Raw genomic sequence first — 57,671 nt, 5'->3', positions numbered from 1 at the left:
TTCAGGAGTTGATCCGGCAACACTAAAAAAAATAGGGTGGTTTCTTCCGGCAAAAAGTATTTCTTATTCCAAAATATTGGATTCCCTTATGGTTGATCCCGACCGATTAAACAAAGATGAAAATCTTTTATTTGGACAATATTATAAGCTTAAAGCGGTATTGAAAAGATACAGAACGATCGAAAAAAATAATAAGTGGACAAAAATTGATATTGATAGTGTTAATTATAAAGACCTGAAACCTTTTGACAGCGGTATAACGGTCCAACAAATCAGACAGCGTTTGTTTGTGGTTGGTGATCTGGCACAGGACTCGAAAAGTCATTTATATGATGAGGAAATGATGGCTGGAGTTTTAAAGTATAAAAAGAGATATGGGCTTAAATTGAATTATGCGATAACCCGTGATCATATCAACCAAATGAACGAACCCATTGGGAATCGTATTAAAACGATCATGTTGAATATGGAACGCTGCAGATGGATACCAACAACATTGGCAAAGGCCAGTGAATATGTGATGGTTAATATTCCTTCTTTCAGGCTGATTTATGTGAAAAACGGTAAATACGAACTGGTCTCAGATGTTTTTGTAGGTACCCGAATGACGGAGACTGTAATTTTCAGTGGTAATATGGATCGAATTGTATTTAGTCCGTATTGGTACGTTCCACAGAGTATCATTAAAAATGAGCTGAAACTGAAAATGGCGGAAGATAAAAATTATCTGGCTGATCATAATATGGAGTGGAACGGAGGGAATGTTAGACAAAAACCAGGGCCTAAAAATTCTTTGGGATTAGTCAAATTTATGTTTCCAAATCCCAATGATATTTATTTGCATGATACTCCGGCCAAAAGTTTATTTGAGTTTGAAAAACGTATTTTCAGTCACGGCTGTATTAACGTAAAGGAGGCAAAAAGTTTAGCTCTTGCCATTTTAAAAGATAATCCGGACTGGCCTGTAGATAAAATTGATAAGGCAATGAGTGGAGAAAAAGAAACCACCTGCATGCTGAAAACCAAAATTCCAATTTACATAGGATATTTTACGGCCTGGGTAAACGATGATGGAGAAATTGGTTTTTACCCTGATGTTTACGACAGGGATAAACAACTGGATAAGTTATTGTATTCAGATTCTGTTGTTTCGAAATAGGAAAAAGAAACCCGCCACATCGTAATGATTTGGCGGGTTTCTTAAAAAAATGGTCTACAAGTTTATTCGTATTTTAAATATTTTAAGATATCGATCTTTGTTACCTGATAGGCTTTTGCTAAAACGATCATTAGCGTTAAAGCCAGCAGAGAGGCCAAAGCGATACTAAATGGAATTACCGAGACTCCAATTCGGAAGGCAAAGTTTTCCAGCCATTTTTGTAGCAAAATATATGCCGGAATGATGCCAATTACAAATCCCAGTAAACAAAAGCCAACATATTGCTTGGATAATTCTTTTAATAAAGCATCTGTTTCAGCGCCCAATGTTTTTCGAATGGCAATTTCTTTTAGTCTTCGTTCCATTGAAAAGGACGCCAAAGCAAACAATCCGAAAATGGCGATGATGATTACTACAAGATTTAAAATGAAAAACAGATTTTTCTGTTTTACCTGTTCCTGATAGGTTCTGGCAAAGCCTTTATTGACAAATTCGTATTCAAAAGGATAGTCTTGGTTGATGTTTTTCGCCCAGAATTTGTCTAATTTTGATAAGGTTTCGGTTAAGTTGTTCGGAGAAACTTTCACATAAATATTATCATAATTATTCCACTTTAAAGTTTTAAGATTGATAAAAACCATTGGTGGTACTTTGTCCTGTAATCCCGTGATGTGAAAATCCTTTACAACACCAACGATTTTAAATTTCATGTTTCCTTTTTCATTTCCCCAACCCGATGTTATAACCGTATTAATAGGGTTTTTAAGACCTAATGTTTTAACAAGAGTTTCGTTTACCAGCCAATTGTCAATGGTATCCGAAGCAAATTTTGGAGATAAATCGCGTCCCTGAACAATTTTTATTTTCATCATATCGAGAAAACCAAAATCCATTTCGACATTTCGGGATTGTACAAAAATACTATTGTGTGTAAATCCTGAACTGGAGTTGGTGCTATTTCCAAAAGAACCGGCAAAGGTGGATACATCTGTAACCCCTGGCATTTTTAAAAGTTCTTGTTTTGTGGTTTGATATTTAAGGAATTTCTTGTCGTATTCCTGATAATTAAAAGGAATTTTAATAACCTGATCTCCACTAAAACCAAGATCCTTATTCATCATATAACTTACCTGTGAATTCACGATTAAAGCACCAATGATAAAAAAAGTGGCAATACCAAACTGGAAAATAAGCATCGAATTTCGAATCCAGATACCGCTTTTACTTCTGGAGAAGTTTCCTTTTAAAACCTTAAGTGTTTCGAAATTTGAGATGTAAACGGCAGGAAAAACACCTGCAAGAACGATTACTAATCCAATTATAAAGAGGAGCTGCAGGTAAAATTCATTGCCATTCAGGGTCAGGGATTTTTTCAAAAAAGTATTGTAGTACGGAAGAGAAAGTTCTACAATTGCCAGAGCAAAAATAATGGCTAAAACTACTATTATCGCGGTTTCGAAAATAAACTGCAGAATGATCTGCTTTTTAGTGGCTCCCACAATTTTACGTACACCCACTTCTTTGGCACGTTTTATTGCTGAAGCTGTCGCTAAATTGATGTAATTGACCAAAGAAAGCGCCAGAATCAAAATAGAGAGACCGACCATAATGTAAAGCAATTGCAGATTTCCTTTTCCTTCCGGAAGATTTGCTCCCTGTGACGATTTTGTACCGTGCAAACGGGTATCGCTTAATTTATCTAATATTACAGTTGTCTGTCCATTTTCTTTTACATACTGTTCCGGAGTCTGTCCGTTGGCTTTTGCATCTTTTAAAGTTCGGTTAACGTAATCTACATTTTGTATTTTCTTTAAAACAGTTGCAATATCAGCTCCTTTTTTAACTTTAATCATTAAGCCATAATTAAAGTTGCCCCAACTTTGCTCGTCGCCATCACGGGTAACTCCGCTAAAAACGTAATTGGGTTCAAAAGCCGAGGGAGCTACAATTTTATAAACCGATTTTACCGTGTAATCTTTGTAATTATAGGTAATTGATTTTCCAATTGGGTCTTCGTTCTTAAAAAGTAATTTTGCTGTTTCTTCTGATAACGCCACACTGTTTTTCTCTTTCAGAATATTGGTTTTGGCTCCTTTTACGATAGGTAGCGGAAACATATCAAAAAAGCCATTGTCGGAAACAGCAATTTTTTTGTGAAAGAATTTTTGCCCCTGATATTTAATCATATCATTGCTATACCAGGAATTAAAAAAACAGATCGATTCTATTTCGGGAATTGTTGCTTTACAGGTTTTTCCGAAAGGAATACTGCTGGAGGCCCAGGTATCTCCTGTTGCTCCAATTTTATTCAAAACCTCATAGACGTTATCTTTTTCAGGATTCCATTGATCGTAGGCATTTTCGTTATTCCAGTATAAAATGGCGAAAATCACTCCGGCAATTCCAATGCTTAATCCAAGGATATTTAAAAACGAAAACAATTTGTTTTGCTTCAAATGATATATAAATATTTTAAACCAGTTAAAAATCATGTTATATTTTTTATAGTTGTTATAGTAGCTTTTAAAATAGTCTTACAGGTTTTGCTATTAGCCAGATTTTATAGGATTGATAGTATTTTGCAAACAAATCCCATCAGGATTATGACTGCGGTTACAATAAATTTGATCATTTTATTTTTATTTAGCGTCCATAAAAACATCAACATTACGCTGATTAAATTTTTCAGAGAATATCACACCATCTTTCATATGAATCGTTCTTTGCGAAAATGAAGCGTCATAATCAGAGTGGGTAACCATTAAAATGGTAGCTCCTTTAGCATGCAAATCGGTTAAAAGTTCCATTACCTCATTACCGTTTTTACTATCTAAGTTTCCGGTTGGCTCATCGGCCAGAATAATTTTAGGATCGTTTACAAGAGCTCTTGCAACGGCAACTCTTTGCTGTTGTCCTCCGGAAAGTTGTTGTGGGAAATGTTTAAGACGGTGTGAAATATTTAGTTTTTCGGCAATAGCCTCAATTTTTTGTTTTCTTTCAGAAACTTTTACATTGTTGTAAATCAAAGGCAATTCGATATTGTCATAAACCGAAAGTTCGTCGATCAGGTTGAAATTCTGGAAAATAAAACCAATGTTTTCTTTGCGGACATTTGCTCTTCCTTTCTCTTTTAAACCAATCATTTCCTGATCTAATAATTTGTAGCTCCCGCCCGATGCACTGTCCAAAAGCCCAATGATATTTAGTAAAGTCGATTTTCCACAACCAGAAGGCCCCATAATGGTTAAAAAATCTCCTTTTTTTATCTCTAAAGAAATGCCGCTTAAAGCTGCCGTTTCTACTTCTTCTGTTCTAAAAACTTTGGTTAGGTTTTGAATGGTTATCATAAGTTTTAAAAATTTAGTTGTTGTTAATTCTATTTTTTGATTGATGATTGATGATTGAAACTTTGTGTATTGTAAAATGTTAATTGTAAAATGTAAACTGTGAACTGTGAATTGTGAACTGTGAATTGTGAACTGTGAATTGTGAACTGAGACTGCGACTGAGACTGCGACTGCGACTGAGAACTGCGACTGAAAACCGCGACTGAAAACTAAAAACTCCTACTGAGCGCGATTAATCGATAACTCTTCAATGTCTTTATAATCGGTATAAGATGAAGTAATGACAGATTCTCCTTCTTTTAAACCTTCCAACACTTCGTAATACGATGGGTTTTCGCGGCCTAGTTTTATGTTTCTTCTTTCGGCTTTGTTTCCTTTTACTACAAAGATCCATTTTCCGGCTGTTTCCTGATTGAAACTTCCTTTTGAAACCACAAGTGTCTTGTTCTTTTCGGACAGAATCAGTTTTACCCCAAAACTAAGCCCGTCTTGTAAAGTGATATTTTCTTTGGAGATAAAAGCCAGCTCCACTCTAAAGTGGCCGCTTTTTACTTCCGGAACCACTTTTGTAACTAACACTTCCAGATTTTTCCCTTGAAACTCTACCTGGCCTTTTAAGCCTTCGCGTACTTTTTCGAGATAGAACTCATCTACATCAGCGGTTAACTTATACCCCTGTTTAGAATCGATTTTTCCGATACTTTCGCCTGCCTGAAAAGTTTTTCCCAAAACAGGTTGAAAAGAAGTCAGTCTGCCCGTTTCAGGTGCTGTGATTAAAAAGTTCTTTTTATTGTTTCTTAAAATATCCAGGCTTTTCTCCATAGTCTGAATAGAACGGTTGATTTGAGAAATTTGAACCTGATTGGTTTGTTTTTCTTTTTGAATACTTTGCTGGATCGTTCTTTTGCGCTCGTCCTGAAAACGCAGACTTTCTTTAAAATTATTCCAGTCATTTCTCGAAATCACATCTTTTTCAAACAATTTCGCGTTCATATCGTACAGCCTTTTGGCATCATTATAATCATGTTCGATTAAAACCAGGTCTTTGTTTAAGTTTAATTCCTGATTTCTAATGTTCAGTTTCCCTGTATTTAGATTGTTAATTTGCTCGATAATTGCTGTTTCCTGAGTCAGATAGTTTAGTTCTGTGTTTGGATTGAACAAGCGGGCTAAAGACTGACCTTTGGTTACCATTGCACCATTTTCAACAAAAATTTCTTTTACAGATCCGCCCTCGGTAACATTCACAAGCATTACATTAAGAGGTTCTACTTTGGCCTGAAAAACAACGAAATCTTCAAAGAAATCTTTTTCGACTTTCTGAATACTTAGTTCATCTGCTTTTACGTTTAGACTTCTTTTGGTATTAAACGAGAAAAATACGATTGTTGCCAAAACTAAAAAAACTCCAATTGCTATTGTGAGATATCTAAATTTTCTATTTTTACGAGGAATTAACTTGTCCATTTTTTTAAATAATTTACTGATTACCAATAGGTAAATACTGTGCCATAAAAATTATCATTTGTAAAGTGTTGATTTTAAAGAAGCTTTAAAAACCATCCAAAATAGAAGTGTTCGGAAATGAACAGTTGACCGTTCAGAATCGGACAAAAAAAGACAGCATGCGAAAAAAACAAGCCCAAATATTAATCGTTGACGATCAGGAAGAAATTCTTTTTTCGGCAAAAATGATCCTCAAAAAACATTTTGAAACCATTTTCACGACAAATAGTCCTAAAAAAATCATTTCAATTTTAAGTGAAAATGAAATAAATGTGGTTTTGTTAGACATGAATTACCGGATTGGTTTTGAAGACGGACGCGAAGGAATCCATTGGCTGAAGGAAATAAAAACGCTTTCGCCGCAAACGATTGTGATCTTAATGACTGCTTTTGGTAAAATTGATACCGCAGTTGAAGGAATCAAAATTGGTGCTTTCGATTATGTTTTGAAACCCTGGAACAACGAAAAATTACTGGAGATCATTGATAAAGCAGTAATTGAAAGTCGAAAAAACAGTAAAAAAGAAATAGTTGAAAAAACGACCAAAAGTTATTTTACAGGAACTTCTCTAAAGATCAAACAAGCCTATTCGATTGCCGAAAGAGTAGCTAAAACGGATGCTAACGTTTTGATACTTGGTGAAAACGGAACCGGAAAATATGTTTTTGCAGAGTACATTCATCTGAATTCAGAACGTAAAGAGCGCCCTTTTGTACATGTCGATCTGGGTTCGCTGAGTGATAATTTATTCGAGAGTGAACTTTTTGGTTATGCCAAAGGAGCTTTTACAGATGCTAAAACCGATACGGCCGGAAGATTTGAAACGGCTTCGGGAGGTACGATCTTTTTGGATGAAATAGGGAATATTCCGCTGCATCTGCAATCTAAGTTACTGCACGTTTTGCAAACTAAAACCGTAACCCGCTTGGGAGAGAGCAGAGCAAGGCCACTAAATGTAAGGATTATTGCTGCTACAAATGCCGACATAAAAGCGGAGGTGAAAAATAAAACATTTCGTGAAGATTTGCTGTACCGCATCAACACGATGGAGATTTATCTGCCTTCTTTACGCGAACGAAAAGACGATATCGTTCCGATGGCTAATTTTATTCTGGATAAGATTGCCGAAAAATACAATCAGGAAAATTGGCGTTTTGAGGATAACGTTGGTCCTTATTTGGAGAAATATCCCTGGAAAGGAAATATTCGGGAGTTGGAGAATAAAATTGAACGCGCTTTAATTTTAGCCGATAACCAGACTATTTCGGTGACCAATCTGGATATTTTGGATTTCGAAGAATTTCAGGAAAATGATGAAAATCCGTTGTCTGAAATGGAAAGAAGTGCGATCGAGAAAACATTGTTTAAAAACAATGGCAACATCAGTAAAACAGCCGAAGAACTTGGGTTGTCAAGAGCAGCTTTGTACCGAAGAATTGAGAAATACGACCTAAAAAACACCTAAACTCAAAAGCTTTTTGAGGCAGACTTTAAGGAATGTTTTTTAAGCTGCGGGACTAAAAAATAAAATAATGAAGAACTGGAAATTTTATAACGCTTTGTTTGCAAGGGTGCTGCTCGTCATGATCCCCTTTTTCTTTTGTGTCTTTCTCATTTACAAAACGTTTTATTACAATGCGCTTCTAGTTGGTTTTGTGGTTTTGCTATTATTGGCCGAAATGTACTTTTTTGTTAAAAATCAGTCTTTGTTTTACGATAAAATGCTTCTGTCGATCTTGCAGAATGACTTTTCAAGTAATTTTCCCGAAGAACACAAAACAGACAATTTCAGGAATTTGTTTTTGTTGTATGATAAGCTAAGGTTTCAGCGACAGGAACAGACTTCAAAAGAACGCATCTATCAGTCTATATTAAACAACATTGATACCGCTACTTTAATTCTCGAGAAAGAAGGGGAGGATTGGAATCTTTTTTTAATGAACGATTGCTTTTCCAACTTATTTAAGGTGCCAAAAGTAAGCCATTGGAAATACCTTAAAAATTACCTGCCATCTCTTTGTGAGGAAATTGAAAAAATGGGTTTTACCGAATTGAAATCGGCTATTTCTATCAAAATTGAAGAGCAGGATTTGCAGACTTTTATGCTGCAGACCTCGCATACAAAAACGTACGACAAAGAGTATTTTATTATTTTGCTGGACAGTATTCAACGGGTCATTGAGAAAAAGGAGAAAGAAGCCTGGATTAATCTGATGAAAATTATCTCACACGAGTTAATGAACTCCTTAACGCCAATTCGTGCGCTTTCGCAGAATTTACTCCAAATCGTAGATCAGGAAGCATTGGAAGAGGATGATTTTGAAGATATCAAAAGCAGTATTTCGACGATTATCAATCGAAGTGATCATTTGCAGGCTTTTGTAGAAAACTACCGAAAACTGGCGATGCTGCCGACTCCGACAAAAAAAATGACTTCTATAAATGTTCTTTTTGAAGACTGTCTTCGGGTGATGAGTCCGATTTTAAAAGCGGAAAATGTTGAATTGGTAAACGAAATCAATAGTTCGAGATCGATTTTAATTGATAAAAGTCAGATGGAACAGGTGATTATTAATTTAATCACAAATAGTATTTATGCACTGAAAGAAAAGAATGAAAAGAAGATGTTTTTATCGGCTTATACCGAAAACAATCGTTTTTTTATTACCATTTCGGATAACGGAAAAGGGATCGATACCGAGATCAGAGATAAAGTTTTTCTGCCTTTTTTTACTACGAGAAAAGATGGTGCCGGAATTGGACTGACGCTTTCTAAAAATATCATCGAAGCGCATGGAGGCTACTTGAGTTATCAAACCGATGAAGACAGAACCAGTTTTGTGATTTGTCTGATTTAGTCAAGATATCAAAGAGTAAATAGTACGAAATATACGGTTCGCACAATCAAATTATGATTGTCATCTTTGGACTTTAAGATGCAGAAGGAAGACGGGTGCAGAGCCGTTTGGAACTAAATCTTGCGTCCCTTGCGCTTTCATTGCGTTCATTGCGGTTAAAAAAATTAAAGTTCGATTTCCGGCTGCCAGAAGTGTTTTTCAAAATCTATAATCTGATTGTCTATAACTTCGATGCCTTCGTTTTCGAGTAGCTGCTGCATTAAATTGGTTCCGTCAAAATGATGTTTTCCAGTCAGCAGTCCTTTTCTGTTTACAACACGGTGTGCCGGAACATCATCCATATTGTGACAGGCGTTCATTGCCCAGCCTACCATTCGGGCAGAACGGGCAGTTCCTAAAGCTTTGGCTATTGCGCCATACGAAGTTACTTTTCCGTGCGGAATTTGTCTGGCAATCGCATAAACTCTTTCAAAAAAATTATCTTCAGCCATAATTTGTAACACAGGTTAAAGGGTGAGAAATGATTTTACTAACGAAATTTTCACGCAGATTTTATGCATTAAAAAGAAGCTAAAAAAGCTTTTAATTTATTAAAGAAAAAGGATTTGCTTAATCTGCAAAATCTGCGTGAAACTAAAATTTTACAAACAAAGAAAATTACCTCTCGTCCTATATAATTTGAACTTATATTTTATTAGCTGAAATAATAATTCAAAATATTAAAAAGCGTCAGAAGAGCAATTAATCCTGTGATACTTCCAATGATGGTATTCATGTTTCGCATCAGATAATCTGTTTTTTTTTCGATTCGCCCAAAGAAACCGATGTAGCTGTATAGTGCAGCAAATGAACCTAAAACAGATCCGAATACAAAGGTAAAAATGATGTTGTTTTCGAATACAAAAAGGTGATAAGAAGCCAAAGTAACACTTACAACCACATAATACGGAATCGGGAAAAAGTTCAGTCCGGAAAGCAGCATTCCTAAAAAGAAGCGGCTCTTTTTGCTGCTCTTTTTAATCTTCGATTTTTTGGCTTTGGGTTCTTTAGCGATAAACAAAAAGTAAATCGTTAAAACAGAGAAAATAGCAAATCCCACTTCACGTAACAAAGTCACCACATCCGGGCGATTGTCGATAACCTGCGCAAATAAAACGGCTAAAGAAACCTGAAAAAAGATAACCAATACAGCTCCGGCAACAAACCATAAGGCATTTTTTTTACCCTCTTTCAAATTTACTTTGGCGGCAGTCATGTTGATCAGACCTGGTGGAATAATCCCAATGAAAGCAGCAAGAAAACCTGAAAGTAATGGGGTAAGTAATGCCATTCAGTTGTTTAATGGGTTTGAAAAACGTTTTTAAAATTAAATTAGTCTTTAATTTTGAAACGAATATACGTAATTGCCTTGTTAATCTCTAAATATTGTTTCTCATAAAAAGTCTGGAATGCAGTAACTTCTTCCGGGCTTCCTTCGTTTTTATACACATTATGATTTGCGTATAAAACTTCGTGACCTTCACCGTGAAGTAACCCTAGTGTATAACCGTGCATAAATTCGCTGTCGGTTTTTAAGTTTACAACACCGTCTTTTTTAAGGATTTTTTTATACAGTTTTAAAAACTCCGAATTGGTCATACGGTGTTTTGTTCTTTTGTATTTGATTTGCGGATCCGGAAAAGTAATCCAGATTTCGTCTACCTCATGATCAGCAAAAATATGATTGATCAGTTCGATCTGAGTTCGAACAAATGCAACATTATGTAATCCGTTTTCTACAGCGGTTTTAGCACCTCTCCAGAAACGGGCTCCTTTAATATCAATTCCAATAAAATTTTTGTTTGGATATCTTTCTGCTAATCCAACAGAATATTCTCCTTTTCCACATCCTAATTCTAAAACTAATGGATTGTCATTTTTAAAGAAATCAGAATTCCATTTTCCTTTCAAAGGCATTAAATCACCTACAACTTCTTCTCTGGTTGGTTGAAAAACGTTTTGAAATGTTTCGTTTTCTCTGAATCTTTTTAGTTTATTTTTACTTCCCACTTTTACAAAAATTTTCAGCAAAATTAAGGAATATAAACGAATGAAAATAGCACAATTAGCTTTAAAAGTTTTCCTTCACGAATTTTCATCAAGGATATTTTTTTTCGCCACGAATTCACGAATTAATTTAAGCGGTTTGGTCGGAAAAAATTAGTGCAAATTAGTGGAATTCGTGGCAACCTTTTTTTAGCCGCAGATTAACACAGATAAAAAATCGGTTAAATTCTTTTAATTTGTGGTAAGAGAAATAGTAAGAATATAAACGAATGCAAATAGCGTAATTACGTTCTAAAAGTTTTTCGCCACGAATTCACGAATTAATTTAAGCGGTATGGGCGGAAAAAAATTAGTGTAGATTAGTGGAATTCGTGGCGGGAGAAAAGATTTTTTATCCGTAATGTGGTTCTGCAATAGGTTTTAATTTTGGATCAAGCGTCTCATCGTGTTGGGAGAGATCCAGTCCGATATGCTCGTTTTCTTCAGAAACACGTAACGGAATAATAAAATTGGTCACTTTGAATAGGAAATAGGCTCCGAAGAAAGTAAAGATTGAAACTAAAACCAATGCCATCATATGATGTGCAAATACATTCCATCCTCCGTGTAGTAAACTTGCGTCTTCGCCATGGGCAAAAACGGCGGTTAAAATCATTCCCATAATACCGCCAACACCGTGACAGGCAAAAACATCAAGTGTATCATCGAATTTTTTCGAGAAACGACAATTTACAACCGAATTAGAAACCAAAGCCGTTATAAATCCAAAAAACATACTTTCTGGAACCGATACAAATCCGGCAGCGGGTGTTATGGCCACCAGACCTACAACAGCTCCAATGCAGGCACCAAGAGCCGAGACTTTTCTGCCGTTCATTCGGTCAAAGAAAACCCAGGTTAACATGGCTGCGGCCGATGAGGTTGTAGTTGTAGCAAAAGCCATTGCGGCGGTTCCGTTGGCAGCAAGAGCTGAGCCAGCGTTGAATCCGAACCATCCAAACCATAACATTCCGGTTCCTAACAATACAAACGGAATGTTGGTTGGAATATGTAAACTGTTTTTTCTTTTTCCTAAAACCAGTACTCCTGCCAAAGCGGCAAAGCCGGAACTCATGTGTACGACTGTTCCTCCTGCAAAATCTTTGACACCAAAATAACTTCCTAAAATACCTGTTGGATACCAAACGGCATGGCATAAAGGAGCATAGATGAAAAGAGTAAACAGACTGATGAAAATTAAATACGATATAAAACGAACGCGCTCTGCAAAGGATCCGGTAATAATTGCAGGGGCGATAATTGCAAACTTCATTTGAAACAAAGCAAAAAGCATAAACGGAATCGTACTCGCCAATTGTTTATGAGGCAAAACCCCCACATAATCCATAAAAGCAAAAGTAGTTGGGTTTCCAAAGAAACTATAAAAATGGCCTCCCAAGTTAAGTCCTACAGGATCGCCAAAAGCCAGACTAAAGGCAACCACAACCCACAGAAGTGTTACAACTCCCAAACAGATAAAACTCTGTAACATGGTCGAAATCACATTCTTCTTACCGACCATTCCGCCGTAAAAAAACGATAATCCCGGGGTCATGATCAAAACCAGGCAGCAGGAGGTTAACATCCAGGCAACATCGGCAGGAACGATATGATCGGTTGTGCCAAATTCAGCTAATACATAACTATTTTCGGTTACAGTTGGCCAAAAGGCACCGGTAATGCATACAATACTTATAATAATAAAGGAAATGATCCAGCGTTTTTCTATTTTCATTTTTCAAATACTTTATTTAACCCTATTTTTTATAGGGTCAAAGTTATAAAAAAATGAATATTCTGTGTTACAGGGCTTTAAAAATAGAGGTGCGAGTTGTATTTTAATCAATTTTGCAAAATCCAATCCGTTTTTTTGAGAGTATCTTATTTTACACTTCCAAAAAATGGGCAAAATTGTTAATTGTATTATAATGAAATCGCCACTACATCCTCTAAAGCGCTAGAAAAGTTAGGATTATAAAAAGAAAGTTCGAAAATGTTTATTTTTTTTGAAGCTTTGCAATAAAAACGTCCTCAATTGGTGCTTTAATTTTGATCGCAGCATCCACTTCTTCATTAGGAACCGTCATCGATAAAACATAATGTTGTATTTTCCAGTCTTTCCCTACTTTAACCAAAACTCCTGATCCGCGGCAAATTTTCATCTGAGTGTTTAGCAATTCGTCAAACCAGGCAATTTTTCCGGTTTTGTCAAAAAAGATATGACGTTCTAATGCTTTAAAATTCCAGGCAGTTCCTTTGTCAAAATAAGGTTTCGCCCAAACTTTAAAATCTTTTTTGTTCCAGTTTTCTGTAGCATCTGTTCCAATGAAAATCGCATCATCGGCCATTAAATCAAAATAAGCATCAAATTTCACCTCACCGGCAGCTTTGTGCCAGGCATCGATAGTTTGGTTGACTTTGTCTTTTTCAGAAGTTTGCGCGTTTGCAAAAGCAGTAACAAATAATAAAAGTAAGATTGATTTTTTCATAAGAGGTTTGTTTTGGATTTAAAGTTAGCAAAAAATATAGTTTAATCTCGCAAAGACGCAGAGCCGCAAAGCTTTTATTTTAAAACCTGCACGAAACATTAACTTTGCGTCTTCGCGTCTTCGCGAGCCCAATTCACCGGGCAAAACTTAAATTATCTTACATCACTTATGTGTTATAATATGATTTAGTATATTTGATAGTTTTTAAATCGATACATCATGAATCCAAAAATACTTATCACCTCATTAGTGCTTACCTCAGTCTTTTTAACTTCTTGTAAAAAGGAATTAGAGCCTCAGGAAAACACACCAAATTCTGAATTGGTAAAACTGGGACTGGCAAAAGATACGGCAAAAGTAAATTCAGTTGTTCAGACTCAGGCTCAGGCTCCTGTAACCGCAAATCCAAATACAGTTTTGAGTGCCAATGGCGGAATGAATCCTGCACACGGGCAACCCGGACATCGCTGTGACATTGCGGTTGGCGCGCCATTAAATTCGGCTCCAACACAAGGGCAAACAGCAACTGTACAGCCTACGCAGACCGTTCAGGTAAAACCGGGACAACAAAATGTGGTGACTACGACAACTGTCGCACCGGCAAAAGTGGCTAAAGGAATGAATCCTGCTCACGGACAACCCGGACATCGCTGCGATATTCCGGTTGGAGCACCTTTAAATTCTCCTGTAGCGGCCAAACAGCCTGCCGCCGCCAATACAGCTCAAAGCGGATCTTCTTCACAAACCTTTACCGTGACACCACCTGCAACAGATAATGCTGTGCCAGCTTTGTTAAGTACAGAAACGGCAACTGTAGCTGACGGAAAGAATCCTGTACATGGAAAACCGGGGCATCGCTGCGATATTGCAGTTGGGGCGCCATTACCAAAATCATAAGGAAGCCAAGAATTGTGTAAATAATAATCTGGGCGTGCCACCAATATAAAAAGGGGCTGACTATTGCAATCGCTTAGTCGCCCCTTTTTATATTGCTGTCGGGCTTTCGCTGCTACTTCGGTAGCTTAGCTCTATCCCTCACGCGAAAAACTAGGTTGTATTATAAAATATAGGTAATCCCTATGAGCGATGTCATTAAGCTAAGCTTTTTTAAGCACAATCTCCTTGCGATTTCAAAGTAAAGCGTAATTCACGAAACTTTGTGGCCTTTGCGTAATTCTTTGCGAACTTTGCGGTAAAATTTTCCTTTATTCAATTTCAAAAATCGCCTGAATTTCAACAGCCGAATTAATCGGTAACGAAGCCGCACCAATGGTTGCTCTGGCGTGTTTTCCTTTTTCTCCAAAAACCAAAGCCGTCAGGTTTGAAGCCGAATTCATAAGGGCTGCATGTTGCGTATATTCCGGAGTGGTATTAAAATATCCTGTTAACTGTACACATTGTTTTACTTTGTTCAAATCGCCACCGCAAGCTTCTTTCAAAACGGCCATTACATTTAGCATTGTTTGGTAGGTAGCTTCTTTGGCCTGATCATCCGTAACCGTTGCGCCAACTTTACCTGGATTCAAAATCTTACCGTCTTTTAAAGCCACCTGATTAATGTATACTTTATGATTTGAAATCGTAAACGGAACATAGTTTCCAACTGGTTTAGGAGCTTCAGGAAGTACAATATTATTGTCTTTTAATGTTTTGTTGATATCGCTTTTAGCTTCAATGGCAGTTGTTTTGACTACTTTATTACTTTCTGTGTTTTTCAATCCCGAAGCCACTCTTGCTAGAGCTTTTCCTTGCTCTTTAGCAAAATTCAATTCGCTTTGTGACGGACGTGTTCCAACAGATCCTGCCAATGAAGTTGCTCCAAACGGAGTATTTCCTTGCGGAACTGTTTTGTCCAAAGTGGCTGTTCCCATGATTCCGGTAGGCACAATCACCATTCCGTGAGACGCAAGAATATTCCAGAACGATAAAATCGCAGCTTCTTTTCCTGCTCCCGATCCTGCCGACATAAATACAGTGGCTGGTTTTCCTTCTAAAGCTCTTGAAGTCCAAAGCGGAATACTCTGACCGAAGAAGTAATTCATATCGGCACTAATATTTGCAAAGTGAATAGGGCTTCCAAAAGCGATTCCGTCATAATTTGCAAGCTCTTCGATGGTTGCAATTGGTAATTTCTCTACATCAACATTCAATTTTTCTTTCGGATTGATCGAAGGAACACGTTTTAGAATTGCTTTTGCATTAGGATATTCCTGAATTCCTTCGGCAATAGATTTGGCCATTTTATAAGTTCCGCCATTTTGAGAATAAATCAAAACCAGCACATTTGTTTCAGATGATTTTACTTGCGCATTTACGTCAAAGCCTATAAATACTGCGATTAATAATACGAGTAGTTGCTTTTTCATGAGGGTAATTTTTAATAATTTGTAATGGATAATCTCAATTAAGAAGCTTGTTTTTATTTCAAAAACTAAGTTCCACTTTTGGGACTGCAAAATTACTTCTTACAATATCAAAAAGCGTTATTATTATGTTAATCGTGTTTTGCTTTGCGTTGTTTGTTGTCGATGTTTTAACAAATCGTGAGTGTGAAAAACTTTTAAAGTGGGCTGAAAGCCCTAAAAGCAATAGCGTAATGCAACGCACTGCGAATTAAATCAAGAGTTGAAATTGCCCTGAAAGGGCAACAGCAAATAGACAATAAAGATTAAGGAAAACCGCAGTTTCTCATAAAAAATAATTAAAAATAGAATAAATGTTCCCTTTGAAATTAGGCTTTCGCCCTTTCAGGGCTTAAAATAAAATTCATCTTCATTCATAGTGCTTCGCACCATGCTTTTGCTATAGCTCTTTCAGAGCAACATACTCTGAACGTTTATAGTCACAGATTAAATAGACTAGAAGAAATCTGCGTGAAAAATATTTAAACACATAGAAACATAGGATTTAAAAATGAATAAAAAAGACTTAAATACAAATCAAGATTTGGCACATAGCTATGTGTATTTAAACAAATGAAATGCCTTTTTTTAAGTTTGCAAAATCTATGTTTCTATGTGTTTAAAAACTCAGCCCAAAAAGTTTATGTATAAAGTAAGCCTATAAATTTCTAACTTCGAGGAAACAAATCGCCTTACTTATGAAAAAAGCAATTCTGTACGGAGCAAGCGGACTAGTAGGTTCCTATATTCTCGAAAATCTGTTGAACAACAATAACTATGAGCAAGTAATAATTGTAGTAAGGAAAGATTTAAACATCCAGCATCCAAAGCTAAAAGCGCTGATAGGTGATTTTAACTCCTTACCCAAAGTGGTGAAGGACATTCAGGCCGATGAAGTTTTTATCGCTCTTGGTACTACACAGAAGAAAACACCGGACAAAAAGTTATACTATCAAATAGATCATGATTACCCAATTTTGGCAGCAAAACTGGCAAAAGAAAACGGAGCAAAAGCGGTTTTTCTAGTTTCGGCACTTGGTGCAAATGCGAAATCGTCGATATTTTACACCAAATTAAAAGGAGAAACCGAACAAGGGATCATCACTTTGGATTTACAGCATACTTATATTTTTCGTCCTTCGATTATTTTAGGAGACCGAAAAGAGAGCCGACCAATGGAGAAAGTTTTCATTGGAATATTCAAATTGATCAACCCTTTGTTTGTGGGAAGCTTAAGTAAATACAAAGGAATAGAAGCCGAAGATATTGCCAAAGCAATGGTAAAAAGCGCAGATCAATTAGATCAGAAAGTAAAAATAGTACACTGGGAAGAAATGACGGCTTTGCTAAAATAGAAAATGGCCTTATCCGGATTAGAGATAAGGCCATTTTTATGGATGGTATATAAATTAATATGCTTTCATTTTTTCGAAAGTAGTAGTAAGAGATTTTTTTGCTTTCGCCAATGCACCGATAAAAGCTTTTTCGAGTGTATCGGCATGTTCTGTAACAGTTACTGGTTGTAATTTTGCAGTACGAACTTCAATCACACATTTTTTATCGTTTAAGCTAAATTTCTCTCCGTTTTCATCACCAAAATGTACTTCGATGCGGGTTATTTTTTCCTCAAAACGCGCTAAACCTTTTTCTAATTCGCCAGAGAAATAAGCTTCTAATCTTTCGTGTCCTTCGATGTTCTTGTCGGTATTGATCTGAATTTTCATATGGGTTTATATTTAATGATTGTTTCTCAAAGCTATCTTTTTTTAGACAAAAACACAAGTAGGTTAATAAAACATTAAGAAATTAATTTGGCTTTTTTTGTCATTTCGATCGAAGAGAGAAATCACACAAGTAACTCCGCAAGGTTTGATTTAGATCGTAGAGTTACTCACGAGGATTTCTCATTCTTCGAAATGACATACTTTATGGATATTTTGTGTTTTACGTGCTATTTGTCATTCCGAGGCAGGAGGAATCCTCACAAGTAACTCCGCAACAATAGACAAGTTAAAAACTAAGAAAATCCTCCATAACTTTTTTGGTTTTCATATCTTCGCAGTCCTAAACTTTCAGATTATGAACTTGACTAAACTTTTGCCCGTGTGGTACGCTGGCGGTATTGGAAACAACTGCAACGCTCTGAAAGGCGTAGGACAGCTAACCCATTCGGGTTTTATATCCCTTAAACTTTCAGATTATGAGTACAAACACCCTTTCCAAAGAAACCGAATTAAGGTTAACTGATTTTTTCAGTAATTCGATTGATCCCGAAACAATGGCAAAAACCATTCGTCAGGTAAACTATGCGCTTGCCTTAAGCGTAATGCAGGAACACGAATCCCTACAATCCGAGAAAGCAAACCTCCAAAATGGTTTTTACTGGCTGAATCAATTAGCCGAAATCTTAAATCCGTATCTGGATGTTGAATAAACTTGAAAAGCCACTGAGAAAGTGGCTTTTTTATTTTGGTTCCTTTTGTTCCGCTTAGTTTGTCATTTCGAAGAATGAGAAATCTTCGCAAGTAGCTCCGCAACAATTATCAAACTTGTCTTTCTACAATTGTGTTTTGAATTTCAAGAATACAGGAATCCAAATTCCTTTTGATATCATTACTCCAAAAACGCAAAACTTTCCAGTTTTGAACTTCTAAATAGGCATTGACTTCAATATCTCTCTGAATATTCCGTTCAATTTTTTTGATCCAGAATTCAGGATTAGTTTGTGGTTTTTTTCTCGTTTCCCAATCTTTCCCATGAAAGAACTCTGAATCTACGAAAATGGCAATTTTTAATTTTTTAAAAGTAAAGTCTGGTTTCCCGAAAACGGTTTTGTTGTTTTTTCGATATCTATAACCCAGATTCCATAGTGCTTTTGCCAAACGAACTTCTTCTTTGGTATTGGTGCTGCGAACAGCTTGCATGTTTTTGGAGCGTTGTTGTGGGGTTATACGGTCCATTGTGAAAATTTATTTCTAGCGCTTGTCGAAAAGATTTAATCGATTATTATTTGAATTATATTACTGATTAGAATCGCTAATTCTGCGAACTTTTTCAAAAGTTATTATTTGATTACTTTGAATTACCTTTACGGTTGGTGGTTCAGAAAATTGATAATTTTTTAATTCTAAAATTAATTCATCAAATTCTTTGCTAGTAGCAACTACTACATCATCAAGTCCAATAACATCACCACTTTTAATTTTTGCTTTTACACTTTTTGCTTCAGTGGGATCAAGTGTTACAAGGTAGCTTAATGCTTTTCTGTGAACATATTTTAAAGCGATTGCTTCTAAGTCAGCTTGTTTGTATCGTTCTCTTAAACTGGTTTTTGCGGAAATACAAATTGGTCCCCGTTCGCTAGTATATAACATTAAGTCATATATTACATTAGGTACAAATGCAACTTTTGCGCTCAAATATAATGGCAAAATTTCTTCACGAACAAATAAAGTTGCAAGAATATATTCGAAGATCTTACCATTAAGATTGTTGTTGCCTTCTTCGTGTTTTTTATAAGCATCCCAATAAATCGAAACATATTCTGATGGTTTGCTATATTTTATATGTAAAAAATTTTCAAATAGGCTATCAAATATAATGTTAGCTTTTTTGTCTTTTCCTACTGTAATTCCAAGTTCGTTAAGATTACTCATTTTGTAGCTTTATGATTTTTTGTATAATTTTTTCAGCAGTTGCTTGAATTGCAGGAACCGCAACAGAATTTCCAAATTGTTTATAAGCTGAAGCATCTGCAACTGGAATTATAAAATTATCAGGAAAGCCTTGTAATCTTGCCCATTCACGAGGCGTCATTTTTCTAATTCCTTCACGATTTACTTCTCCTTTTATGTGTGTTGTTGGAGTAAAATCTTTTATTCTGTTGTCAAGTACTAGATTTCTTTCACGACCCATTCCTCCAACTAAGATTGAATTTGAAATTTCATCATCTTTAATAATTGAATATCCAAATCCGTTTCCTTTATTGGCGTGTCTTTCTTTATGGTCTTTTAGAGTTTGTAAATATTGAGTTGATAAATAATATTTTGTAGGAACAACTGTTTTCTCTTTCACACTTTTGAATGTTACTTTTTCTTCAAAAGGTTTAGGATATTGAAATGAATCAATATTTAGGTTTTTTCTAAATCCGACAATGTAAATCCGCTCTCTGTTTTGAGGAACTCCAAATTCTTTTGCGTTCATAATTTCAGGTTCAGGAACATAATATCCTAAATCATTTCGTAGAACATTTAGAATTGTTTCTAAAGTTTTTCCTTTATCGTGACTTTTTAGGCCCTTTACATTCTCTAAGAAAATTGCTTTTGGTTTTCTGTCTTTGATGATCTTAGCGACATCAAAAAATAATGTTCCTCTGGTATCTTCAAAACCACCTCTTTTTCCGGCGATTGAAAACGCTTGACAAGGAAATCCTGCGCATAAAACATCAAAATTTTCAGGGATATAATTTTTAGTTTTTTCTTTTGTTATGTCCCCAAATGGAATTTCTCCAAAATTGGCTCTGTAAGTCTTTTTTGCATTGAGATCCCATTCTGATGTAAAGACACATTTTCCTCCTAAATTTTGTAGAGCTAATCTAAATCCTCCGATTCCTGCAAAAAGATCAATAAATTGAAAAGTATAATTTTCAGGAGTTGGAAAAGGTACATTTTCAACTTCAAATAGTAATTGTTGTAATGCAGAATCAGAAACCATGTTTAAATTTTCTTCTTCATTTTTATATTCAACAATTTCATTTAGATATTTTACGGCTTCTTTTTCGTAATGTTTTTTTGCTCCATTATGATAATTATGCAGATAATGAGTTACAACGGCTTTTTTATTATCGTTCTCTTCTACAGTTCTAATTTTGAATTTTTTCCCATCAAATTCTTCAATTGAAATTTGCTCTTTCATTTTCATTTCTTAAAATTATTATCATTAAAAAAAGCTCCAAAATCAGTATCAAGAGCGGTAATTATTTTTTCTATTATTTCTATGGAAACATTGCGTTGACCTTTTTCGATGTCTGAAATATAGTTTCGATCAACGTTGGAAATATTGGCTAAATACTCGATTGAGTATCCTTTTTGTTCTCGAAGTTCTTTGACTTTGAATCCGAATTTTTCTTTGATATTCATAGTTTATAAAAGTAGTTTTGTGCGTACAATTGACCCGAGTACAATTGGCCTCATTGTTTAATAGTTTTCAACGTGATATTAACTGGGTTTTTAAAATTTTTCCATAAAAAAAACGCCAATCATTTCTGACTGGCGTTGATTAATATTTCTAAATTTCTCATGAAACCAAAACCCCTAGCCCTGGCGGGAGCGGCATCCTTTTACAGCGGGGTTCGCCGCAAAAGATAGAGTGGACAGCCAGGACACGAGCCAAAGCGAACTGACGAAGTAAATGGCTCCTAGATATTCAAATTACAATATCTTAAATCTCAAATTCCAAGTTACAAAAGACTTTTCGACTTCGCTCAGGGTGGTAAATCTTTGTCGAGTTACTTGTGTGATTTCTCTCTTCGATCGAAATGACAAGATTGTGTTGAAAGGATGTGATAAAAAAACTACTTATCCCTCTTTCCCCATTTAATTTTCATTTTTCCCTCCTCGTCGAGTGCAATTAGATGCAGGACGATTCCACGTTCGCGGACGGCATCGCGTTCGGCTTTGGTGGCGAGTTTGATGTCGTTTTTGGAGTTTCGGAGTGGGATGGTGAGGGCAAGATTGGTGCCTCGGCCAAAAGAATAAACACCTTCGGCATCAAGGTTTAAAACACTCGAACTAATGGTGAAATTATTCACATCGACCTGTTCTCCGCGCAATTTTAGAGTGCCGGATAAATCGCTAAATGTAATATTCTTAACATCGCGGAACGGAAAAGCAAACTTGCCAATTTTCACAATAGGTTCAAAGTTTAACAAAGCGCCCTGATTGACGTTGAAAGTCAGATTGCCGTGCATCGAATTCGTAATCAATTCGCCATTACCGTTGATGAATCCGGTTACATTGGCCTGGCTGCTTAGCTTTCCTTTAATATTACTTGGACTAAAAGACTGAATCCCAAAGTTGTTGAACGACTTTAGAAAACTCGCAATATCAACTCGATTTACGTTGGCGTTTGAGCTAAAAGCAAAGTTTTTTCCGCTTGGTTTTACTTCACTGTTAAAGGTGATGCTTCCGCCCGAAGTTTGCAGCGAACCGTTTTTGATAACCAGTCTCGAATCGATCATTTGTACGGTGGCAGTAGTGTTGGTTGCGGTTAATTTGTTGTAATTGATTTTATCGGCTTTGATGTCGATTACCACCACACATTTGTCGATTACGGTTCGTAGATGATTCGAAATTGTTGGTTTTTTGTTGGTTTTGGCGGTGGGGTTTACTTTTTGAGAGGTCGCTAAAACGCCCAGAAATTGTTTCAGATCGATATTGGGGCAATAGATTTTCCAGTTTACTATCATTTTTTCGGGAGCATCATAATAGAGGTTGAGGAAATTGTCAATTTTTCCTTCAACGAAAATCGTATTCATATTGTGTTTGTAGGCAATTTGCTTGATGAGTAAAGCTTTCTCGGTAAAGTCAAGATGAATGTTGGTTTTTACGGCACGAACATTTTTTGGAATATAATGAAACGAAGCGTCATCGACATCTATTTTACCAATAAAACGAGGTTTGGTAATGTACAAATCAACAATGTCAAACTGAAATTTTAGGTTGGCTTTGGCATGACCGGCTGTAAACTGAATCCATTTGTCGTTGCTGATTTCGTTGAGCCTTTCGATATCAAAGTCAGAACTTACGTTTCCGGTAGCGAGCGGTTTTTCGAGATTATTGATAGACAATTGCGGAATCGAGAGTGGAATATTTTCGTATTCACCTGCAAAATTTGTTAAAATAATAGCTGAATTAGCATCGTTATAACCGGCTGTAGGTTTGAAATTATTGGTAAAAATCCCTTTGAAGTGGCAGTTTTTAATCAATCCGTCCGGAATGCTCAGTTCGTTGTTTTTGATAATGGCCTGAACGACAATTCTGGGATCACCTTCGGCATTAAAATCGCCCTTGATGTCACAATTCACATCGATTGGTTGTTGTAAATTAAATCGGTTAAGCTTAGAACTGATGTTTGCCGATAATAAATTGGATGCATTTTGCCATAAAATAGTCGTCCCAATATTGATTCCGAAAAGTGCTTTTCCTTTGGCAAGATTGAAAAAAGCGGTAATGTCAAAAGCATCCGATCCAATTTTAAGGCCTTTGGTTACCACGTCAATTTTTTCATTTGAAGCGGAGTAGGAAACGGCAAAAGTACCTTTGAGTTCTTTCTGTTTTGCAAAACTTCCGTGTACCGTATTAAAGGCGAGACTTTTAATTTGGGTGTCTAAAAAAACGTCGGTTTGCCAGTTGTCTCCATCATAATCTACTTTTGACTGTAAGCGGTCCACATCAAAATCAAATAATTTATGTCCGAGAAGATTGTTTAGCGTAAAGTGAACCTCATTTAGCTCGATTTGATTGATTGTGGTCTCAGTATCGGATTTGTTTTCCGGTGATTTTTTCTTCTTCGGCTTAAAAATATTGGCATTCGAGTAGCCATTTTGCGCTTTATACACATAGATAGCTGCATCATTGATCAGGATTTTATGGATGTTGATTTCGTTTTGCAGTAAACTCGTAACGTTTAAACGTACTTCTATTTCCTTGGCTTTTAATAAAGTGTGTTTGTGCGTGGCCCATTGATTGTCTTTTACTTCGACATCTTTTAGGGCCAAGGTAAAGTTGGGGAAACCGGTTAGAAACTTATAATGAAAATCGCCAATATGAAATTTTCCGTTGATGTTTTCATTGATTTTGGTGTTGATCTTGGCGATGATTTCGGTTTTGTTTCGATTAAAATAAAGAGACAATCCACCGCAGGCAATAAGTAGTAAAGCAATAAGTCCCAGAATGAAAAAGCCAAAACGCCTGGCGTATTTTCTAAAATGAATCGATCGAAAAAAGTTTTTTATGTGGAGTAAAGTAGCGTTCATCTGGAAGAATTTTCAGGATGATTAAAGATAAGTCAAAAAAATGACGTTTCCCTAAAAAGATAAAAACCGATATTAGTGTAGGTTAAAACTTATGATTTTAGGTTTTTGGATTGATATAATTAATGACAATACATTTATAATGAAAACTAATTTGGTTATGGTGTTTCATTTGCATTTAATTTTTAAATTTGTGGTCTAGTTTGAAACGAAACAATTCAGACGATAATTTTAAAAGACAAGAAATTATGGCATTAGCAATAACAGATGCTACTTTTGATGAAGTAGTTTTGAAATCAGACAAACCAGTAATGGTAGATTTTTGGGCAGCATGGTGCGGTCCTTGTAGAATGGTTGGTCCAATCATTGACCAATTAAGCGATGAATACGCAGGTAAAGTAGTTGTTGGTAAAGTAGATGTAGATGCTAACCAGGAATTTGCTGCAAAATATGGTGTGCGTAACATACCAACCGTTTTGGTTTTTCATAACGGTGAAGTAGTAGGAAAACAAGTTGGAGTAGCTCCAAAACAAACCTACGCAGATAGTTTAGACGCTTTGTTGTAATCGAAAGATTATAATTTATATAAAAGAGGTTCGACGGAAGTCGGACCTTTTTTATTTGTCTTTTTGCAGCCGATTAAAATGTTTTTTTTGCCACAAATTTCACGAATTAGTGCTAATTAATTTCGCTTTAAAAATGAATTCCGCGAATTAAAATGAGGTTTATTTTTTTTGCGACAGATTAAACTAGTTTTTACGATTTAAAAAGAAATCATCCTAATCTGTATAATCTGTGGCAAAAGAATTTTAATTCGTGCTAATTTGTGGAATTCGTGGCGAACTTTTTTTATTTTTACAGATCTAACATTCCTTTAAAAATGAAAATTTTCTACAGCTTTCTTTGTTTTCTGACGATGGCGTCATTTGGTTTTTCTCAGTCTAAATCAAACGAAAAATTGATTTTAGAAAACGGTGTCTCAGAACAAATGGCACATTTTCGAAAAAAACAAATCTCAAATGTAACTTACGGACTTTCTTTTGAGATTCCGCAGCAAAAACAGCAGGAAATCAATTCGATTTTGACTTTAAATCTGACAATTTCAAATTTGAGTGAACCTTTGTATTTGGATTTTAAAGAGAAAACTCAGAACATAAAATCGATTCAGGTTAATAATAAAAACACTGCTATTGTTCATGAGAAAGGACATATTATTATTGCTGCTAAAGACTTGATTTTAGGAAAAAATACAATTGGTATTTCTTTTATTGCAGGAAATCTATCCTTAAACCGAAATGATGATTTCTTGTATACTTTATTGGTTCCGGATCGGGCAAGTACATTATTCCCTTGTTTTGATCAGCCGGATATTAAAGCGACTTATAAGTTGAGTTTGACTGTTCCTAAAGACTGGTCGGTTTTGGCCGGAGCCGATGTGAAAGAGAAAATGGAGAAAGGAGAGTTTACAGCTTATACTTTTGGAGAATCGGATAAAATGAGTACCTATTTGTTCTCTTTTGTAGCGGGGAAATTCAAAAGCGTGACCAAGAAACCCGGTAATCTGGAAATGACAATGCTGTATCGCGAGAACAATGCAGAGAAACTAAAAAGCAGCACCGATACAATCTTTAATCTGCATCAGCAATCGTTAGATTTTCTGGAAAAATATACTAGTTATAAGTTTCCATTTCAGAAGCTGGATTTTGCTTCAATTCCAGTTTTTCAGTATGGCGGGATGGAGCATGTAGGGGCGATACAATATAAAGAATCAACTTTGTTTTTGGATAATAGTGCGACAGACAGTGAGAAATTAGACCGTGCCAAATTGATTGCACACGAAACTTCGCACATGTGGTTTGGCGATTTGGTGACTATGAAATGGTTTGATGATGTTTGGATGAAGGAAGTATTTGCCAACTTTATGGCAGACAAAATTATGAATCCGATTTTCCCGAAAGTCAATCATAATCTACAGTTTTTAACGGCTCATTATCCAAATGCTTATGCTGAAGATCGTTCGTTAGGAACACATCCGATCAAGCAAAATTTAGCCAATCTTAAAAATGCAGGATCACTTTATGGAGCCATTATTTACAACAAAGCACCAATAATGATGCGTCAGTTAGAAGCTTCGATGGGAAAAGTAGCTTTTCAGAAAGGAATCGAGAAGTACATTAAAAAGTACGCCAACGATAATGCCGACTGGAACAATCTTGTAGAAATTCTTGATGCCGAAACGCCTCTTGATATGCAAAAATGGAGTAAGGTTTGGGTGAATAAATCGGGAAGAGCGATTTTTAAAGATCAAATCAAATACGATGCTCAAAATCGAATTTCAACTTTTGAAATCACACAGCAGGCAGAAGATCAATCGGCAAATGTGTGGCCTCAGATTTTTGATATTGGTTTGGTTTATCCCAATAATGTAAAAGTGATCAGTGCTACTATAAAAGACAAAAGTCTGTCCCTGAAAGAAGCCCTTGGACTTGAGAAACCATTGGCTGTTATTTACAACTATAATGGTTTTGGATACGGTGTTTTTCCGCTTGACGGGAATAGTTTAGAGTCTGTTTTAACATTGAAAGATGAGGTAGCAAGAGCTTCGACTTATATTAATATTTACGAAAATACTTTAACGGGAAATATTGCTCCTGTGAAAGCATTTGATTGTTTTTTAAAAGGAATTCAACAGGAACAAAACGAATTGGTTTTGAAAATTATCACCAATCAAACCAGTGCGGTATTCTGGAAGTTCCTGACCGAAAAACAGCAAAACATAAGACAAAAAGAACTTTCGGCTATTGTATATGCGCGTTTGCAGGCCAATTTGCCAAGTAATATCAAGAAAACTTTGTTCAATTTATTTAGTTCAATTGCCTACTCCGCTACTGATAAGGAACAATTGTATAAAATTTGGAATAAAGAAACCGTGATTCCGGGTTTAAAACTCAATGAAGATGATTATACCAATATGGCGATGAATCTGGCTATATTTAAGCATGAAAAAGCGGATGAGATTTTAAATAAAACCAGAACCACGATTACAAATCCGGACAAGCAGAAACGATTTGAATTCCTGCTTCCTTCTTTATCGAAAGACGAATCGGTTCGTGATGCTTTTGTGTTATCCTTAAAAGACGACGAGAACAGAGAAAAAGAATCTTGGGTTTCTGTAGGTTTGGCGAATATAAATCATCCGTTACGCCAGGAAAGTGCTCAAAAGTACATTCGATTTTCGTTAGATTTGGTGGAAGAAATTCAGCGTACCGGAGATATCTTTTTTCCAAAGGACTGGCTGAATAATACGGTTGGGAAATATTCGTCGAAATATGCTTTTGATGAAGTACAGCGATTCCTGAAAGAGAATCCGGAGTTTAGTCCGATTTTGAAAAGAAAATTATTGCAGGCAACCGATGGTTTGTACCGCGCACAAAATATTAAAAAAGAAACCGAATGAAAATTGAATCGGAAATAGAGAAAGTCTCCAGTTTTCAGCATCTCGAAATGTTGGCGAATCAGGTGGTAGAAGGGTTTATCTCGGGAATGCACAAGAGTCCGTTTCATGGATTTTCGGCTGAATTTGCGGAGCATAAAGTCTATAATGCCGGAGAAAGCACTAAACACATCGATTGGAAATTATTTGCAAAAACTGATCGTTTGTATACGAAACGTTTTGAGGAAGAAACCAATTTGCGATGTCATTTAATTGTAGATAACTCATCGTCGATGCATTATCCGGAACTCAGATCAAATCAGCCTTTTTATGAGAAGAAAATTGGTTTTGCTGTTCTGGCGTCGGCTGTTTTAATGAATATCCTTAAGAAGCAGCGTGATGCCGTAGGGTTGAGTGTTTTCTCAGACAGCTATGAATATTATGCTCCCGAAAAAGGGAGTGATCGTCATCATCGAATGTTGCTCAATAAACTGGAAGAATTACTGCAGCAGCCAAAAGTCAAAAAAAGCACCGATACCATTACGTATCTGCATCAAATCGCTGAGAAGATTCACCGTCGTTCGATGATCATTCTGTTTACGGATATGTTCCAGTCAGAAGATGATGAGAAGCTTTTTAACGCTTTACAGCATTTAAAACACAACAAACACAAAGTAGTTTTGTTTCATGTGGTGGATGATAAAACAGAGCTTAAATTTGATTTTGATAACACGCCGCGTAAGTTTATTGATTTAGAATCAGGTGAAGAAGTCTCGCTTTTCGCGGATAATGTAAAAGCAGAATACGAAAAAAGGGCAGAGGAGTACTTTAAGAAATTGTCTTTAACTTGTGCAAAGAATCAAATTAAGTACGTTTCGGTGAATGTAGGAGATAATTTTGAAAAAATATTGACGACATATTTAGTTGAAAAACAAAACTTTGGCTAAAACTTTGAAAATTTATTTAATTTTTTTTCGAAAAACACTTGCAGAAACGAAATTCTGTACTATCTTTGCAACCGCAATAACGCAGAGGTTTGGTAGTTCAGTTGGTTAGAATACATGCCTGTCACGCATGGGGTCGCGGGTTCGAGTCCCGTCCAGACCGCAATATTGGGAAAAGCCTTTCTTAACGGAAAGGCTTTTTTGCCCAAATACGGTATCTAAGATTAGTTGTGTTGTTTTGCTACGACTTTGTAACTCGTAGCTGGTTTAGTAGTTAGACCAATGAAAAGCTTTCCACTTTTGTGGATGGCTTTTTTGATTTAAGGCTATTCTGATTTTAACCGCAAGGTTCGCTAAGATTTACGCAAAGTCCGCAAAGTTTTTTATAAGCTTTGTGGATTTTTTGTTTCTATTTGTTTGGATTAACCGCAAGGTTCGCTAAGGTTTACTTAAAGTCCGCAAAGTTCTTTTAAGCTTTGCGGATTTTTTGTTTTTACTTGTTTGGTTTAACCGCAAAGGGCACAAAGTTTTTAAACTTTGCGCCCTTTGTTTTTTATAAAGAAATTAAATATTGCTATTATATATTAGGAGTTTTCGGTACACATGTTGGGTAGCCGTAACTTGGGCAATGAGATGGTCCGCTAAAGCAACCTGCACTTGTGTCTGGTGGTGGGCATGTAGGGTCTCCACCATTGATGGATTTTAATTCAGTAATAGTTAGTTCTACGGCGCCATTTAGGTTTAATCTTTTTAACATAATTTGTGGTTTTTTTGTTTGATTAATTCCCAATCATTTTAAGACACTTGGGATTTGTGTCTGTAATGTTATGGTAAAAGCTTATTCCTACAAATATTGAAAATTTATTTTGATATAAAAACTTTATTTTATTATTTTTTGATTATAATGTAAAGGAATTATTAAATTATTGGTAAAATAGAGGTGTTTGGTTGATGGGTCATTAAGAATGTGTTTTGGATTTGAAATCTATCAGATTTGAAATTTAATCGCAAAATTTCTTAAGATTCGAATCCTTTGTGCTTTCAACTTTGCGTTCTTTGAGGTTTAAAAAGAAAGAAAGTTCTTCTTTTTGGTTTTATGGGTAAATTTTAAAATATTGGAATTTAATCAATTAAAAATTTCTTGAAATTTATTCGCAAAAAAAGCTTGTAGAATCAAAGATCTGTTGTATTTTTGCACTCGCAATAACGCACGGTTTGGTAGTTCAGTTGGTTAGAATACATGCCTGTCACGCATGGGGTCGCGGGTTCGAGTCCCGTCCAGACCGCAATATTGGGAGAAGCCTTTCTTAACGGAAAGGCTTTTTTGTTTTTTGTATTTAACCGCAAAGAGCGCTAAGATTTACGCAAGGTTCGCAAAGTTTTAATTTAGCTTTGCGAACTTTGCGTTTTTTTCTTTGCGAACTTTGCGGTTAAGTCTTAATGGTTCAGCTTTGGAATTTGGTATTTCAAACAATTGGAATTTAAATTTCTTATATTTAAAGTTGCAAAAACATTGTATAAACTCCAATGGAATATTCCGGTCAGAAATTAGATAAGTATTACATCAAAAAAGTAGATGCCGATAAAAAAAGCATTTACTGTCACCACGATTTGATGGGCGAATTGTTTGTGCCTACACATAAACACGACAAAGCGCAATTGTTATACGCTGAAGGAGATGTTGTTTTTGTAACGACCGAAACCAAAACCTACTTTTTGCCGGCACGTCATTTTATTTGGATTCCGAGTGGGGTGGAGCATAGTATCGAGCCGAAGTCGGAAAATGTAACAATGCGAAACCTGTATTTTCCGGTTGAAAAAGACGAAGATGTTTTTTACAAGAACGAAGGAATTTATCCGGTCAATAATTTATTGTTGCAAATGATGCTTTTTACCAATCGATGGAATGGAGATCTTAAAAAAGGAAGCCCGAATTTTGCCATTGCCAAAGCGATTAAAGCAATATTGCCTCAAATTTGTCTGACCAACTTGCCTTTAGAATTACCGCAGCCAAAAGATCCTCGTTTGGGTAAAATTCTGCGCTATGTTGAGAATAATCTGGGAGAAACTATTCTATTCGCAGATGTTGCCCATGAATTTGGATACAGCGAACGTTCTTTGTATCGTTTGTTTCAAAAAGATCTCAACATGTCCTTTATTCAATATTATACGATTAGGAGGATCCTAAAAGCCATAGAGCTTCTGCTTGATAGAAAACTTTCGGTTAAAGAGGTAGCCGAAGAAGTTGGATATAATAGTGTTCCAACTTTCAGTAATACTTTTTTTAAGATTTTAGGACAAAGACCTTCCGATTACTTAAACGGTGAAGAGATTTTGGAGCAAAAGTAAAAATTTTGTTTCACGCTGATTTATCCAGATTTAGGCTGATTTGACAGATTTCGTTATTTCGCGCTAAAAATTTTTCTCTCGCAGATTTAGGAGGTTTTTTTTAACTCTTTAATAATCTGCTCAATCAGCGGAATCTGCGAGAGGGAAGAATAAAAATCAGCTTCATCAGCTTAAATTCTTTAACATCTGCGTGAAAAATCACAATCCAAATATATTTTGTAATAAATTGTTTTTCAGTGTTTTAATATAGTTTTTTCGAAAAATAAGATTTCAATATTTGTCCGAAATGAATATGTTATTGACTTTTTAGAATTATCAGTCACCAAAAAAATGCAGGAACTTTGCATCATAAATTATTTATGTATTCATGTTCCTTAAAAAACAGATTTCCGCACTACAGTGTTTCCTGAAAAATAGGGCTTATGCTTTATTTTTCCTCGGATTCACGACACTACAAGCGCAAGAAGTAAAATCGATTTCATTAAATGAGGCGATTAAAATTGCGAAAGAGAATAATCGAAACATTCTCAAATCTAAACTCGAAGTAACACTTTCTGAAGAAAATATCAAAGAAAACAAAGAGTTGCGACTACCTGAAATTGAGATGAACGGCGCTTATTCGAGAATAACCAACATTACCGAATTTAAAGGAGGTTTCTTAAAAGGCAAAGAAGTTACCAGGACCATCCCTGAAATTTACGAGGTTGGAACTACGTTTAAAATGCCGTTGTATGTTGGGAATAAAATCAACAATGCAATTAAAATTGCCAATCAGGAAAATCAAATTGCTCAAATCAAAAAGGAGAAGACTGAAAATGATATCGAGTTAGAAGTGATCGGTACTTATTTGGGGATTTATAAAATGATGGAACTTCAGAAAATCATTGACGAAAATATCAAAGAAGAACAAAATCGGTTAAAAGAAGTTCAATCCTTGAAAAAACACGGAACGGTAACCAAAAATGAGGTATTGCGAGCAGAATTGCAGCTTTCGGACCGTGAGTTGAATGCTTTGACGAATTCTAAAAACATCAAAATTGCGCTGCATGATTTAAAGACACTGCTTCAGTTGCCGGAGCGAGAGGAAATAACAATCGACACAACGGCAAATATTGATGAAATGCAAGGCCTTGATCCTTATGAAATGTATATGAATCGTGCTTTGCAGAACGAAGAAATGCGAATCTCAAGCCAGGAAATAGCAATCAAAAAAACGGAACTGAAATTGGCAAAGGGGAATTATTACCCAAGTATTAATTTCTTTGGAAATTATAGCTTTAATTATCCTAACTACAAATTTTTTCCTCCAAATCCGTATTTGTACACCTTAGGGCAAGTGGGAATTGAAGCCAGTTTTGATATTTCGGGTTTGTATAAAAACAAAACCAAAGTGCAGATGGCGACGACCAGAATTCAATGGCAGGAAATGCAGTCTGAGATTGTGAAAGATAAAATCCAAGACGAGTTGTTTCGTAATCACACGCAATATCAGGAAATCGTGGAGAAGTTTAAAGTTGTCGACAAAGCCGAAGAATTGGCCAATGAAAACTACCGAATTGTAAAACTAAAATACCTGAATCAATTGGTTTTGATAACCGAAATGGTAGATGCCGACAATGCACTGTTACAGGCAAAATACAATAAAATCTCTACCCGAATCGATGCTGTGATGAAACATTATGAACTGCTACGTACAGCGGGAATGTTGCCAAGTGAGATTTAAGATCGAGGAGGATAGAGGCAAGAAGATAGAGGCAAGAAGATAGAGGCAAGAGAATAGAAGAAAGAGAATAGAAGCAAAAAGCAAGAGAATAGAAAAAGATATAGAATTTATGGTAAAGATTAAAAATGAAACCAGAGCAAACAAATCGTTTCATATCATTATAACAATAATTGCCTGTCTGTTGGTGGTAAGCGGAGTCATTTTAGGAATTTGGTTTTATGTGTTCAGTCAGAATCATGAAGAAACCAATGATGCTCAGGTGGAGCAATACGTTACGCCAATTATGTCCAGAATTACGGGTTATGTTCAGGACGTTCGTTTTGAAGAAAATCAGTTTGTACACAAAGGGGATACTTTGGTGGTGATTGATAACAGAGAGTATAAATCAAAGCTGAATGTGGCTTTGGCCGATGTTCAAAGTGCGAAACAAAGTAGTGTGGTAGCGCAGAAAAATGTGGCGACAACAGCAAGTTCAACCGCAATTGGTGAATCGCAATTGGAGGTGGCGAAAACCAATCTTTGGAAAACAAAATTAGAGTACGATCGATACAAAGCCCTTGTGAAAGAAGAGGCGGCGACTTCTCAGCAACTAGAAAAAGTAAAAGCCGATTATGAGTCGGCACAGGCGCATTTTAAGGAAATGCGAGAAAGAATACAGTCTTCTAATTTAAGTACTTCTCAGGCGCAGGCAAATGTTCCTACCACACAAACGGTTGTTGAGTCTAAGCAAGCTGTTGCTGATAATGCGGTATTGTTTCTTTCGTACACCGTAATCACGGCTCCTTATGACGGCTGGGTTGGAAAAAGAATTTTGCAGCCGGGACAAATGGTTAAAGAAGGGCAATCATTACTTTCGATTGTGAGTAAAGAGAAATGGATTACTGCAAATTTTAAAGAAACACAGTTACAATATTTAACCGTAGGTCAGGAAGTTCAAATTAAGGCTGATGCTTTAAAGGATAAAGAATTTACAGGAATTGTTAAATCATTGTCGCCTGCCAGTGGTGCCCGATTTTCGTTATTGCCTCCTGATAATGCCACAGGAAACTTTGTGAAAATAGAACAGAGGATTCCGGTTCGAATTCAATTAAAAGAAACCGACAAACAAGCCGACTTCTTAAGAGCCGGAATGAATATTACGGTTATTGCCGAACACCAATAAAATGGAAGATAAAAGTATTTTTAAGTCCTGGGTTCCTAATTGGGCGATCATTATTATTTTGTTTGTGTGCCTGTTGCATTCCATGATTTTATTGGGGGTTTACAGTTCGAACGTGACCTATGCGGCGAGTTTTCTGGATATCGAAGCCGAGGATCTGCAGTTTGCCATGTGTGTGACCTACGGAACTTTACTGGCGACGATCCTTATCGAGAGTAGGTTTTCGAATTATTTCCCGGCAAAAAACTACTTAATGATGTTGTATGTTTTGATTGCCGTAACGATAATTGCATCAGGATATGTGACCAATTTTGCGGTTTTTATCATGTTAAGAGTCCTCGAAGGAATCTTGATGGCTTTGCCGGTGATGATTTTGAGGCAGTTGCTGGTAGAACGTTTTAATTCTAAAAACGCCATTATAATTGGGTTTTCGTTTTACTACGGATCGCTTTTATTGGCGACGCCCTTTATTATGAACATCGCTGTTTGGTTTCTCGATCATTACGATTGGAAATACATGCTGTATGTTTCGGGAATGCTTCAAATTATTAATGTCTTTTTGATTCTGGTGACTTTTAACAGCCACCGAATCACTAAAAAAATTCCGCTGTATCAAATTGATTTTCTGAGTTTTGTTTTGGTGTTGACATCGATAATAAGCGGGGCTTATTTTTTTGTGTATGCCGAAAGAAAATACTGGTTCGAATCGTCTCAATTGATTCTTTCTTTAATAATATGTCTCATTACGGGAGGTTTGTTTATTTTCAGACAATTACTGGTAAAACGACCAAGTTTTAATTTTGAAGTTTTTAAATATGCGAATCTGAGAATTGGATTTCTATTGTTTTTTCTGTTCTATATTGCCAGAGCGACTTTGAGTTTGTGTCATAGTGTAATGTTTACGATTTGGAATTGGGATCCGTCGCGTGTCGCCGGAGTGCAATATATAAACGGACTAGGAAATGTAATTGGGTTGGTTTTAGCGGCTATTTTTCTGATGCGATCTATGGCGACCAAATACATATTTATGATAGGTTTTGCGCTTTTGGCGGTATATCATTTTTGGTTTACGTTTTTGTTCGTGCCCGATGTTTCGCTGTCGGATATCTTGATTCCTTATATTTTGCAAGGGATCGCGGTTGGGGTTTTGTTCGTGCCTTTGGTTTTGTTTACGGTTACGGCTGTTCCGGGGAAATTGATGACATCCTCTGGAATTATTGGAGTCTCAGGACGTTTTTGGGGGAGTACTATCGGGTTTTGTATCATGCAGAATGCGCAAGTATTCCTGAATAAAAAACACTTTCTGAAATTAAGTCAATTTGTAACAGGCGAGAATCCCGAAGCACAGCAAACCATTGCTGCAACAACGCAGAGTTTTATAGCAAAAGGATATTCGGTCGATAATGCCAATACATTGGCCTTGAAAAAAGTCTTTACGACCGTTGCCAAACAGGCTACCTTATTATCGGATATGGAAATTTATACCGCCGTAGGGTATAGCTTAGTGATTTTGGTAGTTTTGATTGGTTTGAACCAACATTTAAGACACACAGCAAACCTGTTTAAAAAGAAAATTTGGATTAGCTAGTGAATTTAATCTCGCAAAGGCGCGAAGGCGCAAAGTTTTTACTTGGTATAAACGCTTAGCAGGGCTGTTTGACATTTCGAGCGAAGGGAGAAATCACATGAGAAGCTCTGTTCCAAGTGTCGTCAATCTTTGTTGAATTGCGAGTGTGTAAAAAGAAGGTCTGGATTGGTTGAGAGATCTTAGGTATTTGTTTGAAGATTTAATCTCGCAAAGTCGCGAAGATGCAAAGTTTTTACTTGGTATAAACGCTTAGCGGGACTGTTTGTCATTTCGAGCGAAGGGAGAAATCACATTAGAAGCTCCGTTCCAAATGTCGTCAATCTTTGTCGAATTACGAGTGTGTAAAAAGAAGGTTTGGATTGGTTGAGAATGTCTTTAAAATAACCTCATAGTCAGGGAGTGATGATCCTGACTTTTTTTTCGATTGATGATGATGAAAGCCCGTGCTGATTACACGGGCTTTTTCTATACGAAAAAATAAAATAGGGATGGACTCATATATGCGTCTAAATGAAAATGAAATTGGTGGATTTTTGTGGTATTCTTAAAATTTAGAAATCATGACAACAGAAAACTTCTCAAAAGAAACCGAAACCAGATTAATGGATTTTTTTAATAATGCGATTGATCCTAAAGATATGGCAAAGAGTATTCGTCAAGTGAATCATGTGCTTTCTTTGTGTGTAATGAGGGAATGCGAAACAATACAGTCTGAATTATCAAATATTGATGACAATTTTTATTGGCTGAACAAATTGGCAGAAGTTCTCGATCCCTACTTAGATGTTTGATGAATTTGGTATGGAAAATATGGAAAATATGGAAATCCGTAAAATACACTCATTTCTATAAATTAGTTTTGATTAATTATTAATCAAAAACAATAAGAATATGAGATGTAGTAACTGCGGAAAAGAAACGCCATTTAGTGGTAAAGTGTGTCATTGGTGTAATAATGATAAATCGAAAGATCAGCAAACGCATAGTGTAGTAGTGGTTGTGTCTGTGATTATAGTTTTTATAATATGGATGTGTTTTTAAGTGAGTCTGAATTGAACAAAATTTACTCGCTTAATAAACAGAAAGAAGCTTTAGGTCCTTATTTGGATGTGAAGTGAAGAAAGATTTTGCGCCTGGTTTGTTATTTTGAGGAACAAGACTCGAGCGATAGCGAACAGACGAAGTAAATCTTTGCGAGAAATTCGACAACAGGTTGTATTTTAAACCCGACAGGTTTTAAAAATCTGTCGGGTTTAATGGAAAACAAAAAAGCTTCTGATTTCTCAGAAGCTTTTTTTCGGTGCGGATAATAGGACTCGAACCTACACGCCTTGCGGCACCAGATCCTAAGTCTGGCATGTCTACCAATTTCACCATATCCGCGGCAATTGTGGGTGCAAAGATAGACATAACTTCGAATATTCAAAGAAAAAAAACGAAAAAATTGAAAAAAAATATTAATTCTCTTTTTTGTACTTTTGGATTTCTATAAAAATAATTTAAATGGAAAATATAAAGTCTTACGTTCAAGAACATAAGGATCGCTTTATCAACGAGTTGATCGAATTATTAAAGATTCCGTCGGTTAGTGCCGACACTGCATACTCGCAAGATGTTATCGATACTGCCGAAGCAGTAAAGGAAAGTTTATCAAAAGCAGGTTGCGATTTTGTCGAAATTTGCGACACTCCGGGTTACCCAATCATTTATGGAGAGAAAATAATCGACCCAAATTTACCAACTGTTCTTGTTTACGGACATTATGATGTTCAGCCACCAGATCCTTTAGAGTTATGGACTTCGCCTCCATTCGAACCTGTGATCAAAACTACAGACATTCATCCGGAAGGTGCAATCTTTGCTCGTGGTGCCTGCGACGACAAAGGTCAGATGTACATGCACGTAAAAGCGTTGGAATACATGGTTCAGAACAATGTTTTGCCGTGTAACGTAAAATTCATGATCGAAGGAGAAGAAGAAGTAGGTTCGGCAAGTTTAGCGTGGTTCGTAGAACGCAATCAGGAAAAACTAAAAAATGACGTCATCTTAATTTCAGATACCGGAATGATTTCTAACCAACAGCCGTCGATCACGACAGGTTTAAGAGGGTTGAGCTATGTTGAGGTAGAAGTTACAGGTCCAAACCGCGATTTACATTCTGGTTTATACGGAGGAGCAGTAGCGAATCCAATAAATATTCTGGCAAAAATGATCGCTTCGCTTCATGACGAAGACAATCATATTACGATTCCAGGTTTCTACGATAAAGTGCAGGAATTGTCTCTTGAAGAAAGAGCCGAAATGGCAAAAGCGCCTTTTAGCTTAGAAAAATATAAAAAAGCCTTAGACTTAAACGATGTTTATGGTGAAAAAGGATATGTAACTAACGAACGTAATTCTATTCGTCCAACCTTAGATGTTAACGGAATCTGGGGTGGATATACTGGAGAAGGTGCAAAAACGGTTATTGCAAGCAAAGCATTTGCTAAAATCTCGATGCGTTTGGTGCCTAATCAGGATTGGGAAGAGATCACAGAACTTTTTTCAAAGCATTTCACAAGCATTGCTCCGGCGGGAGTTACAGTAAAAGTAACGCCACACCACGGAGGTCAGGGTTATGTAACGCCAATTGACAGTATTGGATATCAGGCGGCAAACAAAGCGTATACAGAAACTTTTGGAGTTCCCGCAATTCCGGTTCGTTCAGGAGGAAGTATTCCGATTGTGGCTTTGTTTGAAAAAGAATTAAAAAGTAAAACGATTTTAATGGGCTTTGGTTTAGACAGTGATGCAATTCACTCGCCAAACGAGCATTTTGGAATCTTCAATTACTTAAAAGGAATCGAAACTATTCCGTTGTTTTATAAGTATTTTGTAGAGCTTTCGAAGTAATTTAACCGCAAAGAACGCAACGATTTACGCTAAGCTCGCTGTTTTTTTGGTTCGCTAAGATGTAAAAAATTAAATCTTAAGATGCAAAATCCGTTCAGAAATGAGCGGATTTTTTTATTGGTGTTCCTGACGTGGCGGATGGGTTTTTGGCTAAATGGGGAGATACCGCCTCTATCCCTAACGTGTAAAGAGAGGTTTAGAGGTACAGAGGTACAGAGGTTCAAAGGTTCAAAGGTTCAAAGGTTCAAAGTGGAGAAGGTGTAGAGGCTCAAAGGTTCAGAGGGACGGGAAAAAATTGAAATTTTTGGTGAATAGCCTACAGCTTCAGCTGTAGGTAGGTTTAAAAGGATTAGTTAATTGGCTTTAGCCAAATAAATTCTGGATTTGTATTTTTAAGTCATTGTGTAAAATTCGGCTAAAGCCATTAAATGCCTTTTATTTCTACAATCTCCAGCTAAAGCTAGAGGCAATTCATTCAGGTTTTGTTTCTCTGCGCCTTTGAGCCTCTGTGTCTTTAGTAAACGTTTTTTATGGGCGTTTCCGCGGCGGCGGACGGGCTTTCGGCTATATCTTTTATTCCGTTTCTCTTCATAAAAGGATACCGCCTCTATCCCTAACGCGTAAGAAAGGTTAGAAGATTCTAAGGTTTAGAGGTTCAAAGGTTCAAAGGTTCAAAGTGGAGAAGGTGTAGAGGTACAAAGGTTGAGAGGGACGGGAAAATTAAAGTTTTTGTTGAATAGCCTACAGCTTCAGCTGTAGTTTAGGTTTAGTGGGATGGGATAATTGGCTTTAGCCAAATAAATTCCGGATTTGTATTTTCAAGTCATTGTGTAAAATTCGGCTAAAGCCATTAAATGCCTGTATTTCTCCAATCTCCAGCTAAAGCTGGAGGCAATTCAGATCTTGTTTCTCTTCACCTTTGCACCTTTGCATCTCTGTACCTTTGGGCCTTTTTAAATCTTTGCACCTCAGAAAAAAGAAACCCTCAGAGCCTTAGCATCTTAGAATCTCAGCACCTTTTTCAAAAAATTCTTGCATATTAAAAAAATAACTCTACATTTGTAGAGTAGTATCTATAATTGTAGAGTAAAAATATTCAAATGAGGCAGCTGGTAATCTTGTTATTTTGTGGGTTAGTTCTTTTAGGGTGCAAAAGCAAACCGATCAATCAGATTGTTAATAAGAAAAGGGAAGGTGTCTGGATTGACAATTACAAACAGGACAGTACGATTTATAAATCGTTTGAATATTACAAACATGATCAGCCTGTAAAAAAGTGGAAATCGTATATAGACGGGAAAATCTATAAAACAGAAAAATATAAAAACGGAATCTGCTTTGTGAAATACTATTACGAAAACGGAAAAGTACAATCGAAAGGAAAAACAAAAATTGAAACCAATTCGGTAGAAACACATTGGTTTTATTTTGGAGATTGGAAGTTTTACTCGGATAAAGGGAAATTAATCGAAGTTAAGAAATACGATAACGGTGAGTTGATTTCGGAACGGATGGTGGAGAATAAAGAATAAAGAGGATAGAATAAAGAGGATAGAATAAAGATTATAGAAGAAAGAACAAAGAATATGGAATTAGTGTGGCGCAGAAGAAATCATTTTAATCTGTGGCAAAAAAACTCAGCACCTTAGTAACTCAGAACCTTAGAACCTTTAGAATATGCAATTATCAAACTCAGAAGAACAATTAATGGAGCATCTCTGGAAGCTTGAAAAAGCTTTTATGAAAGATTTGCTTGAAGCGTATCCGGATCCAAAACCGGCAACAACAACGGTTGCGACGCTTTTGAAGCGAATGATCGATAAAAAATTCGTTGCTTATAATGAATTTGGGAATTCAAGAGAATATTATCCCTTGGTCAAAAAAACAGCCTATTTCTCTAAGCATGTTAATGGGTTAATTAGTAGTTTCTTTAATAATTCGGCATCACAATTCGCTTCTTTTTTTACCACCGAAACGAATTTAAGTACTACCGAACTGGAAGAACTCAGAAAAATAATCGATTCAGAAATTCAAAAAAAGAAAAAATGATAAGCTATCTTTTAAAATCGGGAATACTGCTTTTGGTTTTTTATGCAGTATATAAATTGGTACTGGAAAACGAAAAAATGTTTCGTTTTAATCGCGCTTATTTGCTGGCGAGTTTGGTTTTTAGTTTTGTAATTCCGCTACAGCTTATCTCGTTTGGATCGTTTGTATCTGCTAAAATTGGGTTGGTTCAATTAGATGAAATCGTACTTCAAAAAAGCAATGAGCGTCTTAGTACAATTTCGGCTAATGATTTTCTGCTGGTTTTGATTGTTGCAGTTTACAGTGCAGTATTTTTGGTGTTGACGGCCAGGTTTGTTCTGGGGCTTAATTCGTTTCGTAAGAGGATACAGCGCAATGAAGTACGGTTTGTAAATGGGCAAAAGATAGTGTTGCTTCAGGAGTCCGGCTTGCCATACTCTTTTTGGGAATCGATCTTTATTAATAAAACAGAATTCGAAAACGGAAAAATTCCTTCAGAATTAATAGCTCACGAGAAAGCACATTTAAAACAGAGACATACTTTGGATATTCTTTTTGTTGAGGTACTGCAGATCGTTTTCTGGTTCAATCCGTTGCTTTTTCTCTATAAAAAAGCCATCAAGCTTAATCATGAATTTTTGGCCGATGAGGCTGTAAATGTGCAGTTTGGTGCCATCAAAAGCTATCAGCATTTGTTACTTGATTTTGCTTCGAATAAAAACACTGTTGCTCTGGCAAGTAATATTAACTATTTAATAACTAAAAAACGTTTACTTATGATGACCAAAAAAGAATCCCCGATTAAAATTGTGTTGAAAGTATTTACTGTAGGTACAATTTATGCCTTGCTGTTGTTTGTTTTTAGTACTAATGCGATAGCTCAAAAAAAGTCTGGTAAAGCAGAAGTGAAAGAGAAGGATCTTTACGTGCTGGAAGATGTCGAGAAATTGCCTGAATATCCTGGCGGGATGACAGCGTTTTATAAGTTTATAGGGAAGAATTTCAAAATGCCGACAGCAGTTGGAAAAAATAAAATTGAAGGAAAAACATACATGCAATTCACTATTGAAAAAGATGGGAGTTTGTCGGATATCAAAACAATTAAAGATTCAGGTTATGGAATAGGGAATGAGGTTATCCGTGTACTGAAGCTTTCGCCAAAATGGACTGCGGCAACGCAACAGGGAAAAGCGGTTAGAGTAATTTACAGTTTGCCAATTACGGTTCAGCCTGAAAAATAGGTTTTTTTAAAGGCGCAGAGGTACAAAGGTACAAGGTACAAAGGTTCAAAGTTGCAAAGGGATAGAGAGAAGTTGAAGGTTTTCTTTTGAATAGAATAGTCTCCAGCTTTAGCTGGAGGTTTAAATGATAAGCTGAGTGGCTTTAGCCAAATCAGCTCAGGATTCAAATTTTGGTTTTCTGTACCTCCGCGCTTTTTCAAAAAAAATCCGCTTCCATGTTCTGGAAGCGGATAAAATAAAAAACTAAAAAAAAAATTCTAAAAAACAACAACCCGGATCTTAGAACAAATCCGGATTATATCCAAAATAGGGCATTTTTTGTTCATTAAAAATAACCCCATGTTCTTCTAACTCGTTTAAAATTGGCAGATAAACTTCTTCTTTTATAGGGAGTTGTACGCCCGGAGTTGTGATTTTTCCATTTAAAATTAACAGTGTTGCCATTGCCACCGGTAATCCAACGGTTTTTGCCATTGCGGTATAGGTTTGGTCGTCTCCAATACAAACCATTTTTGAGTCAATTTGCTTTTTCTCTCCATTGAGCTCATAGCCAAACTTATGATACATGACAATCATATCTTTATCATTAGGTTCTAAAGACCAGCTGTCGGATAGTATTTTTTCTAATATCTGTGCAGGAGTGGCATTGGGTAGGTTTACTTTCTTGTCAGGATTAAATAGATCCAGTTCCAAAAGTTTGTCCCACATTATATCGTCCTGATCAATTTTTAAGATCAGTCGTGTTTTAATTTCTGCAGAATCGGTTGGGTGGTATGGTAAAAAGGAATTCACAAATTGACGGTAGCTCATGTTTTCGGAATTTTCCATAATGTAGCTGTCGTCTGTCATACCTAGTTGTACAAACATATTCCATGCTTTCGAGAAGCCAACTCTTCTGATGGTTCCTCTGTACAACGTTAAAACATTGTCTAAACCGTAAACCGATTTGTATTTAAGAGAATCCCGATTGGAATAAGCTTCAAATTTTCCATAGCCTTCTACTTCCAGAAATTCGGTACGACGAAATAATGCGCTGTACGGAATGTATTTATAAGTGCCTTCCTGAATAAATTTTGCTGCGCCTCCCTGTCCCGCAAGAACGACATTTCGAGGAGCCCAGGTAAATTTATAGTTCCATAAATTGTTGTCGGATTCAGGGGCTACTAAGCCACCACAGAATGATTCAAAAAGCAGCATTTTGCCACCTTTGGCTCTGATTTCATCAATGACTTTCATGGCGCTCATGTGATCGATCCCGGGATCGAGACCAATTTCATTCATGAAAACCAAATTGTTTTTTCGGGCTTCTTCGTCCAGTGCCTGCATAGCATCACTGATATAAGAAGCAGTAACCAGGTGTTTTTTAAACTGAAGACAGTCTTTGGCGATTTCGATATGTAGATGTGCAGGCAGCATCGAGATTACGATAGAAGCTTTTTCGATTGCTGCTTTTCTTTCTTCGGTATCAAAAATATTTAAAGCAATTGGAGTCGCATTAGGATGTTTTTGTGTCTTCTTTTCGGCTAAGGCCAAAGAAAGGTCTGCTACAACAAGATGTAGGTTTTCACTCTCTGATTTTGCTAGTAAATAGCGTATTAAGGACGACGCAGATCTACCGGCTCCAATGATTAAAATGCTTCTCATATTTTATATTTATAACACAAATATATTAAAATGTTAAATATATAACAATTTTAATTTCGGAAAAATATTGGATATTTTTTTTTAATGCCAAAAAACGGGGAATTCTTTTTTCTGAAAAATATTTTTCAAAAGTAAAATGCTTTTTAAGTACGATTGAAGTATTTTTGTGTGAGAATCGAAAGTATAGAAAATATGAAAAGAAGAATTGTTTTGGCAGGAGCTTTTATGGGAATGTTGGCTATTATCTTAGGCGCTTTTGGTGCGCATTTACTGAAGAAATACTTATCTGTAGAAGAATTAAACACTTTTGAAGTTGGCGTTCGTTACCAAATGTACCATGCTTTGTTTTTACTTTTTCTTTCGACCAGAAAAGATATTGCCGAAAAAACGGTTAAAACAATCTATAATTTAGTTGTTGCCGGTGTACTTCTTTTTAGCGGATCTATCTATTTGTTAGCCACAAAAAGCTTCACTGTTTTTGATTTTAAAATTATCGTATTCGCAACACCTGTGGGTGGTTTTTTATTAATTATTGCCTGGGCGTTGTTATTTGTTACGATTTTGAGGAGAAAATCATAAAATACCGAATAAAAAATTCTATCTAAAAATTAATCTTTAATTTTGTCTCATAAATAACATATAATCTTGTTTATGTGAGTTTCTATTGTTTTTTACTTTAATGTGAGAATAATATAACAAATTCATTTAGAGGGATATAAGAAAATGAATTAGAGGCACTTATTTTTTTGTTTTATTCATTTTGGAAGGTTAAATTTTACTTAATTAATATAAATAAAAGTGAAATTTAAATTTTTTTAATGGTTTAATAATAAATTATATAATTTTGCTTCTCTTAAACATCACACACAACTAAAAATTTATGGACAGTCACACAGTTTTCACGCAATCGATTTCGCTGAAAGAATTAGGAATTGAAAATGCAAAAGTTCGCTATCAACTATCTGCAGATGAATTGCATGCGATCACTTTGCAATCAGGTCAAGGTGTTGAGAACTCCACGGGAGCATTGGCAATTAATACGGGCGAATTTACAGGACGTTCTCCTCAGGATCGTTATATTGTAAAAGATAGTATTACCGGAGATCAGGTTTGGTGGGGAAATGTAAACATTTCTTTTGAACCGGATGCTTTTGAAAGATTATACAACAAGGTAACGCAGTTTTTATCGAATAAAGAAGTTTTTGTTCGTGACTCTTATGTTTGCTCGGATGCTAATTACAGACTAAATGTTCGCGTTGTTACTGAAACAGCATGGTCTAATTTGTTTTGTTACAATATGTTTTTAAGACCAGAAGAGTCAGAATTAGCTAATTTTACTCCGGAATGGACAGTAGTTTGTGCTCCAAGTTTTATGGCAGATCCAGCTGTAGACGGAACACGTCAGTCTAATTTTGCTATTTTAGATTTTACTAAAAAGATCGCACTTATTGGAGGAACAGGTTATACTGGAGAAATGAAAAAAGGAATTTTCTCTGCTTTAAACTTCATTCTTCCGGTTTTCAAAAATACATTACCAATGCACTGTAGTGCCAATGTTGGTGAAGCTGGAGATACTGCAATTTTCTTCGGATTATCAGGAACAGGAAAAACTACTTTATCAGCAGATCCGCAACGTAAGTTAATTGGAGACGATGAACACGGTTGGACTGCAGAAAATACTGTTTTCAACTTTGAAGGTGGTTGCTATGCAAAAGTAATTAATCTTACAGAAGAACATGAACCGGACATTTTTAGAGCGATCAAAAAAGGAGCGCTTTTAGAAAACGTGGTTTTCAAACCGGGAACAAACGAAGTAGATTACGATGATGTTTCAATCACTCAAAATACTCGTGTAAGTTACCCAATCACTCATATCGACAATATTCAGCCAGGTTCTATTGGACATAATCCTAAGAATATATTTTTCTTAACGGCTGATTCTTTCGGAATTTTGCCTCCAATCTCAAAACTAACTCCGGGACAGGCTGCTTACTATTTTATCTCAGGATATACAGCTAAAGTTGCAGGAACTGAAGCAGGAGTTACAGAACCACAACCTAATTTCTCAGCTTGTTTTGGAGCACCATTTATGCCATTACATCCAACACGTTACGCAGAAATGCTAACTAAAAAAATGGAAGAAGCTGATGTAAAAGTTTGGTTAATCAATACAGGTTGGACGGGAGGTCCTTACGGAACAGGAAGCCGTATGAAATTAAAATACACACGTGCAATGATTACTGCTGCCTTAAACGGAGAATTGGATAACGTTGCCTTTAAAAATCATAAAGTATTTGGAATTGCACAGCCTAAAACTTGTCCAAACGTTCCAAATGAAATCTTAGATCCAAGAAATACTTGGGAAGATCCTGAATTGTACGATAAAAAAGCAGTTGAATTGGCTCAGAAATTTAAAGCTAATTTTGCCAAATTTGAAGAATTCGCTAATGCCGAAATTTTGGCTGGCGCACCGATTATAGAATAAGGAAGATTACTAATTCAAACTAAAAAAAGCTGTTCGTTATGAACAGCTTTTTTGTTTAGTATTCAGTCTCAGTCTCGGTGTTCAGTCTCAGTCTCAGTCTCAGTTTTTAGTCTCAGTTAAGAAACTGCCAACTGCGACTGCGACTGCGACTGCCAACTGTGACTGCCAACTGCGACTGCCAACTTATTTCTTCTCATCGATACGTTTCTGGATCAAATCCCAGGCGTAGTAATGAAACGTCATTCCGTTGCTCATAGCTACAAACAGGCCGTTTTTAAAATTGCCTCCCAAATTTATGCTGGTCACATCGGCACCATCGCATTCTATAGTCGATGTTGGGATTTCTGCTAATAGAGGATAGTTATTCGGATTTCCATTTGCTCCTTCTCTCGGATACACCATAAAAGTATTTGCTTGTTGGTTTGAAACTAAAATATATCCCGTAGAATCTGTTTTTTTATAAATTGCGATTCCTTCATTATCCGCTTTAAAACCTGTTTTACCAAAAATTGTGAGTTCTTTGTTGTCTTTTAAAGCCGGATCGGCTTTGTATTTTCTAATTCCGAATTGTTCGTCACAATACAAAACAGTTCCTAGTTCATTGTCAACCGCAATAGCTTCGATTTCTTTCTTTCCGCTGTATGCGCCAAACTTTCGAACGACTTTTGCTGTAGCAAACTTTCCATTTCCCGAAAGTTCATATTGCCATAAGTAGCTTCCTGATGGTCCTGATTTTCGGCCTACGATAGCAAAAATTTTACCGTCACTTTTTCGTGTATACAAAGCAATTCCCATTGGGTCGCGCAATGCTTCGCCTTCAAAAACAGAAATTCCGCCATTATCAATAGCTTTTAAATCTGGTAGACTAAAGATTCTTATTTTATTTGATTCCCGTTCTGTAGTTACGGCAACGTCGATTTTTTTTCCATCTACGACTAAACCGTAAGCGATATCAACATTGTTAGGACGTTTTAAAACTTCAGATTTTGCAATGATTTTTCCTTTTAGATCAAAAGCGTACAAAGCGCCGTCTGAATCTTTATCAGTGCCTACAATGATGCTTTTAGAAGGATCGGTTGGATGAATCCAGATTGAAGGATCGTCGGTGTCGTGAGGTAAGGCTTCGGTAATAACGGTTGGTTTTACAGCATTTGCAGCAACAGGTGCCAGCTTGTCCTCTTTACAAGCAATGAATAAAGTACTTAAAAGTAAAAAGGCTAGTATCGTTTTATTTTTCATTATGGATTTATTTTAATACAATCAGACAGAACCGTTAAGTTCTGTCCAATGTAATGATTTTTAAATAGTGTATTACAAGTCAAGTTTCAAACCAAAATTATATCGGGCCTGATAGTATTCTGCTTGTTTGGTATGTGCTTGAACACCCTGATAGTAGCGCAACGGCTGATTGGTTAAGTTATTCGCTTCAGCAAAAAGACGAAGCTTAGGTGTGATTTTGAAAGAAGCATTTGCATCTACAAAAAATTGTTTATCATAGTAACTGTCTTTGTAAGATTCAGAACCTAATTCATCTAAATAATCGGAAGTGAAATTGGTTGAAACTCTGGCAGAAAAACGTTTGTTTTCCCAAGATAAAGAGCCGTTAAACATGTGTGGAGTGGTCCCCGGAAGACTGATGTTGTTTCTTTCGTTTCCATCTTCATCTGCAATCCCTTTTGCTTTAGATTTGGTATAAGTGTAATTCAGATAAATACCAAATCCTTTAAGAAATTTACCAGGAAGGAAGTCTAACTGACGCTGAAAAGCGACTTCAAAACCATAAACATCAACGGTCTCTCCGTTTCTGGATTGTAAAAATGACCAGTTTTCACCTGCCGGAATTGGATTTACCTGATTTGGGAAATCTGCAGCAAATTTTGCAGCAGTGTATTGGTTGTCACTGTAATTGTAAATAAAGTTGTCTAGTTTTTTGTAGAAAACACCTCCCGAAATTAATCCAACCGACTTGAAATAGTTTTCGGCCATAAAATCATAATTGTAAGAGTAGGTAGCGTCAAGATCTGGATTTCCTGCCATGATTTCTTTTTCGGCAGCAATATTGTTTACATACGGAGCCAGTGCATAATAGTCCGGTCTTGCCAAAGCTGTAGTAGCAGCCGCTCTTAAAACTAAATCTTTGGTAGCATTGTATTGGAAAGAGATGCTTGGCAATAAATTAGTATAAGAGTTGGTCGTATTGATTTGGTTCTCTAATTTCTCTTCATCCAAGACGCGGTTTCCGGTATAATCAATACGAGTGTTTTCTACACGAAAACCTAAAACCATAGATAGCTTATCGTTAAAATCCTGATCCCATCTTACATAGGCGGCATAAATGTTTTCTTTGGCATTATAATTTACAGCCAGGAATTCTGAGGGATCCGCTTTTTTGTTAAATAATGCGGTATTGTTTAAATCTAAACTTCCTAAAAAGTTAGTCGAAGCAAAACTCCCCGGTACATATTTGCTTCCCGGATTAAAGTTTTGACCGTCGTAATAGCTATCTGGAACTTGCGAAAGTAAAGCCATATCCGTGTTGATAGGTGTGTAAGCAAAGAAATTATTGTTTCTTTCTTTTTCTTTCAATCGAAGTCTAACTCCGGTTCGCAATCTTCCTTTTTCAGAAGGAATAATTGTAAAAGGGAAACGGATATTAATTTTTGCTCCAAATTCACTTTCGCTGGTTTCATTCGTATTTTCGGTAGCCGTTTGAAATTTGAATTTGTTTAGAGCCTCGCCGGTTGTTGTGATTAAAGGAAATCGGATGTCTGATAGATCCTGAGTCATATCTAAACCTTTCTGACGGTATTCGATATAACGCTCTTCCGGACGGTATTCTCTGGCTTTTGCATAATTGGCAGACCAGTCTAAGTCCAGTTTAGAGTTGATTAAATGCTCTCCACGAATCGAATAATTCTGAACGCGCTGATCTTCTAATCTTCTGTTTTTGTTGCGGTCATTATCTACTCCGCCTTTCGTCTGGCGTTTTACACGTCCTTTAAATGCAGTAATTTGCTGACCGTTATAAATTGGCTGGATATCATCGTAAGTAGTTCTGAAACGGTTTTCTCTGTCGTCTCTCCAGTTGTAAATAGCGTTGGCAAAAATGGTATTGTTTTCATCAAATTTATAGTCTAACGCCACAGATCCGCTGCGACGAATACGCTGTACATCGTATTTTCTAATCTCTGATGCCTGTAAATATTCATTCCCGAATTTATCTTTTACCCATTCGTTTTCGATATTATCAGATCCGTAATCTACATTGTTATACGATCCGCTAAAAACAGCTCCAAGTTTATTGTCTAAAAAACGATTTCCATAAACCAATCCAGCGGTGTAGGAAGCATGTTCGCGTATTGGTAAATAACCACCTGCCAGCGTAGCAGAGATTCGCTCTCCGTTTGGTGTAGCTCTTGTAATTAAATTTACAGAACCTCCAATAGCATCTGCGTCCATATCGGGAGTCAGAGTTTTGTTGACTTCAATTGTCGAGATCATATCAGACGGAATCAAATCCATTTGTACATTTCTGTTGTCTCCTTCTGCCGATGGAATTCGGTCTCCATTTAGAGTAACCGAGTTCAATGATGGAGCAAGGCCTCGGATAATGATGTTACGTGCTTCACCCTGATCGTTTTGCATGGTAATTCCCGGAACACGCTTTAAAGCATCTCCAACGTTAGCATCCGGAAAACGTCCCATTTGGTCAGATGAAATTACGTTTCCGATATTTTTGTTGTTTTTTTGTTGATTTAAAGCTTTTGCCTGACCTTTTAAAATGTCTCCAACCACTACTTCGTTCAACTCGGTTCCGGAAGTTTTAAGCGCAAAATCAATCACGTTATTTTTACCTTGTTCAACCGTAATTTCTTTTGTGATGGCAGTGTATCCAATATATTTTACCTGCAACTGGTAGGTACCAGTATTAATGTTAAGCAGTTCAAAATGACCATTGTAATCTGAAACGGTATATTTATTTTCACCTACAATTTGAATCATTGCTCCCGGTAAAGGAAGCTTATCATCAGTATCTAATATTTTTCCTGAGATTATAGCCTTTTGGGCATAACCTGACAAGGCTAAAAACAGGAATGTTACTATTAAGTAAATCTTTTTCATTTGTGTTTTAGTTTGATTTGCTGCGAAACTAGAACCTAAATGTTATTAAAGGACTTGAAAAAAATTAACATAGTGTTATGATTCGTATCCAACATTAAAAATAGATTAATGTTAAAGTAACATTTATTGTAAAAATGTTTTTTAGGAAGCCAACTCAAAACAAATGAACTATTTAACTTAGAATTTAATTTTTTGGCGTTAAATTTGCCGTATCACACAAGTCCAAAGGACGAGTTGATAAAATAATCATCAATCAAAAATCATCAATCATGTTAAAACAATTTTTTATCCTCTGTTCAGGAGTCGATCGGGACCTGCTCGAAGGCTGTTCAGAAGGCGAACAAACCAAATATGTTGGTATTGGCGCCACCGTTTTTTTTACTGCAGTTATGGCTTTTCTGGCCAGTGCTTATGCACTTTTTACTGTTTTTGACTCTATTTATCCGGCTTTAATTTTTGGATTTGTGTGGAGTTTACTCATTTTTAATCTGGACCGATTTATAGTTTCGACGATTAAAAAAAGAGATCGTTTTATGGATGAATTTATTCAGGCGACTCCCAGAATCCTACTGGCAATTATTATTGCAATTGTAATTTCGAAGCCTTTGGAGATTAAAATCTTCGAAAAAGAAATCAATACTGTTTTATTGAAAGAAAAAAATGAAATGGAATTGGCAAACAAAAAGCAGGTGGGTAATTATTTCAAATCGGATTTAGATAAAAATAAGGCTGAGATTGCAGGGTTGAAAAATGATATTCTGAAAAAAGAAAAAGAAGTAAATGATTTGTATTCGACTTATATCACAGAAGCCGAAGGAACTTCAGGAACCAAAAAGCTTGGAAAAGGACCGGTTTATAAAGAAAAGAGAGAGAAACACGATGCAGCTCTAAAAGAATTTGCAGCATTAAAGACTACTAACGAAGCCAAAATTGCCGAGAAAGAAAAAGCGGGAAAACAATTGCAGGCAGATTTGGATAAAAAAGTCACTCAAACGCAGCCCATCATTGAAGGTTTTGATGGTTTAATGGCGCGTATCAATGCACTGAATAAGTTACCGTGGCTGCCGTCTTTTTTTATAATGTTATTGTTTTTAGCAATCGAAACTTCTCCGATTATAGCGAAATTATTAGCCCCTAAAGGCGAGTTTGATTTTAAACAGGAAGAAGCCGAAACAGCAATGAAAGCCACTTTGGAGCAAAACAAATACCAACGTGAATTATTGGTTAGAACCAGCGCCGAAATGCACGATAAAGTTTATGCTGATATTGCCGGAGATAGAGGCCTCTACGATTTGCAGCGTAAAAACGCAAAGGAATTACTCGAATTGCAGTCTAATAGTTTTGTAGAGAAACAGAAAGCTACTTTGTAAAATGTGATCAGTAAGAAGTAAAATGTGAAAAGTAAGATGCAAAAATGATCTTTAAAACGTAAAAAAGCCTTAAGTTCTATCTGAACTTAAGGCTTTTTAATTTTGAGTAAGAAGTCAACTAATATCTTACAGTTTACTTTTCACATTTTACAAACTACATCTTACATATAGCTTAAAATTTCTTTCTTATAAGTGTCATATTCTCCCTGCATGATTAAACCATTGTCAAGCAGTTTTTTATAATTCTGCAGTTTGTCAAAAAGTTCCTCTTTAGACAAGTCGCTCAATTTACGATCTCCGGTGGAAGCCTGAGTGGGTTGAATAGGCTCAAAAGTTTCATAAGGAGTTGTCGCAGGTAAAATTTCGGCAAAACTGGTAACTTCTTCCGTTTCAACTTCTTCTACGTCGTCTTCAAAATCATCTTCGACGATTTGTACTGGTTCTGCTGCAGGAGCTTCAGTAGCAACAGGGTTTTTCAATAAATCCAATTGTTCCTTAGCATAAGTATAAATTTTTCTTGCCTGAGTTTTCGGAATATAATCTATTGAAATTGCCAGATCTGTTTTGGTGCCAAATGAAAATTCAGAACCTAAAATGTTTTCTTTTACAAAAGTGCTTGCAATATCATCCCAGGTATAATCTGTAAAATCCATCGAAAGACCTAAGTTTTTAGGTTTGCAAATAATGATACGTTTATTGGTTAAGATTATGCTATCCGGAAAAACAGTAATTGCTGGTTTTTTTTGAACCGCGATGTACCCAACTTCTTCGTTTTTCATCAATAAATCATTGAGTTTTGAAGTGATTTTTTCAATCGCTTTAGGGTCTTGTTCTTCGTTCAGAAATTTTTTAAATTGTTCTTTCATGATTGATAAATTGCTAAGTTACACTGTAACTGTGTTGCTAAGTTTTTTGTCTTATGCTGCAAATGTAATGCCTAATTTTCTAATTCGATAATTTCATTCTGAATTTTCTTTGTCAAACTTTTGAAAACCAACTCATACGAGTGATCGATCAATTCTTTGATGAAAGAGGTCGGTAAATTACCATTAAGAGCAATGGTATTCCAATGCACTTTACTCATATGAAATCCGGGTTTGATTTCGTCATATTCGGCTCTTAGTTCCTGAGCGCGTTCCGGATCACATTTTAAATTAACCGAAGGTTCATTTTTTTCCCATTGTGATAAGGAGGATAATGCAAACATTTTTCCGCCAACTTTAAAAACCAAGGTGTCTTCGTCAAAAGGAAAATGTTCGCTAACCCCTTTTTTTGAAAGACAATATTCGTAGTACGTTTCCAGATTCATATTATTTTTTATTTACCGATTTCACCTAAATGTGTATACTTAAAACCTTTTTGATATTTCAAACCATAACCGAAAAAACGATCCATTGCAGCATGCGAGAATAAAATAACTCCGATAAGCTGAATGTATTCAATTTTTAAATAACAACCCACTATATAAACTAAGATCGCGAGTCCTTTGTGATGGAATAAGTTGTACAAAAAAGCTCCAATTTTAGAATTAAATACATAGCCGATCATCGAAAGATCAGGAGCCAAAATGAAGACTAAAAACCACCACCAATGATAGTTTAAAAGGCTAAATAGATAGATTCCGAGAACGAACATTCCTAATTCTTCAAGTTTGATTATTGTTTTCATACTATTTTCTTTTCCATCATTTTTTCGGGATGCTGCAAGGCGGTAAAGCCAAATTTCTCATATAAAAAATGAGCGTCAGTAGTCGCTAATCTCCATATTTGAATGTCTTTTAGAATAGGCTCATTCATCATCGCTTCTATTAAAACAGACGAATACCCTTTGCCACGCTGTTCTTCGGTAATAAAAACATCCATTACATATCCAAAAACCACATAATCTGTAATAACTCTTGCAAAGCCAATTTGTTTGTCGTTAAGGTAAATTCCAAAACAAACAGAAGCGGCTATTGTAGTTTGAACTTCTTCAATAGTTCTTCCGGCAGCCCAGTAAATATCCTTCAGGAAATTTTGTATAAACGGAACATCAAGTTTAGTTTTATCGGTCGAAACGGTTATCATAAGCTGTCGTTTTTTGCCATGAATTACACTAATTTTTATGCTTATCAAAAAAAGAATTAATTCGAGGGAATTTGTATAATTCGGGGCAAACTTTAAATTTTATATAAAATTGGTTTACTTGGACTTGCATCGTTTTCAAACGAAGCAATTTGAAGATTTAGTATATAGTCGCCATCTTTGATTTCATCAGAAACAAAAATCATTTCGGTAATCGTTGCATTTAATCTTGCGTCAGCGTTCAGATGAAGCGTATCTTTTACATTCCAAAAAGCTTTGTGAGCCAGTAATTTTCCCTCGTCATGTTCTTTGTCCACACTTGGTAAGTCAATTAACAAATGCTGAATTTTGCTTTCGCGAATGAAAATTGCCGCTTCTTCAGATAAATAGGGCGGGTTTGTATTCGAGTATTTTCTTGATTTTTTATCTTTTTGGTTTGGAAGTGTTCTGATAAGTAAAGCCTCAGTTGTTCCACTAAGAACATCTAAAATCTGATTTTTGGTAATCACGAAATCATCACCAATTTTTTCAGGTTCAATGGTAATTAGTTGAGCCAAAAAGAAAAACTGTTTTAAACATTCATTGATACTATAAAAATCATTTGTGATATGCCCCAAACATTCCGTATGTGTTCCGTGACCATGTGGATTGAAGAAGATATTGTTAAAATTAGTAGATGATTTTCCTTCCGAAACCTTTCCGATCCAATCGCCAAAAACTACGGGCTCAATAACTGGTTTTTCGATATACCAGGCAATTGGGTTTTCGTCTGTATTCGTTAACGGGATTGAAATATCAATGGGCTTTGATAAGTCGATTTCGAAGGTGTTTATTTTTGCTTTCATTTTACCGCAAGGTTCGCTAAGGTTTACGCAAAAGATCGCAAGGTTTTTTGCTTAAAATTATTGCGTTTTTAATTTTTATTCAAGAAATACTAAAGCTTGTTTACAACTCTGCGTATCCCATTTTTTATTAAAACTACATTAAAGTTTATTAATAAACCTAATTTACAATTTGTTAATTTTAAATAGGTCAATAGTTGGGCGAAATGAATTTCATTTAAAGCATCGACGGATTTTATTTCCAAAATTACTTTATTTTCAATTATTATATCTAGTCGATAACCAATATCTAACTTTACTTTTTCGTAAATTAAAGGTAAAGGTTTTTGTTTTTCAATTTCTAAACCAGTCTTTTTTAATTCATAGACCAGACATTCTTCGTAAGCACTTTCCAAGAGTCCGGGACCTAAAGTTTGATGAACTTTTAAGGCACAATCAAACACAATTCTTGATAATTCATTTTCTGACATGAGTTTTAATTTTAAATAGTAAAACTCAAATGTAGTACAAAAAAATAAAAGTAGTTTTATTCTTACATTAATTATATTGCGCTCTTTGCGTAAACCTTAGCGAACCTTGCGGTTAAACTTTTTATTCTAAATTTAAGTAAAAGAGATCACTTGCAATTCCATCCGTTAAAAATTTTCCTTTTGCGGTTGGTTTTAGAATGTTGTTTTCGATAAAAAGTAAATCATCGTTTAGGAATTTCTGAGATTGTTTTTGGAGATAATCCAGATAATCTGAGCCAAATTCAGCATCAATCCGATCTAAGGAAACGCCCCAAATCGTTCTTAAGCCCGTCATAATATATTCGTTATAACGATCAGATTTAGACAGAATTTCAGTTTCTATTGGAAGTTCGTCATTCTGAATTGATTTGATGTAAAGGGAATTGTTCGCCACATTCCAACCTCTTTTTTCACCATCGTAGCTGTGCGCCGAAGGGCCAATTCCGATGTATTTTTTACCGAGCCAGTAAGCCGAATTGTTTTTGGAGAAATAATTTTCCTTTCCGAAATTGGATAATTCGTAATGAACAAAACCATTTTTTTCAAGTGTGTCGACCAGAATCATAAAATGATTGGAAGCGGCTTCGTCTTGTGGTTCTGCAATTTTACCGGTGTCAATTAGTTTTTTTAAAGCTGTTTTGGGTTCTACCGTCAGGGCATAACTCGAAATGTGCGGAATACCAAAGGACAACGCTGTTTCAATATTTTTTTTCCACATTTCATCAGTCAGACCAGGGATTCCGTAGATGAGATCGAGTGAAATGTTATCGAAATATTTGGTTGCTTCTTTCAAACAATTTATCGCTTCTGCCGAATTATGGGCACGGTTCATCATTTTTAGATCTTCTTCGTAGAATGATTGGATTCCAATACTTAAGCGGTTTATAGGGCTTTTAGATAATTCGAGAATTCGCTCGGGAGACAAATCATCGGGATTTGCTTCGAGTGTTATCTCCGGATTTTCAACAACATTATAATTGTTGTAAACGGTATCGATTAAAAAGTTTATCTCGGCATTACTCAAAACGGATGGGGTTCCGCCTCCAAAATAAATAGTCTCAATCTGGTCGTTACTTTGGGTAGAATCGATAAATTTTAATTCATTTTTTCGCATGACGATTTCTTTGGCCAAAGCCAAAACCATTTCGTCTTTCTTTTTCATTGAAGTTGAAAAATGAAAGTCACAATAGTGACAAGCCTGCTTGCAAAAAGGGATATGGATGTAAATACCGCTCATGATTTTAGTCTCAGTTTTCAGTCCCGGTTTTCAGTCTCAGTATTTTTTAGTTGTAGACTGTGACTGCGACTGAAAACTATTTTTTAATTCGTTCTTCATTCTGTTTCACAAAAGCATCCCAACCTGAATAACTTTTACCGGCAATAACTTTACCGGAATTAAAATGATGACAAACGGCAGCCGCAAGACCATCTGTTGAGTCGAGGTTTTTGGGTAATTCTTTTAGTCCAAGAAGCTGCTGGAGCATTTTTGCGACCTGTTCTTTGCTGGCATTTCCGTTTCCGGTAATCGCCATTTTGATCTTTTTAGGTTCGTACTCAGTGATGGGAATGTCTCTCGAAAGCCCTGCTGCCATTGCTACGCCTTGTGCGCGACCCAATTTCAGCATCGATTGAACGTTTTTGCCAAAGAAAGGAGCTTCAATCGCAATTTCGTCCGGATGGTGTGTTTCTATTAATTCGATCGTACGCTCAAATATGATTTTTAATTTTTGGTAATGATTGTCGTATTTGGAAAGCTGCAATTCGTTAAGCTGCAGAAATTCCATTTTTTTATTAGTGACTTTAATTAATCCGAAACCCATGATGGTTGTTCCGGGGTCAATACCTAATATGATGCGTTCTTTTGTCAAGTGTTTTTTTTAATTTAAATAAGAGAATTTCTTTTCAACTTCTTGTTTAGAGATATTCGCTTTAATTATTTTGTTTTTATTGTTTATTATGAAATACTTTCCGTTTTTTTTGACATAAAATTCAGTTGCATTTCTTTTTGATGTAAATGCTAAATCAGTATATATCTTTTCATAATCAAGAGGGATTATATTTTTATTATGAATGTTTACAACGCCATATTTACCATTTTTACAAAGAATAATTGTGTTGTCATCGTTGTAAAATAAATTATCATAAATAGCCGGAATAACTATTTTTCCTTCTTTAGTAATTAATCCTTCCTTGCCGTTTTTTGTTACAAAATGATAATTAGAACCTGGACCGTATTCGACCCAATTTGACATTTCACTATATTCAAAAGGAATAATTATTCTTCCTAATCTATTTATAACGCCATATCTACTATTTTGTTTAGCTATGAAAAAGTTTTTATCGTCATAAAAACAGGGTGACAAATCCTGATAATCGAAATTTAAAATTGTTTTTAGATTTTTGTCGATAATTCCTGCTTTGTTGTTTTTGCTTATGATATAATAATTGAGATCTTTCCCAGTCATTATTGTTTCATTTTCTATAGGATATAAAATTTTGTTGTCTGAACTAATAATGCCAGATTTTCCTTTGAGTTCAACTACGGTATTTGCTGCTCCGTTAAAATCTTGAATTGCATCATACATAAAAGGAACTATTATTTTTCCTTGACCATCGACTACACCATATTGTTTTTTTAAATTTTGAATGATATAGATTCTATGCACTTTTTTGCCCAGACGACTAAAATCAAAGCGGTAATTTTTTATTTTGTCGTAGATTTTATTCCCACTTTTGTCTAACAAAGTGATATGATTTTTATTTTTCCCTTCAAAGATTTCAGATTCATGATAATCTTCTTCAGGATGTTCTAATGTATCATATTCTAATTTAAGTATTTCTTTTCCAAATTCATTTATTATTCCATATTTATGATTTTTAGAAACAATTGCAATTCTGTTTTGATTAAATTTTTCTCCTAAATCATATTTTCCAAAAGGAATTACTTCTTTTAAATTTTTGTCTAAATAGGCAGTTTGACCATTTTTCCGAACAAAAATCAATCCATTTTTCCAAAAGGTACTTCCATTTTCTCCGTTTAAACTAATGTCCGTTACAAAAATTTCATCATATATAAAATCTGTTTTTTGTTTTCCCGTATTATCGAAAAATGCCCATTTCCCTTTTTTGTTCAATGTAATTAAACTATCGAATGTGGCTTCGTTGGCATTTTGATAATTGATTGAAATTATCTCTTTTCCCATTTGATTTATAAATCCAAACTTATGATTTTTTTCTACAAGTGCTAATCCAGAGTTTGTAAAATCGCTATTATTATCAAATTGAATAGGAATTACTATTTTTCCTTTTCTATTTACGAAACCATATTTACCGTTTTTTTTTACTGAAGCCAATTCATGGTTAAATGGATCGATGTCATCATATTCGAAAGGAACTATGA

At 35.8% G+C, this 57,671-nt stretch carries 48 protein-coding genes and 3 tRNA genes (1 of these 51 running past the window's edge); 23 read left to right on the top strand and 28 right to left on the bottom strand.

All coding sequences use genetic code 11. The features are described from left to right. Positions 1–1,159 carry the 3' portion of a L,D-transpeptidase family protein gene (locus tag FLA105534_RS04475; RefSeq protein WP_173964837.1) on the top strand. Its footprint begins 461 nt before the window's first position, so the window shows 1,159 of its 1,620 coding nt (coding positions 462–1,620); its start codon lies off the left edge, out of view; it ends in the stop codon at positions 1,157–1,159. A 62-nt stretch (positions 1,160–1,221) separates the two neighbouring features. On the opposite strand, the gene FLA105534_RS04470 is transcribed toward FLA105534_RS04475, so the two are convergent. The 3 genes from FLA105534_RS04470 to FLA105534_RS04460 all read right to left on the bottom strand — a co-directional run bounded on the left by FLA105534_RS04470 (position 1,222) and on the right by FLA105534_RS04460 (position 5,973). Next, positions 1,222–3,651 (bottom strand): ABC transporter permease, encoded by a 2,430-nt coding sequence (locus FLA105534_RS04470; protein WP_173964836.1) that lies wholly within the window; start codon positions 3,649–3,651, stop codon positions 1,222–1,224. A gap of 147 nt (positions 3,652–3,798) precedes the next feature. Then, positions 3,799–4,506 (bottom strand): ABC transporter ATP-binding protein, encoded by a 708-nt coding sequence (locus FLA105534_RS04465; RefSeq protein ID WP_173964835.1) that lies wholly within the window; start codon positions 4,504–4,506, stop codon positions 3,799–3,801. A 219-nt stretch (positions 4,507–4,725) separates the two neighbouring features. Continuing rightward, on the bottom strand, positions 4,726–5,973 hold the full coding sequence (locus FLA105534_RS04460; protein ID WP_173964834.1) for an efflux RND transporter periplasmic adaptor subunit: 1,248 nt from the start codon (positions 5,971–5,973) through the stop codon (positions 4,726–4,728). A 158-nt stretch (positions 5,974–6,131) separates the two neighbouring features. Here FLA105534_RS04460 and FLA105534_RS04455 point away from each other — a divergent pair, with 158 nt between their 5' ends. Both FLA105534_RS04455 and FLA105534_RS04450 read left to right on the top strand, forming a co-directional pair. After that, positions 6,132–7,478, top strand: a complete 1,347-nt coding sequence (locus FLA105534_RS04455; protein WP_173964833.1) for a sigma-54-dependent transcriptional regulator — start codon at positions 6,132–6,134, stop codon at positions 7,476–7,478. 67 nt (positions 7,479–7,545) lie between these two features. After that, positions 7,546–8,871, top strand: coding sequence for a sensor histidine kinase (locus FLA105534_RS04450; protein WP_173964832.1), 1,326 nt, complete (start codon positions 7,546–7,548; stop codon positions 8,869–8,871). 164 nt (positions 8,872–9,035) lie between these two features. Here the strand turns inward: FLA105534_RS04450 and FLA105534_RS04445 are convergent, their stop codons facing one another. From FLA105534_RS04445 to FLA105534_RS04425, 5 genes are all read right to left on the bottom strand, one after another. Continuing rightward, positions 9,036–9,362, bottom strand: coding sequence for an MGMT family protein (locus tag FLA105534_RS04445; RefSeq protein ID WP_173964831.1), 327 nt, complete (start codon positions 9,360–9,362; stop codon positions 9,036–9,038). A 203-nt stretch (positions 9,363–9,565) separates the two neighbouring features. Next, a complete protein-coding gene (locus FLA105534_RS04440) occupies positions 9,566–10,201 on the bottom strand; it encodes a LysE family transporter (protein ID WP_173964830.1) in 636 nt (211 codons plus the stop codon). A gap of 41 nt (positions 10,202–10,242) precedes the next feature. After that, positions 10,243–10,920 (bottom strand): tRNA (guanosine(46)-N7)-methyltransferase TrmB, encoded by a 678-nt coding sequence (trmB, locus tag FLA105534_RS04435; protein ID WP_173964829.1) that lies wholly within the window; start codon positions 10,918–10,920, stop codon positions 10,243–10,245. Between the two features lie 388 nt (positions 10,921–11,308). Next, positions 11,309–12,691 (bottom strand): ammonium transporter, encoded by a 1,383-nt coding sequence (locus tag FLA105534_RS04430; protein WP_173964828.1) that lies wholly within the window; start codon positions 12,689–12,691, stop codon positions 11,309–11,311. Between the two features lie 262 nt (positions 12,692–12,953). Next, the gene (locus tag FLA105534_RS04425) at positions 12,954–13,445 is read right to left on the bottom strand and encodes a nuclear transport factor 2 family protein (RefSeq protein WP_173964827.1); all 492 of its coding nucleotides are present in this window, start codon (positions 13,443–13,445) and stop codon (positions 12,954–12,956) included. A 219-nt stretch (positions 13,446–13,664) separates the two neighbouring features. On the opposite strand from FLA105534_RS04425, the gene FLA105534_RS04420 reads away from it, so the two are divergent. Beyond that, the gene (locus FLA105534_RS04420) at positions 13,665–14,342 is read left to right on the top strand and encodes a hypothetical protein (RefSeq protein ID WP_173964826.1); all 678 of its coding nucleotides are present in this window, start codon (positions 13,665–13,667) and stop codon (positions 14,340–14,342) included. Between the two features lie 308 nt (positions 14,343–14,650). On the opposite strand, the gene wrbA is transcribed toward FLA105534_RS04420, so the two are convergent. Continuing rightward, positions 14,651–15,811: an NAD(P)H:quinone oxidoreductase gene (wrbA, locus tag FLA105534_RS04415; protein ID WP_173964825.1), complete on the bottom strand. Its 1,161-nt coding sequence runs from the start codon at positions 15,809–15,811 to the stop codon at positions 14,651–14,653. A gap of 734 nt (positions 15,812–16,545) precedes the next feature. On the opposite strand from wrbA, the gene FLA105534_RS04410 reads away from it, so the two are divergent. Continuing rightward, positions 16,546–17,202, top strand: coding sequence for an NAD(P)H-binding protein (locus FLA105534_RS04410; protein ID WP_173964824.1), 657 nt, complete (start codon positions 16,546–16,548; stop codon positions 17,200–17,202). Between the two features lie 54 nt (positions 17,203–17,256). Here the strand turns inward: FLA105534_RS04410 and FLA105534_RS04405 are convergent, their stop codons facing one another. Next, entirely contained in the window at positions 17,257–17,571 is a 315-nt protein-coding gene (locus tag FLA105534_RS04405) for an HPF/RaiA family ribosome-associated protein (protein WP_173964823.1), read from the bottom strand. Between the two features lie 476 nt (positions 17,572–18,047). Here FLA105534_RS04405 and FLA105534_RS04400 point away from each other — a divergent pair, with 476 nt between their 5' ends. Further along, a complete protein-coding gene (locus FLA105534_RS04400; RefSeq protein ID WP_173964822.1) occupies positions 18,048–18,281 on the top strand; it encodes a hypothetical protein in 234 nt (77 codons plus the stop codon). A 109-nt stretch (positions 18,282–18,390) separates the two neighbouring features. On the opposite strand, the gene FLA105534_RS04395 is transcribed toward FLA105534_RS04400, so the two are convergent. From FLA105534_RS04395 to FLA105534_RS04375, 5 genes are all read right to left on the bottom strand, one after another. Further along, positions 18,391–18,807 carry a very short patch repair endonuclease gene (locus FLA105534_RS04395; protein WP_173964821.1) on the bottom strand — a complete coding sequence of 139 codons (417 nt, stop codon included), beginning with the start codon at positions 18,805–18,807 and terminating at the stop codon, positions 18,391–18,393. 60 nt (positions 18,808–18,867) lie between these two features. Further along, entirely contained in the window at positions 18,868–19,503 is a 636-nt protein-coding gene (locus FLA105534_RS04390; protein ID WP_173964820.1) for a PDDEXK family nuclease, read from the bottom strand. Further along, positions 19,496–20,761, bottom strand: a complete 1,266-nt coding sequence (locus FLA105534_RS04385) for a DNA cytosine methyltransferase (RefSeq protein ID WP_317168170.1) — start codon at positions 20,759–20,761, stop codon at positions 19,496–19,498. Before FLA105534_RS04385 ends, FLA105534_RS04390 begins: the two co-directional genes overlap by 8 nt. A 2-nt stretch (positions 20,762–20,763) precedes the next feature. Beyond that, a complete protein-coding gene (locus FLA105534_RS04380; protein WP_026982691.1) occupies positions 20,764–20,985 on the bottom strand; it encodes a helix-turn-helix domain-containing protein in 222 nt (73 codons plus the stop codon). A gap of 434 nt (positions 20,986–21,419) precedes the next feature. Next, positions 21,420–23,882: an AsmA family protein gene (locus FLA105534_RS04375; protein WP_173964818.1), complete on the bottom strand. Its 2,463-nt coding sequence runs from the start codon at positions 23,880–23,882 to the stop codon at positions 21,420–21,422. A gap of 245 nt (positions 23,883–24,127) precedes the next feature. Here FLA105534_RS04375 and trxA point away from each other — a divergent pair, with 245 nt between their 5' ends. The 10 genes from trxA to FLA105534_RS04325 all read left to right on the top strand — a co-directional run bounded on the left by trxA (position 24,128) and on the right by FLA105534_RS04325 (position 35,866). Then, positions 24,128–24,445, top strand: a complete 318-nt coding sequence (gene trxA, locus FLA105534_RS04370) for a thioredoxin (protein ID WP_012023423.1) — start codon at positions 24,128–24,130, stop codon at positions 24,443–24,445. Between the two features lie 314 nt (positions 24,446–24,759). Next, complete coding sequence (locus tag FLA105534_RS04365; RefSeq protein WP_173964817.1) at positions 24,760–27,336, top strand: M1 family metallopeptidase; 2,577 nt, start codon at positions 24,760–24,762, stop codon at positions 27,334–27,336. Further along, on the top strand, positions 27,333–28,259 hold the full coding sequence (locus FLA105534_RS04360) for a DUF58 domain-containing protein (RefSeq protein ID WP_173964816.1): 927 nt from the start codon (positions 27,333–27,335) through the stop codon (positions 28,257–28,259). The genes FLA105534_RS04365 and FLA105534_RS04360 overlap by 4 nt, the downstream gene beginning before the upstream one ends. Positions 28,260–28,345: 86 nt before the next feature. Continuing rightward, positions 28,346–28,419 (top strand) — tRNA-Asp (locus FLA105534_RS04355). A gap of 1,049 nt (positions 28,420–29,468) precedes the next feature. After that, a tRNA-Asp gene (locus tag FLA105534_RS04350) sits at positions 29,469–29,542 on the top strand. Between the two features lie 241 nt (positions 29,543–29,783). Next, a complete protein-coding gene (locus FLA105534_RS04345) occupies positions 29,784–30,605 on the top strand; it encodes a helix-turn-helix transcriptional regulator (RefSeq protein ID WP_173964815.1) in 822 nt (273 codons plus the stop codon). 367 nt (positions 30,606–30,972) lie between these two features. Further along, positions 30,973–32,328, top strand: a complete 1,356-nt coding sequence (locus FLA105534_RS04340) for a TolC family protein (RefSeq protein WP_173964814.1) — start codon at positions 30,973–30,975, stop codon at positions 32,326–32,328. 109 nt (positions 32,329–32,437) lie between these two features. Further along, positions 32,438–33,490 (top strand): HlyD family secretion protein, encoded by a 1,053-nt coding sequence (locus FLA105534_RS04335; RefSeq protein ID WP_173964813.1) that lies wholly within the window; start codon positions 32,438–32,440, stop codon positions 33,488–33,490. Between the two features lies 1 nt (position 33,491). Continuing rightward, positions 33,492–35,075, top strand: coding sequence for an efflux MFS transporter permease (locus tag FLA105534_RS04330; protein ID WP_173964812.1), 1,584 nt, complete (start codon positions 33,492–33,494; stop codon positions 35,073–35,075). A 560-nt stretch (positions 35,076–35,635) separates the two neighbouring features. Continuing rightward, the gene (locus tag FLA105534_RS04325) at positions 35,636–35,866 is read left to right on the top strand and encodes a hypothetical protein (RefSeq protein WP_173964811.1); all 231 of its coding nucleotides are present in this window, start codon (positions 35,636–35,638) and stop codon (positions 35,864–35,866) included. A gap of 510 nt (positions 35,867–36,376) precedes the next feature. On the opposite strand, the gene FLA105534_RS04320 is transcribed toward FLA105534_RS04325, so the two are convergent. After that, a tRNA-Leu gene (locus FLA105534_RS04320) sits at positions 36,377–36,458 on the bottom strand. A gap of 120 nt (positions 36,459–36,578) precedes the next feature. Here FLA105534_RS04320 and FLA105534_RS04315 point away from each other — a divergent pair. The 4 genes from FLA105534_RS04315 (at position 36,579) to FLA105534_RS04300 (ending at position 41,236) form a co-directional block, all read left to right on the top strand. After that, positions 36,579–37,967, top strand: a complete 1,389-nt coding sequence (locus FLA105534_RS04315; protein WP_173964810.1) for a dipeptidase — start codon at positions 36,579–36,581, stop codon at positions 37,965–37,967. Between the two features lie 1,100 nt (positions 37,968–39,067). Continuing rightward, positions 39,068–39,499: a toxin-antitoxin system YwqK family antitoxin gene (locus FLA105534_RS04310; protein ID WP_173964809.1), complete on the top strand. Its 432-nt coding sequence runs from the start codon at positions 39,068–39,070 to the stop codon at positions 39,497–39,499. A gap of 145 nt (positions 39,500–39,644) precedes the next feature. Beyond that, a complete protein-coding gene (locus FLA105534_RS04305) occupies positions 39,645–40,016 on the top strand; it encodes a BlaI/MecI/CopY family transcriptional regulator (protein WP_173964808.1) in 372 nt (123 codons plus the stop codon). Then, a complete protein-coding gene (locus FLA105534_RS04300) occupies positions 40,013–41,236 on the top strand; it encodes a M56 family metallopeptidase (RefSeq protein ID WP_173964807.1) in 1,224 nt (407 codons plus the stop codon). Before FLA105534_RS04305 ends, FLA105534_RS04300 begins: the two co-directional genes overlap by 4 nt. A 279-nt stretch (positions 41,237–41,515) precedes the next feature. Here the strand turns inward: FLA105534_RS04300 and FLA105534_RS04295 are convergent, their stop codons facing one another. After that, positions 41,516–42,880 (bottom strand): saccharopine dehydrogenase family protein, encoded by a 1,365-nt coding sequence (locus FLA105534_RS04295; RefSeq protein WP_173964806.1) that lies wholly within the window; start codon positions 42,878–42,880, stop codon positions 41,516–41,518. A gap of 192 nt (positions 42,881–43,072) precedes the next feature. Here FLA105534_RS04295 and FLA105534_RS04290 point away from each other — a divergent pair, with 192 nt between their 5' ends. Both FLA105534_RS04290 and pckA read left to right on the top strand, forming a co-directional pair. Beyond that, positions 43,073–43,459: a DUF423 domain-containing protein gene (locus FLA105534_RS04290; RefSeq protein ID WP_173964805.1), complete on the top strand. Its 387-nt coding sequence runs from the start codon at positions 43,073–43,075 to the stop codon at positions 43,457–43,459. Between the two features lie 301 nt (positions 43,460–43,760). After that, the gene (gene pckA / locus FLA105534_RS04285) at positions 43,761–45,365 is read left to right on the top strand and encodes a phosphoenolpyruvate carboxykinase (ATP) (protein ID WP_173964804.1); all 1,605 of its coding nucleotides are present in this window, start codon (positions 43,761–43,763) and stop codon (positions 45,363–45,365) included. A 183-nt stretch (positions 45,366–45,548) separates the two neighbouring features. Here pckA and FLA105534_RS04280 read toward each other — a convergent pair whose 3' ends face one another. Beyond that, a complete protein-coding gene (locus FLA105534_RS04280) occupies positions 45,549–46,604 on the bottom strand; it encodes a phytase (RefSeq protein WP_173964803.1) in 1,056 nt (351 codons plus the stop codon). A gap of 72 nt (positions 46,605–46,676) precedes the next feature. Further along, positions 46,677–49,487: a TonB-dependent receptor gene (locus tag FLA105534_RS04275; RefSeq protein ID WP_173964802.1), complete on the bottom strand. Its 2,811-nt coding sequence runs from the start codon at positions 49,485–49,487 to the stop codon at positions 46,677–46,679. 269 nt (positions 49,488–49,756) lie between these two features. Between FLA105534_RS04275 and FLA105534_RS04270 the strand changes: the two genes are divergently transcribed. After that, positions 49,757–50,857 carry a DUF4407 domain-containing protein gene (locus tag FLA105534_RS04270; RefSeq protein WP_173964801.1) on the top strand — a complete coding sequence of 367 codons (1,101 nt, stop codon included), beginning with the start codon at positions 49,757–49,759 and terminating at the stop codon, positions 50,855–50,857. A 161-nt stretch (positions 50,858–51,018) separates the two neighbouring features. Here FLA105534_RS04270 and FLA105534_RS04265 read toward each other — a convergent pair whose 3' ends face one another. The 9 genes from FLA105534_RS04265 to FLA105534_RS04225 form a co-directional block, all read right to left on the bottom strand. Beyond that, positions 51,019–51,723 carry a PH domain-containing protein gene (locus FLA105534_RS04265; protein ID WP_173964800.1) on the bottom strand — a complete coding sequence of 235 codons (705 nt, stop codon included), beginning with the start codon at positions 51,721–51,723 and terminating at the stop codon, positions 51,019–51,021. A 71-nt stretch (positions 51,724–51,794) separates the two neighbouring features. Further along, positions 51,795–52,166: an MmcQ/YjbR family DNA-binding protein gene (locus FLA105534_RS04260; RefSeq protein WP_173964799.1), complete on the bottom strand. Its 372-nt coding sequence runs from the start codon at positions 52,164–52,166 to the stop codon at positions 51,795–51,797. An 8-nt stretch (positions 52,167–52,174) separates the two neighbouring features. After that, complete coding sequence (locus tag FLA105534_RS04255) at positions 52,175–52,525, bottom strand: DUF4260 domain-containing protein (protein WP_173964798.1); 351 nt, start codon at positions 52,523–52,525, stop codon at positions 52,175–52,177. Further along, positions 52,522–52,923, bottom strand: a complete 402-nt coding sequence (locus FLA105534_RS04250; protein WP_173964797.1) for a GNAT family N-acetyltransferase — start codon at positions 52,921–52,923, stop codon at positions 52,522–52,524. Before FLA105534_RS04250 ends, FLA105534_RS04255 begins: the two co-directional genes overlap by 4 nt. Positions 52,924–53,015: 92 nt before the next feature. Beyond that, on the bottom strand, positions 53,016–53,765 hold the full coding sequence (locus FLA105534_RS04245; RefSeq protein ID WP_173964796.1) for a cyclase family protein: 750 nt from the start codon (positions 53,763–53,765) through the stop codon (positions 53,016–53,018). Between the two features lie 89 nt (positions 53,766–53,854). Next, positions 53,855–54,232 (bottom strand): GxxExxY protein, encoded by a 378-nt coding sequence (locus tag FLA105534_RS04240; protein WP_173964795.1) that lies wholly within the window; start codon positions 54,230–54,232, stop codon positions 53,855–53,857. A 121-nt stretch (positions 54,233–54,353) separates the two neighbouring features. Continuing rightward, positions 54,354–55,508 (bottom strand): radical SAM family heme chaperone HemW, encoded by a 1,155-nt coding sequence (gene hemW, locus FLA105534_RS04235; RefSeq protein WP_173964794.1) that lies wholly within the window; start codon positions 55,506–55,508, stop codon positions 54,354–54,356. A 76-nt stretch (positions 55,509–55,584) separates the two neighbouring features. Further along, complete coding sequence (gene ruvC, locus FLA105534_RS04230) at positions 55,585–56,139, bottom strand: crossover junction endodeoxyribonuclease RuvC (RefSeq protein WP_173964793.1); 555 nt, start codon at positions 56,137–56,139, stop codon at positions 55,585–55,587. A 9-nt stretch (positions 56,140–56,148) separates the two neighbouring features. Further along, positions 56,149–57,671 (bottom strand): WG repeat-containing protein (locus tag FLA105534_RS04225; RefSeq protein WP_173964792.1); only part of this gene is annotated, 1,523 nt, incomplete at its 5' end.

Source organism: Flavobacterium collinsii (assembly GCF_902804485.1).
In the GTDB taxonomy this organism is placed as follows: domain Bacteria; phylum Bacteroidota; class Bacteroidia; order Flavobacteriales; family Flavobacteriaceae; genus Flavobacterium; species Flavobacterium collinsii.
This window is presented reverse-complemented; position numbering and strand designations above follow the sequence as displayed.

What these genes read in the sequence shown, in the direction of transcription:
- FLA105534_RS04375 (WP_173964818.1), bottom strand. Translation starts at nt 23,882, where the DNA reads ATGAACGCTACTTTACTCCACATAAAAAACTTTTTTCGATCGATTCAT.
- FLA105534_RS04300 (WP_173964807.1), top strand. Translation starts at nt 40,013, where the DNA reads ATGATAAGCTATCTTTTAAAATCGGGAATACTGCTTTTGGTTTTTTAT.
- FLA105534_RS04340 (WP_173964814.1), top strand. Translation starts at nt 30,973, where the DNA reads ATGTTCCTTAAAAAACAGATTTCCGCACTACAGTGTTTCCTGAAAAAT.
- FLA105534_RS04265 (WP_173964800.1), bottom strand. Translation starts at nt 51,723, where the DNA reads ATGAAAGAACAATTTAAAAAATTTCTGAACGAAGAACAAGACCCTAAA.
- FLA105534_RS04280 (WP_173964803.1), bottom strand. Translation starts at nt 46,604, where the DNA reads ATGAAAAATAAAACGATACTAGCCTTTTTACTTTTAAGTACTTTATTC.
- FLA105534_RS04450 (WP_173964832.1), top strand. Translation starts at nt 7,546, where the DNA reads ATGAAGAACTGGAAATTTTATAACGCTTTGTTTGCAAGGGTGCTGCTC.
- FLA105534_RS04380 (WP_026982691.1), bottom strand. Translation starts at nt 20,985, where the DNA reads ATGAATATCAAAGAAAAATTCGGATTCAAAGTCAAAGAACTTCGAGAA.
- FLA105534_RS04420 (WP_173964826.1), top strand. Translation starts at nt 13,665, where the DNA reads ATGAATCCAAAAATACTTATCACCTCATTAGTGCTTACCTCAGTCTTT.
- FLA105534_RS04360 (WP_173964816.1), top strand. Translation starts at nt 27,333, where the DNA reads ATGAAAATTGAATCGGAAATAGAGAAAGTCTCCAGTTTTCAGCATCTC.
- FLA105534_RS04250 (WP_173964797.1), bottom strand. Translation starts at nt 52,923, where the DNA reads ATGATAACCGTTTCGACCGATAAAACTAAACTTGATGTTCCGTTTATA.
- FLA105534_RS04325 (WP_173964811.1), top strand. Translation starts at nt 35,636, where the DNA reads ATGACAACAGAAAACTTCTCAAAAGAAACCGAAACCAGATTAATGGAT.
- FLA105534_RS04305 (WP_173964808.1), top strand. Translation starts at nt 39,645, where the DNA reads ATGCAATTATCAAACTCAGAAGAACAATTAATGGAGCATCTCTGGAAG.
- FLA105534_RS04295 (WP_173964806.1), bottom strand. Translation starts at nt 42,880, where the DNA reads ATGAGAAGCATTTTAATCATTGGAGCCGGTAGATCTGCGTCGTCCTTA.
- FLA105534_RS04385 (WP_317168170.1), bottom strand. Translation starts at nt 20,761, where the DNA reads ATGAAAGAGCAAATTTCAATTGAAGAATTTGATGGGAAAAAATTCAAA.
- FLA105534_RS04465 (WP_173964835.1), bottom strand. Translation starts at nt 4,506, where the DNA reads ATGATAACCATTCAAAACCTAACCAAAGTTTTTAGAACAGAAGAAGTA.
- FLA105534_RS04445 (WP_173964831.1), bottom strand. Translation starts at nt 9,362, where the DNA reads ATGGCTGAAGATAATTTTTTTGAAAGAGTTTATGCGATTGCCAGACAA.
- FLA105534_RS04330 (WP_173964812.1), top strand. Translation starts at nt 33,492, where the DNA reads ATGGAAGATAAAAGTATTTTTAAGTCCTGGGTTCCTAATTGGGCGATC.
- FLA105534_RS04245 (WP_173964796.1), bottom strand. Translation starts at nt 53,765, where the DNA reads ATGAAAGCAAAAATAAACACCTTCGAAATCGACTTATCAAAGCCCATT.
- FLA105534_RS04255 (WP_173964798.1), bottom strand. Translation starts at nt 52,525, where the DNA reads ATGAAAACAATAATCAAACTTGAAGAATTAGGAATGTTCGTTCTCGGA.
- FLA105534_RS04345 (WP_173964815.1), top strand. Translation starts at nt 29,784, where the DNA reads ATGGAATATTCCGGTCAGAAATTAGATAAGTATTACATCAAAAAAGTA.
- FLA105534_RS04395 (WP_173964821.1), bottom strand. Translation starts at nt 18,807, where the DNA reads ATGGACCGTATAACCCCACAACAACGCTCCAAAAACATGCAAGCTGTT.
- FLA105534_RS04290 (WP_173964805.1), top strand. Translation starts at nt 43,073, where the DNA reads ATGAAAAGAAGAATTGTTTTGGCAGGAGCTTTTATGGGAATGTTGGCT.
- FLA105534_RS04405 (WP_173964823.1), bottom strand. Translation starts at nt 17,571, where the DNA reads ATGAAAATTCAGATCAATACCGACAAGAACATCGAAGGACACGAAAGA.
- FLA105534_RS04260 (WP_173964799.1), bottom strand. Translation starts at nt 52,166, where the DNA reads ATGAATCTGGAAACGTACTACGAATATTGTCTTTCAAAAAAAGGGGTT.
- FLA105534_RS04310 (WP_173964809.1), top strand. Translation starts at nt 39,068, where the DNA reads ATGAGGCAGCTGGTAATCTTGTTATTTTGTGGGTTAGTTCTTTTAGGG.
- FLA105534_RS04470 (WP_173964836.1), bottom strand. Translation starts at nt 3,651, where the DNA reads ATGATTTTTAACTGGTTTAAAATATTTATATATCATTTGAAGCAAAAC.
- trxA (WP_012023423.1), top strand. Translation starts at nt 24,128, where the DNA reads ATGGCATTAGCAATAACAGATGCTACTTTTGATGAAGTAGTTTTGAAA.
- FLA105534_RS04425 (WP_173964827.1), bottom strand. Translation starts at nt 13,445, where the DNA reads ATGAAAAAATCAATCTTACTTTTATTATTTGTTACTGCTTTTGCAAAC.
- FLA105534_RS04335 (WP_173964813.1), top strand. Translation starts at nt 32,438, where the DNA reads ATGGTAAAGATTAAAAATGAAACCAGAGCAAACAAATCGTTTCATATC.
- FLA105534_RS04455 (WP_173964833.1), top strand. Translation starts at nt 6,132, where the DNA reads ATGCGAAAAAAACAAGCCCAAATATTAATCGTTGACGATCAGGAAGAA.
- FLA105534_RS04440 (WP_173964830.1), bottom strand. Translation starts at nt 10,201, where the DNA reads ATGGCATTACTTACCCCATTACTTTCAGGTTTTCTTGCTGCTTTCATT.
- FLA105534_RS04365 (WP_173964817.1), top strand. Translation starts at nt 24,760, where the DNA reads ATGAAAATTTTCTACAGCTTTCTTTGTTTTCTGACGATGGCGTCATTT.
- FLA105534_RS04240 (WP_173964795.1), bottom strand. Translation starts at nt 54,232, where the DNA reads ATGTCAGAAAATGAATTATCAAGAATTGTGTTTGATTGTGCCTTAAAA.
- FLA105534_RS04275 (WP_173964802.1), bottom strand. Translation starts at nt 49,487, where the DNA reads ATGAAAAAGATTTACTTAATAGTAACATTCCTGTTTTTAGCCTTGTCA.
- FLA105534_RS04315 (WP_173964810.1), top strand. Translation starts at nt 36,579, where the DNA reads ATGGAAAATATAAAGTCTTACGTTCAAGAACATAAGGATCGCTTTATC.
- FLA105534_RS04270 (WP_173964801.1), top strand. Translation starts at nt 49,757, where the DNA reads ATGTTAAAACAATTTTTTATCCTCTGTTCAGGAGTCGATCGGGACCTG.
- FLA105534_RS04390 (WP_173964820.1), bottom strand. Translation starts at nt 19,503, where the DNA reads ATGAGTAATCTTAACGAACTTGGAATTACAGTAGGAAAAGACAAAAAA.
- FLA105534_RS04430 (WP_173964828.1), bottom strand. Translation starts at nt 12,691, where the DNA reads ATGAAAATAGAAAAACGCTGGATCATTTCCTTTATTATTATAAGTATT.
- wrbA (WP_173964825.1), bottom strand. Translation starts at nt 15,811, where the DNA reads ATGAAAAAGCAACTACTCGTATTATTAATCGCAGTATTTATAGGCTTT.
- hemW (WP_173964794.1), bottom strand. Translation starts at nt 55,508, where the DNA reads ATGAGCGGTATTTACATCCATATCCCTTTTTGCAAGCAGGCTTGTCAC.
- FLA105534_RS04400 (WP_173964822.1), top strand. Translation starts at nt 18,048, where the DNA reads ATGAGTACAAACACCCTTTCCAAAGAAACCGAATTAAGGTTAACTGAT.
- pckA (WP_173964804.1), top strand. Translation starts at nt 43,761, where the DNA reads ATGGACAGTCACACAGTTTTCACGCAATCGATTTCGCTGAAAGAATTA.
- FLA105534_RS04460 (WP_173964834.1), bottom strand. Translation starts at nt 5,973, where the DNA reads ATGGACAAGTTAATTCCTCGTAAAAATAGAAAATTTAGATATCTCACA.
- FLA105534_RS04410 (WP_173964824.1), top strand. Translation starts at nt 16,546, where the DNA reads ATGAAAAAAGCAATTCTGTACGGAGCAAGCGGACTAGTAGGTTCCTAT.